Below are 57,671 nucleotides of genomic sequence, written 5' to 3'. Positions count from 1 at the left end.
CGGCGAAGCCGTCACCCTCACCAACATCGGCCTCGCGTACTACGGGCTCGGGGACCGCCAGCAGGCGTTGACCTACTACGCGCAGGCGCTGCCGATCCAGCGGGAGGTCGGCGACCGGGCCGGCGAAGCCGTCACCCTCACCAACATCGGCCTCGCGTACTACGGGCTCGGGGACCGCCAGCAGGCGTTGACCTACTACGCGCAGGCGCTGCCGATCCAGCGGGAGGTCGGCGACCGGGCCGGCGAAGCCGTCACCCTCACCAACATCGGCCTCGCGTACTACGGGCTCGGGGACCGCCAGCAGGCGTTGACCTACTACGCGCAGGCGCTGCCGATCCAGCGGGAGGTCGGCGACCGGGCCGGCGAAGCCGTCACCCTCACCAACATCGGCCTCGCGTACTACGGGCTCGGGGACCGCCAGCAGGCGTTGACCTACTACGCGCAGGCGCTGCCGATCCAGCGGGAGGTCGGCGACCGGGCCGGCGAAGCCGTCACCCTCACCAACATCGCCATGATCCACCGAGATGAAGGTGACCTCGACCAGGCGATCACCGAATTCGAACACGTCGTCGAACTCGACCGCCAGGTCGGCCACCCTGACCTAGCCGCCGACACTGCAGCCCTCGAACAGTTACGCCAACAACGAGCACAAGATTCACATGAAACCTGACCACCCCGTCCCGGACTCCCGACGCCAAATTTCGAGAGCGGCGCAGCCGGTAGTCGACGCCATCGAATGCGCGAATCTGCCGCTGTCCGCGCGCTCATGCTGATGAGCGGATGTTGCAAGTGTCTGGTTGGTGGCTGTGGTGGTGTTCGAGTTTGCGGGATGATTTTGGTGTTTCTGTCCTATTCGGATCTTGGGTTTCATGCCGGGCTTGTGGGGGCTGCCTGTTCGGGTCGGGGTTGCATGGCGTGGGGCGTTGGCAGAGGTTGCGGGAGGGGTTGGGGTTGGTGGATGTGTCGGCGTCGGCCGCTACCGGTGGGGAGGCGGGACGGTTGGTTGGTGGTGGGTTTGGTGTGGTGGTTGGACGGTGGGCGGAGGTGCATCGGCTGGCGGTGGCGGGGCGGGAGCCGGAGATCGCTCGGGACGCCGGGCGCCGGGTGGGCAGGGTGTGGCTGAGCCGGTCCCGGTTTGCCGATGTGGCGGCGATGGCACAGGCGACGCTGGCGTTGGGTCCGGACGCTGACGCTCTGCACCATCTGGGCTGGGCGCTGTCGTCCACCGGCCGCCCATGGCAGGCGTTGGACTGCTATGTGAAGGCGTTGCCGATCCGACGGGAGGTCGGCGACCGGGCCGGGGAAGCTGCCACGCTGAGCAACATCGGCGCCGTGTACGACGTGCTGGGTGACCTGCGGCAGGCACTGGCCTACTCCGAGCAGGCGCTGTCGATCACGCGGGAGGTCGGCGACCGGGCCGGGGAAGCGACCACGCTGACCAATATTGGGCTGGCGTATAACAAGCTGGGTAACCGGCGGCAGGCACTGATTTACTACGAGCAGGCGTTGCCGATCCGGCGGGAGGTCGGCGACCGGGGCGGGGAAGCGGCCACGCTGAGCAACATCGGCACCGTGTACAACGGGCTGGGTGGCCGGCGGCAGGCACTGACCTACTACCAGCAGGCGCTGCCGATCACGCGGGAGATCGGCGACCGGGCCGGGGAAGCGACCACGCTGAACAACATCGGCTTGGCATACAACGGGCTGGGTGACCGGGAGCAGGCCCTGACCTACTTCGAGCAGGCGCTGCCGATCACGCGGGAGATCGGCGACCGGGCGGGGGAAGCGATCACGCTGAGCAACATCGGCGCCGTGTACAACGGGCTGGGTGACCGGGAGCAGGCACTGGCCTATAACGAGCAGGCGCTGCCGATCCAACGGGAGGTCGGCGATCGGGCAGGGGAAGCGACCACGCTGAGCAACATCGGCGCCGTGTACAACGGGCTGGGTGACCGGGAGCAGGCACTGACCTACTTCGAGCAGGCGCTGCCGATCAGGCGGGAAGTCGGTAACCGGGCCGGGGAAGCGGCCACGCTGAGCAACATCGGCGCCGTGTACGCCGAGCTGGGTGACCGGGAGCAGGCACTGACCTACTACGAACAGGCGTTGCCGATCCGGCGGGAGGTCGGCGACCGGGCCGGGGAAGCCGTGACCCGGTACAACATTGCGATGATCCACCGCGCGGGCGGCAACCTCGACCAGGCTGTCAGCGAACTCGAGATCGTCGTCGAACTCGACCGTCAAGTCGAACACCCAGACCTCGCAGCCGACACCGCCACCCTCGAACAGGTACGCAGCGAACGAGCACAACACCTCGACAAGACCTGAACCACCCAGCCGCCCGGTGACGTCCACCAGCAACGCTCTGCTCGACCCCAATCTGCCGCGACCCGGTCGGCAGTCCGTACGACCAGATCGCAGACGAGCGACCTCGGCCGTAACCGTGAGAAGCATCGGCATACCAACGATGGGTGTCGGCTTGGACGGGGCCAGTTCGCGCTCGTACTTCCTATGCTCACGACGCTTGGCATGCATGGAGTTCTGCTTGCGATGTGGGTTTAAGCTGGGCATACGTGGCTCTCATGCCGCGTATTGAATCAACTTTGCCGCGTATCTGGCGCGCTGTCTTCAACAGGCCGCCGCAGACTACGTCAGGAGGCCTTCCCGCGCCGGCGGATGTCCTCAACCCGGCCCAGCAGCGGCTCGGCTTCCCCGTACCGGCCCAGGTCGTACAGCACCGTGGCGAGGTTGCCCAGGGAGATGGCGACAGCGGGGTGGTCGGGGCCGTGGACCTGCTCATTGATGGCCAGGGCCCGGCCCAGCAACGGCTCGGCGTCGGCGGCCCGGCCCAGGTCTCGCAGCACCAGGGCGAGGTTACTCAGCCGGATGGCGATGTCGGGGTGGCCGGGGCCGTGGACCTGCTCGTTGATGGCCAGGGCCCGGCGCAGCAACGGCTCGGCTTCCCCGGCACGGCCCAGGTCTTGCAGCACCATGGCGAGGTTGCCCAGGGAGATGGCGACTGCAGGGTGGTCGGGGCCGATACGCTGGGAAACCTCGCCATTGTGCTGCGGGACCTGGGCAAGGCGAGGGACGCCGAACCGCTCCTACGCCGGGCCCTGGCCATCAACGAGCAGGTCCACGGCCCCGACCACCCCTAAGCGGCCCGCTCGCTATGTAACCTCGCCCAAGAGCTGCGCGCGCTGGGCCGGGCAGGTGAAGCTGAACCCCTGATGCGCCGTGCACTGACCGCCTTTGAGCGGGCCTACGGCCCTGACCACCCCTACGTCGCCATCGCCCTGCGTATCCTCGCAGGGGTGCTTCTAGATCTGCGCCGGGGCGGAAATGCCGAGTCACTGCTACGTCGTGCCGAGCAGCTTCGAGGTCGGCACGAACGATTACTTCCACGCCAAATAGACGCCGGAGCTAGCCTCCTGTATCAGGAAATAGCTGGCGTTAGCCTGCTAACGCCTCTGTCGCGTCTCTTGCACGGATCGCGCTTCGAAGGCGGGGAGGCACGAAGCCTTGATAAGCGAGATGGCGGCAACTTACGAGCCTCCACATCCTGTCCCCTCCGGCGGCCTTGTCGGTGACCGCGAAACGGGCGCTCCGCCCGGGAGAAAAGCGCGAGCGATCACCCGGTCCGCCAGATCAGGCGCACGCGCCGCTAACGCGGTCTGGAGCTGCTTCAACGCCGCGGTTTCGCTCGCAGTCAGTGCCCCAGCGAACCGATCACGCAGAGAGTCCAGTGCCGCCGCCCGGTCACGAACGGCCCGGAGCTCGCCACCGAGCTCGTTGCGAGCGCCTCCCACCGGGCCGTCTTGGCAACCGGAGAGGTCATTGAGAAAGGGTACTCGTAGCTCCGGCTTGGACGTGGCTACGGAATCAAGCTGTGCTGGGGTCAGCTCTGAGGAGGAGCCGGAACCGAGCACGGGCCTCCGCGGCGGCATGACTGAGGGTCCGGTCGAGGGTGATCTGCACGGCCAAAGGCGGTCGGGGCGCGGCGGGCTGCTCCCAGGCGACGGCGGCGGGGACGGGGACGCCGATGAGTTCGGCGTATTGCAGGTAGTTCAGCCGCAGCGCTTCGCGAAGGGCGCGGAGTTCGCGGGCGGTCCAGTGGGCGACGACGATCGCACATTCGCAGTGGCCCGGGTGGGTGCAGTGTGTCAGCAGGCTGGCCGCGGCCTGGTCGCGGGCGGTCTGTGCCGCGAGGGCACGGGCGATGTCGATCAGGTGGATGGCGGCTTTGTGCAGGACACCGCCAGCGTGCAGGACACGGTCAGCGGCTTGCCAGAAGCCCAGCGCGGCCGACTGCTTACCGGTTTCCGTACCCGCAACGGTGCTGCGGGAATAGGAGGTCAGGGTGGCGAGTTCTTGCTGGGTGAGCCCTGCGGCGGTGCGGTAGGCGGTGAGGATCTGGCCGACCTCACGCCGGTAATCATGCACCATGGCCGTGGTGACTCGCCGGGCCCGCAACGGCGCGGACGGAGTCATGCGCATCTAGTCATCCCCGCCAGGAAGTCGCGACCGTGGTCACGGCGATCACGTCATCGATACGGTCCACCAGCCCAAAGCCAGACGACCCGGCATGGAGGGCAGGCACTGGGTCGATCGCTGCGGGCAGGCACCGTAGCTGTGCCGCCTCAGCGGCACCGAGCCTAGGCTGCTGGGCCTGCTGGCGGCACTCGCCTCCAGCGACGGCTAGACCGCGCAGGCGTACCAGCGCCGCATCCGCGTTCAAGATGGCATCGGTGTGCTGGGCGCGGTACAGGCCCGGGAGCCGCATCCCGGCCTCGACCTTGCCGATCAGGTCGGCGGTGACGAATTCCTGCTTGGCCAGCCTGGGATGCGACAGCCCCACCGCTGTGCACCGATGATGCAGTTCAGCATCGAAGTAGTCCAGCAGCCACCGTTTCGGCTCAAGGGTACGCGCGGTGGAACTCATGTCCTCGCCTCTTGATCAGGGGTAGCCAGACGAGCTTGCGTCATCGCGCACCGTGCCTTCTCGTGCTCGGTGCTGCGGGTGACGCCACATCGGGAGGATGCGCCCGGCGGGGTTTGCGTCGTGAGGTTCCAACCTCGGCCGTTGGTCGGTGATGGGAGGCGGCCTGCATGGATGTGCCGGCCGCCTCCAGCACAGGCTGGGCCTAGGCGTCGGTCTTCGTGACGATCTGGTCGGGCGTGTCGAGCCAGACCTGTTGCTGGCGGCGGGTCACGGTCACCCCGAACCGGGAATATGCGGGTCGGTCCTGCTCGACCCACCAGTGGTAGGCGGACTCAACTTCGTCCCACAGCCTGCGGGGCCCGTACTGGTGCACGGTCGTGGCCAAGTGCAGTGCCGCCCACGAGTCCGCCGCGCATAGCCACACAGTGTCGATGAGTCCCTCGTCGTTGTAGTCGAACCAGGACAGGCAGCCCGGCACCAGTAGGCCTATCGCGAACTTCGCGTGCTCGCCGAAGAGGTCCTCGGGCCCGATGGCCGGAACGCTGGTTGTTGCCAGTTCGGTGAAGTTCGTGGGGGCGTCGGGTGCGGTGAACTGCTGCGTGCGTATGGACATGAACGAGCTGCCGATGTCGGTGAAGTTCCCCGACGCCGATGCTCCGTCGCCTGCCACCATCAGGCTCAGGATCGCCCCGGAGTCCAGGTCGCTGCGCCACGGGGTCACGATCACCCCGGCTCGCATGGTCTGCTGTACCCATGCATAGGGCACGGTGTGCACCGTCGCGGTGCTGATCAGTCGGTCGAACGGTGCCTCATCCGGTACCCTGGACAGACCATCACCGGTGATCACCCGTACCGGTAGGCCCGCCGCCCGCAGGCGGCCGCTCGCCTGCTCGGCCAGGTCCACGTCGACCTCGACCGACACAACCTGATCCGCCCCGAGGTATGCAGCTAGCAGTCCCGCATTCCAGCCGGTACCGGTACCGATCTCCAGGACCCGCTCGCCTGGTTGCGGGTCGAGTTGGGTGAGCATCGCGAACACCATCGACGGCTGGCTGCACGAACTTGTCGACCGTCCGGTCTTGTCCTGCTGGGTCACGATGACATGATCGGAATACACCGCCCGATACCAGCCGTCGGGATCAGCCGCCAGATCGATCTGGTCCATGGTCGAGCGGTCTGGCCATGCATGCAGCGCACGCGGTGGGATGAACGTATGCCGCGACGCCCGGTTGAATGCACGCGCCGGCCACGAGTCCTGCTCCCCGAACAGGTCATCGGCCAGGGCTTGCTTCGCCGCAAGCCACGGCGCTGGCTCCGTCACTTCTCGTCACTCCCCTTATCGTTGCCACCGCCGCCGCGACGGCCCCCGCCGCCCTTGTTCTGGTCCTCCGGCCGACCGAACTTGCCCGACCCACCACCCGCCTTGCCGAAGTCGCGGTCGTCAGCGTGCGCACCGCCACCGCTTCTCTTGTCGTCCTTCTTGTCACCCATGGCCGTCCTCCTTCACAGTGTGCGGCGTTGCGCCGCCGGACATCTCGGTGAAGGCCGCTGGACTGCGTCGTCCGAACCTTCAACCGCGACGATCTTGGACTGGTTGCTGCGCCCGACGCCTGCGCCGGTCGCCTGTCCAGCGAAACGCAGGGCACCGATGCAATGGTGAATCGGTAGCTGATCGATAGCGAAGTGTCACTGTGTTGAACTTTCAGTTCTGTTAAATTCCTAGTCGTGGGAGCGGCTTTCCTGTCATTTCTGGAAGCCATCCGTCGCGGATTCGGAGAGGTCAACCCCGACTACGCCGGGTGGCTCGTACCCCGCGATCAGCAAGAGCTGGCGATCCTCGACGCTGCCGGCGCCACTCACATTCGACTGCCTGGGTGGGTTCGGGATGAGATCAGCGACCGTATTGCTGAAATCATCAGCAGGGACACCTCGTCGAAGAGCCGAGCCAGACTGGCCGAACTCGCCCGCTACTACCTGCGACCCCTTGCTCCCAAGGATTCGGCTGCCAGCCGTGCGAGCCTGAGCAACTGGCGCCACGACGCTCAACAGCGGCTTGCAGAGCAACTCATGGAGTACCACGCCTCCAGCCTTGAATTCCAGCTCACAGGCCTACCTCGCAAGGGCGAGCACCTCGGACTGGCGGCGATGGCTCGCGATCCCGCCGTCGCATGGATACAAGCCCTGCATCCTCAGGAACGCGACATGGCCATATACCGCGCCCTGGCCGACGCCGCCAACGAGGCACGGACCAAGGCGGACGCACGCGCCCTAGTCGGCGTCGCGCTCATCGCCTCCCGGCTAGCGCCGGCTACAAACCCTGAGCCCGTGAACGACTTCGACGGGACCCCGCTACACGGTATGTACGGCCGCAAGTTCACGCGGTCGAGGCTCGCCCTCCCGCTCGTCCTACTGTGCCTTCACCGGTCTGCCCTGGTTGCTCGACGCCCTGGACAGCAGGCCGATCGGCGTACCGTTCTCGTCGCCGGCTACCGACTCGCTCAGTCAGGCGACGGACCGGCCGCTCAGCCGAGCCGTCTCTCTGTCCTGGACGAGGAGAACACCTTCGACCCGGACCTGCTGGCCGAAGCGATTGCTTATGCGTGGCAAATGATCTCCACCGGGGATGCCAAGCCCGTGCTCGCCGCTGTTACCCGCTACGCTGCGTTGGCGTCGGGCATGGTGAGTGAACGTCAACACCAGGAACTCGCGCTCCTCAGCGTCGCCGTAGCACGTCGGCACTCCGACCGCCGCGCACTCGGCATCGACCTGCACCATCCAGACTTCCGCAGCGACTCCACCGACTCGATCCTCTTCCAGCTGCGATTCCGGCGCGAACGCCTCCTACTCGCCAGCCACCACGACCCAGGCTCAGACTGGCGCCCCGAAATCAGGCGCATGGAGGACCTCCTCGCGGTCAGACGACAGCTGCTGCCCGCCGAGGAGTCGAGCCGAATGGAGAAGGTCCTGCTCCATCTCCAGCAGGGCGTCCTGCTGCGACAAGCACGGGAACTGACCGCGGCAGGACAACCGATGGACACCCTTTTGGCAGCACCCACCGAAGGTCAGATCATGGCCGCGATCCATGCGGTCGACGACATGGTCATCTCCATGCGCGCGAGCTTCGACCTCGCCGACCGAGATGCCGACCAGGTCACAGCAGTCAACGCCCATCGGCGCAAAACCGAAGCAGACGGCGTAGTGCACCTACTCAGCCGCATACCTCACCCCGAAGCCCTCGCCGGTGCCCGCAGACTCCGCCGAGACCTCAACCGCCTCGACGAGATCTACTCAGACCAGCTCACCATCACCCGCGCAGACGTCACCGTCCTCTGGCTCCTCGCCATGGCAGATCAAGCCATCAGACACAACGAAACAGAACAGGCCAGGCATTATCTGACATCCGCCATCGCCGAACTGCCCGACGGGATCCCCCACCTGGCCATACGAGCCGCCAACATCGCCGCCTACATCGGCGACAACGAGCTGACCCGGCAACTGATCACCAGGATCCCCGAAAGCCGCACCTGGCCCTCGTACCTCAGGCACCTGATAACCCGACTGCGGTCCGTCCGACCATCGCTCCCGACGTAGGAATTCTGTCGGTCAGCGCCCGGACGCTGCCACTACGATCCGCGCGGCCACCGGATCCGACGCGATCAAGGTGCTGTCGAAAACCGGATCCGGAAGATCCAGCGCGATATCGATCTCAGTCCGCTCACGACCATCACGGTCTGTCACATTGAGACCTGCCGCGTACGCGAGACATAGACCCGCCGCACCGTCCCAGATCTTCTGCCGCTCCCGGTAGAACAACCCGAACGGCTCCAGAGCCGGATCGGTGACCGACTCCAGATCCACACAAGCCCTCACCATGTCCAGCGTCTGCGACGTCGTGCAGGTCTTCAACCGATACCCGCTCGCCACGAGCTCCTCCTCGCACACACGCTCCGGCGTACCGGAACTCCTCGTCATCGATAACGCATACGCTCCGCTCGCCGTCAGCGCATCGACCGGCATGCCGTTGACCTCGATCGAGTCGCCCGGCCCGGTCAGCCGTACACAAACCGGAGTACGGCCAGGGCCGATCTCGGGCGCAAGCACGAACGCAGCAACCGGTCGGCGATCCTCGACGAGACAGACGACACTGCAGAACTCGCGGCCGTCGCTCTTGACGAACTGTGCAGTTCCGTCGATGGGATCAATAATCCACGCTCGTTTACTCACGCCGCGTCCGTGAAGCAGCCCCGCTCCGTATGCGCCTTCTTCACCAAGGATCACCGCGTCTGGGTCCACAGCCCGAATGCATCGGATGATCTGTCCTTGAACCGCTTCATCGGCCTCCGACAGCAACGTCGCATCAGCCTTCTGCTCCACCCGCAGAGTCGGCCTGGCCCGAAACTCGGCAAGTACAGGCGTCAAGACGCTCTCCAGCTCCAGCCACAATGACGCGATCTCCACAGGCGAGATTCTATGAGATGAGCTAGCGCGCAGGCTGCGGCGCACTATCAAGCCCAACCAGGCAATCGGCGTCAAACGGTGAGCGGCTGGCCTTGGAATACCTGATCGCGATGCCAGTCCAGATGCTGTGGGGCGGGACGTGAGGTTCCAGGGCGTGCTCGTAGACACTGGCCGTGCAGGTCGTAGACGCTTTGCCTGTAGGGGTGCGGGCGTTGAAGGCGGAGAAGGCGCACAGCCGCAAGTTGGCGTCGATACCGAGGGCGCCGCGGTCGAACAGTCGAGATCCTGATCTTCGAACCAAACTTGGAATCAGCACTCGGCCTCGGCAGTTCACCCCGTGACCGGATGCGCGGCGAGCAGCTGCGGAACACGATCCGCGAGCTCGACCTGCAGGATGCAGCAAAGGAGTCTGCTGAGCTGCATAAGCTACTGACCCTGCTGGGTTGGACATCGTGAACACCGCTAGGCAGCGTCTCGAAGTAGTGCGTGTTGGTGGTCGATAGACAGCGAGGTCTCCGGTAGAAGGTTCATCGACCAAGACGAACTGAATACCACAGACCTCGGTGGACACCTTAACGGTGACGAGGCGGCACGACCTGACCGACGCGCAGTGGCGGCTCCTGGAACCGTTGCTGCCTGCGCGTACCCGTCCGGGTCGGCCGTCGCTGTGGACCAGACGGCAGCTGATCGAGCGTGCGGTGGCGGGTCCGGGTCGGTGCACCGTGGCGCGACGTCCCGCCCTGCTACGGGACCTGGCAGGCCGTGTACGGCCTGTTCCGCCGGAAGCAGCGGGCCGGGGTCTGGCTGCGCCTGGTCGCCGGTCTGCAGCGGCGGGCGGACGCCCTCGGGTTGATCGGCTGGGACGTCAGCGTCGACGCCACGACCGTGCGGGCTCATCAGCACGCCGCCGGAGCCCGCCGCAACGGCGACGCCCAGGCCGAACCACCGGTCGGCGAACCGGCCGATCACGCGTTCGGCCGCTCACGCGGCGGGTGGACGACAAAGCTGCACCTGGCCTGCGAACAAGGACGCAAACCCTTGTCGATGCTGCTCACCGCCGGGCACCGGGGCGACAGCCCGCAGTTCGCGGCGGTCCTGGCCGGCATCCGCGTAGTTGGTCGGGTTGTCGGTGGTGTGTGGCATGGTGTTGTGGCTCGTTTCACCGCGTTCCGGTTCACTGTGGACCCGACGCCGGGGCAGGAGGTCCTGCTGCGGCGGTATGCGGGTGCGTCCCGGTTCGGGTACAACCAGTGCCTGCGCCTGGTCAAGGACGCCCTGGATGCCAAGGTCCGTGGTGGTGTGATGAAGGTGCCGTGGACGGGTTTCGACCTGGTCAACGCGTTCAACGCGTGGAAGCGGTCCGGGGATGCCGGGCGGGTGATGGTCGCCGCCGGGGATGGGACGGTTTCGATCGAGGCGACGGGTCTGGTGTGGCGGGCGGAGGTCAGTCAGCAGGTGTTCGAGGAGGCCGCGGTCGACCTCGGGCGCGCGTTGGCGGCGTACACGGGGTCGAAGGCGGGTGCTAGGGCGGGGCGGCGGGTCGGGTTCCCTCGGTTCAAGTCCAAGAAGCGCACCCGATTGGGGTTCCGGGTCCGGTGCAAGACCTCACGTGCCGGTAAGGCTGACGTCCGGGTCGGCGACAACGTCGCGCGGTCGGTGACCCTGCCCGGGATCGGGGTCCTGGTGGTGCGGGAGGACACCCGCCAGCTGCGGCGGATGCTGTCGAAGGGCCGGGCGAAGGTCCTGTCAGCGACCGTGGGCTATCGGGCTGGGCGGTGGTTCGTGTCGTTGACCTGCGAAGCGGCGGACCTGCATCAAGCCCGCCAGCACCCGCAACCCGACCCAGCCGACGCCGCTACCGGCACGACCGGCTGCGGGTGGGTGGGAGTCGACCGGGGCCTGTCCGCGTTCGTGGTCGCCGCCCGCGCCGACGGCACACCGGTGCTGCGGGTCGACGACCCGCCGCGGCCGTCGAGGGCCGGGATGGGCTGGCAGCGCCGCCTGGCCCGCAGCGTGTCCCGCAAGCAGCTCGGCTCCGCGAACCGCCGCGACGCCGCCGCCCGGCTCGCCAACCATCACGCCTATGTGCGGACGGTCCGGCAGCGTTTCCTGCACCACGTCTCCAACCAGCTGGTCAAGACCCACGACCGGCTCGCCCTGGAGACCCTCAACATCACCGGCATGCTCCGAACCCACCGGCTCGCCGCCGCGATCGCCGACGCCGCCTGGGCCGAACTCGCCCGCCAGGTCACCTACAAACAGGCCTGGCACGGCGGGCGGGTGGTCCTGGTCGACCGGTGGTACCCGTCGACCAAGACCTGCTCCGCCTGCCGCACCATCACACCCGCCATGCCACTGGGCCAGCGGGTGTCCACCTGCGGCACGTGCGGGTACCGGGCGGATCGGGACCATAACGCCGCGGTCAACCTCGCTGTCTGGGCCGAACAGCACCACGCCCGGCCCGGGACCTCCACGCAGGGGGCCCGGTCACCAACGCCCGCCGAGGGGAAGGCACTGGCCCGCGCACCCGCGCGGGTGAAACCGGCCCCGACGACGTGGGAACCGCACCCACCCCCACCGGAGTGAGGCGCGGACGCCCGAGAAGGGCGCTGCCTCAAGATCCAAACGGACTTCGAGACAGGCCGTAGGCCAGCGCAATCTACAACTACAAATGCCGGTTAGCCGATAGAGGACTGATCAAATGACCCACCCCAGTCTGCCTGCGTGAATCACACGGAGGCAGACCGTACAGTGCCTACGGAACAGTCTGGGCGTTGATGTTCACGCGTGCCCGGACCCGGGTCAGCTCAGAACCGTCCCCGACAGCCAGCCGGCCAGTGCGAGCCCTCCGAAAGTCAGCGCATACGCGGTCAGCACCCGCCGCGGTGCGCCGTCCGCCGAGCCGGCGAGTAGGACCCTTGCTGCGCAGATAGCCGACACGCCAAGAGCAGCCGCGAGTACCAGGGCCAGAACAATCCGGGTGCCGCCGAGCCCTGGACCGCTCAGCGCTGCTCGCAGTGCCGCTGCGGCAAGGCTGGCCAGGCCGATGACGTCGAAGGCGAGCGGTATCCATACCGCGGTGCGGTAGGCGCTCAACTGTCGATTCGGGGTGGTGGGCATCGGTCAGCTCCTGGTCGCGGGGTGCTGGTACGGGGTGGTGGGCAGTTCCGTGCTCGGAGCGTAGGCAAGAGTCCGCGTGAGCGACAGGAGCTCGGGTGCGGCTCCGGTGATCACGCCGACAGCGGTCTGGATGATGGCGGCAGCCAGTGCCCAGTCCTCTAGGAACGCGATGACTTGGAGGGCTGCGATGCTGTAGCCGGCGACGGCTCCGACGCCGGTCTCGATGAGGGCGGTTCCGGCCGCTGACGCGATGCCGATGATGATCAGCCGGTCGACCAGCGAGCCGATGAGGCCGTTGAGCTGCCGCTGGGCGAGGTTGGTGGCGAAGGAGATGCCGCGGTAGGCAGCGGCGAGGTCGCGCAGGGTGGCGGCCTGGGCGCGGATGGCGGTACCGGCATGGGCGAAGTAGACGGCGGCAGCATCACCTGCGGTTCCCTCCCATCCCGCGTGGGTCTGCCGGGCGTCGGCGGCGAGGTGGAGGTCGACCTCGTCGAGGCAGTCCGCGAGCCGGGTGAGCGCGACCGCCCACGTCCCGAACTTCTGCCAGTCGCCGACCAGCAGCTGCGAGACGTGGTCGAGGACGTCGACGCCGGTGACGCTGGCGGCGATCATGTTGAGGTCGTTGGTGAGGGACAGGTATCCGGCCAGGACGGCGAGGTCGATGTTGCCGTGCATGACGTCGTCAGGCAGCTGCCCGGGGTCGCTCAGGGCTGCGGCCGGGTCCTCGAGTGACCCGGTCGGATAGATCAGAGGTTCGTGTGGGCCGACCTGCACTGGCCCGGGGAGTCGGCGGTCGAACCGTTCTGCGGCCGCGGTATCGGTGCGGGTGTAGTAGCGGGCGGCGGCCCGCATCCCGTCGGCGCTGTCGAGGAAGAACCTGTCGAGACGGGTGAGGCTGCCTTCGACCACGGCCAGCACCTCGGCATGCGGCTGCATCAGGGTGTGCAGCGCACCGCGGTCGTACCAGGACATGTCCCCGTGCCGGTGGGCGTACCCGCGGGCCAGGCAGGCGACCTCGCCGAGATCGTCGAGCTGTTTGGCGAGCAGTTCCAGGCGTGCGGTATCGACGCGCAGAGTCATGACCGGCCCCCGTGATGGTGATGAATGTCGGCAGATCCAGGGTGGCAGTCCGCCGAGTTCAGAACAACCGGGTGTGGATAACCACATCAACCATGAGTGACTTGTCGCGTGTGGCGTCCCACCCAGCAGAAGAGGCGTGGGACTGCCCCGAGTTTCGTTGACTCTCGAGGTTGGGGCAGGTCAGGCTGAGTTTGTGGTAGTGAAGTGTCTCAAACTCGGCCGACTCTGAAGCGGTCACGCCGGGGCGGGCGCCGTCTTCGATGTCGGCGAGTTTGACCCAGCGGTGCAGGCACGACTCGGAGATCCCGAAGTCCTTCGCGATCTGAGCCGGGGACGAGGGCGGCGACCGCCCTCGCCACCGCGGCCGTGCCCGACGTTCAGCGGCCTTTGCGTACCAGCCGGGTGATCTCCTGGCCCTCGGTCTTGGCGAGCGGGCCCGCGCTGTCGGGCGCGGCGACCCCCAGCGAGATCGCCAGCGTGCGACCGTGCAGGTCGAGGGCCGCCTCGCTCAGTTCGGTCAGGTCGGCGATCGCGGTCCGCGCTCGTGTCCACCCCGCCACCGCCGTTCCCCCTGCGATCAGCAGGGCGGGCCACCACCACAGGCCCAGGACCAGGTAGGGCAGGGCCCATGCCGCGGTGACCACGGTGTTGGCGAACCTGGCGTCGGCGGCGGCGATCTCCGTGCGCACGGTGTCCGGGAGCACGAACCACAGCCTCGACCAGCCGAAGCGAAGATCCAGGCCGTAGCGGTTGTAGCCGATCGAATCGACTGCGGCGACACGATCGCCCATCCAGGTGGGCCGCGTGGGTTCGGCCATCGCCACGGTGATGATCTGATGCGCCAGGGCGTCGATGGCTGCCTGATCTGCGGGCGTCCGGTCCTTGGGCGGCTGCTTCTCCCGTTCCTGACGCTCCCGCACCAGCTCGTTCCACCAGGTCCGCCGCCGCGCGGTCCGCCGCTGGGCCACCTGCCGCAGCCTGACCGGCCACGTCCCCAGCCACCAGGCGCATACCGGTCGGCGCAGGGACCGGACCAAGAGCCCGACGGCTCCGGCTGCGGCGAGCACGCACAGCACCCCGACGGCCTGCGCCAGGGCGGGCAGAGTCCCCCACGTCGCGGTCGCCTTCGTCGCGGAGGCGGTGAGCAGCCCCGGGTCCAGCGCATGCGCCCAGCCGAGGACGCTGCCGACCCAGGCGGCGAGGACGAACGCCAGACCGGGCAGGAGGCCGACCCATCGGTCAAGCGCCCTGTTCGCCAGCCCGCCGATGAAGGTCTCCACGCGGTCAGCGCCGGACCATGCTCACACCGGTGAGCCGACACGTCGGCGCCGCACCGGCCGGGACGGTATGGGCGATTCGATCGCAGGCACGATCAGGACACCCGTAGGACTCCTCGTCGGCCCTGCCGCCGGCCGCACCGGGCAGACCGGTGCTCACACCACGCACCGTGTCGGTCATGCTGACGCCCAGCAGATCTTCGAGCAGCGCGGTGACCGGCAGCCGGGCTCGGGCCGCGGCCTCGATCGCGTCGAGTTCCCGCGCCTCGTCGGATCCGGCGAACTGCTCGCGTAGCAGCGGCAACTGCTCGCACAGGTCGCCGAGCACGATTCGTTCGACGATTTCGGTATTCACCTGTCCCACGGTTTCGGAATGCTATCGACAAGCGTGCCGCCTTGCCAATTCGCGTCGGGCGATGAGTCGACCGCTACGATGCCGCGATGACGATCGATCCCGGGGTGGAGATCGCGATGGGCGACACGACTCATCGGCCCGCGATGCAATGGCGCCTACAGACCTCGCCGAGGCCCGCCACCACCGTTCACATCCAGGTCGGCAGCCTCGACGACGGCGGGTGGTACGTGCGCCACACCGGCTTCGGCGACCGGCGCTTCGCCGACAAGGCAGCCGCGTGGCTTGCCGTGCGCAGACTGCAGGAGCGCCACGACCAGAAGCCGTGGGAGGTCGTCGAACCGGACTCGGGTCCCTTCTCGGTGTTGCGCAGGGCGGACGGCGCTCGGATCCTCTACGACAACCAGGAGGACGAGTGCCTCCACACGCACTGGGGTTGGGCGCAGGACGAGATGTGGAAGGCGTACGAGTCGGCCATCAACCGGGGGCAGACGTCGCACAGTACGCAGACCCACACCGCCCTGAACGGATTCATCGAGCTCACCGAATACACGGACCCGCTGGACGGCTCATCGCGTTTCGCCGTGGTGACCGCCAACGAGGAGGGCGTCGACTACCGGGTCGTCGACTACCCCGACTACGACCTGGCCGTCGAGGCGTACGAGCACGAGGTGCGGCAGTTCGCCAGCGACGAAATGCCCTTCCAGTCGAGCGACGTCCGCGGCGTCCCCGTCAGTCAACGGTCGAAAGCACCGGCGGGCTGGCACACCCTGCCCTCCGGCGAGAGCGTGATGATCGACGACTTGGAGGAGTACGACTCCATCTACGGCCTGCCCATCCGCATTCCGTGGCGGCTCACGGTCAGCCTCGCGCTCCCCTACCCGGTGCGGGGCCTCACCGACGCGCCCCGCCCCTACGGCCCGCCGCCGATGACCGCGGCCGACGTCACCGACGCCGCGTGGCGCGCAAGCGGCGGGCCCACACGCCCCCACGATCTCCACCTGACGGTGCTCCCGGACGGAGAGCGGATGCTCGCCTCCGCCCACGACAGCCTGGCGCATGTCTGGCGCGCGGGAGACGACCAGCCGGTCCGTTCGTTCTCCGGCCACAGCGAGAGAGTCCTCGCCGTCGCGCTGACGTCCACCGCGGACCACGGGCCCGTTCTCGCGACCGGAGGAGCCGACGGCATGGCGCGGATCTGGTCGGTCCGCAACGGCAGCCCCATGGCCGAGATCCGTACCGACCAGGTCAATGTCCACAGTCTGGCCTGGGCGCATCCCCCCGACGACATCCCGTGGCTGATCACCGGCGGAGACGACGCGACGGTACGGGCGTGGGACCCCGAGCGGGGTCGCCGGCGAGTCGCCTTCCGGATCGGCACACCTCAGATCGAGAGCGTCTGGTCGACCGCGGCGGCGGTCCTCTCCGACGGCCACGTCTGCATCGCCGCGGTGACCGGCGCGAGCGAGTCGTCCACGGTCCACGTCTGGGACGCGACGACCGAGGCCAAGCTGCACGAGTTCACCGTGGAACACGCGCCGTCGACCTCGAATACGCCGGCGGTGGCCATGACGGCACTGATCGACCACTCGTTCCGGGTGGCGGCTCTGGCGGGCGGCCTGGTGCGGGTCTGGGACGGCCACACCGGCCGGATGCTGTTCACGCTCCCCGCGCCGCAAGACCACTGCGGCGGCGTCGCACTGGCGCAACTGCCGGACCTGCGGGTCGCCGTCGCCGTCTCCACGGGCCGCTCGACAGTGATCTGGGATGTCGAATCGGGCACGGAACTCGTATCGCTGGAGCACCCGCCCGGCCGAGACCACCCTCGCCTGAGCCTGGCGGCACTCGACGACGGCGGGCTGCTGCTCGCCGTCGAGGACCCGACCCACAGCCCCGCCCGGCTCGTCGAGATCCAGGCTGCCCCGTGACCACCCGGAACGGAACCATGCCGTGGATCTAGAGTCGCTGACGTGGAGGGCCAGGGCCTGGGTTCATCGCCATCACACCACCGGCAACTCGGCCGACGTCCTCGGAGAGGAACCGAGCGAGGACGCCGCCGCGCTGTGGGCGGCTGTACGGGCCGTGGACCTCGACCACCCCGGCGCCAGGCTCGACGCACAGTTCGCGGCGGCGACCCTGGCGCTGAGCCAGCTCCACTACCACCGCTACCTGCTGACCTCCGGCCACCGCAGCGACGTCGAACTCGCCAGAACCCTGCTGAGCCTCCAACCCGAATCGAGCCAGCTCCACAACATCCCGCTGGGCCTGCAACCGCTGCTCGGCAAAGAGTGTGACGACGACGAACGCGCCGAGACGGCGCTACGCCTGCTGCACGCATCGACCGTGGACGAAGATCCGGCACTGCTCGACGCCGCGATCCTGCTGATGACTCCCCCACCGCGCGGTCAGCTGACGCACCTGTGCCAGGCGCTTCGCCGCCGCTTCGAACTGCACCGCAGCTTCGACGACCTCGCCGAAGCGATCACCGCCGGGCAGGCCGCGGTGGCCATCCCGGACGAGTACGACCGGGACACCGAGCCGTGGTCGCACCTCGCGGCCGCGTACCGGTGGCGTTACCGGCTCCGCGGCGATCCCGCCGATCTCCGTCGAGTGATCAACCTGCTCCGCCGAACGCTGGCGGCGACCGGCCCGACCGTGACCGTCCTCGCCGACCTCGGCGCCGCCTACCGGCTCTATCACGACCACACCGGCATCCCCGGGTACGCCGACAGCGCCGTCGACCTCGGTCGGCAGGCGGTGCGACTCGCCGGAGACCGAGCCGACGCCGCAATCGTGTCGGAACTCTGCGCCTCGCTGCTGAGACGTTATGAGCGCGTGGGCCACAGCAGCGATCTGGCGGATGCCACGACCCTCACCGACCGGATCACCGCGGACAGCACGGACACGCCGGCCGACGACGGCGCCGCCGGCCGGCTCGCAGTCGCCGCCCGGGTCCTGCTCAGACACGCCGAACACAGCCGGTCGAGGAGCGACCTGGATCGCGCGGCGAGCCTCGCCAGGCTGGCGCAGCGCGCCCTGCGCCCCGGCAATCATCAGCGGCCCGGCGTGCTCGGTTGCCTCGCCGCGGCCCTGCACGACCAGTACCTGAACACCGCCGACGCGAACCAGCTGGCAGAGGCGGTGAAATGGGCCGAGGCCGCCGTCGTCGCGGCCCCGGCGGGCCACTTCGAACGAGATCGAGCCCTCTCGGAACTCGTCGGCATCCGCCTGACCCAGTTCACCCACACCGGAGCGCTCACGGCGCTGACCGACGCGATCGAACATAGCCAACGGGCGGTCGCCGGACCCGCCGAGCCGTCACCGCAGTGGCTGGCGCACCTGGGGTACGCCTACCAGCAGCGCTACTCCGTCACCGGGGACCGGCAGGACCTCGACCGGGCAGTCCGCCACGGCGCGGCAGCCGTGGCCGCCACCGGCGCGGGCGACACCGCGCTGGCCGGAAGGCAGGCGAGCCTCGCCGCCGCCTACTCCCTACGCCACACCGTGGCCGGTGACCGGTGCGACCTCGACCGGTCGATCGAACTCATCGACGACGCCGTGGCCGGCACGCGCAACGGACAACGCGTCCTGCCGGAACTTCTGTCGAGCCGCGCCGCCGTGCTGCTCGCCCGTCACCGCCTCGACGGGGACCCAGCCGATGTGGAAGCCGCAGTCGCGGACGCGGAGGGAGCGTTGGCCACCGTCCCGCACGACCACGGCGCCCGGCTGAGAACGGTGACGGCGCTCTGCGACGTCTACCGCGAGCGGCTGATCGCGGGACCGGCACCGGACCCGACACGGCTCGCGGCCCTCGCGGCCGAGGTGACCGACACGAGGTCGGCCGCCCCGAGCGACCGGGTCGCGGCACACCACGCGCTCGGTCTGCTCGCCGGCGCCGCCGGAAACGCCCCTCTCGCGGCGGCGATGCTGACCAGGGCGGCGGAAGTCCTGCACTCGGTGGCGCCGAGGGAGACCGGCTGGACCGATCAGCAGCACCGACTGGGCCGCCATGCCGGGCTCGTCGGCGCCGGGGTCGCGGCACATTGCGCAGCCGGCGACCCCGCCGCTGCGGTGGAGTTCGCCGAGCTGGGGCGTGGGGTGCTGCTGGCGAGCCAGGCCAATACGCGGGTCGACCCGACGCGGCTGGAGATCGACCAGATCCTCGCCGAGAAGTTCCGCTGGGCGTGTGAACGGCTCAACACCCCGCACTTCGCGGCGCAGGACCGGCAGAGGTGGTGGGCCGACCATGATCGACTCCTCGCCGAGATCCGCCGCCAGCCGGGGCAGTCGGACTTCCTCGCCGCGCCGAGCCTCGACCGGCTCCGCGTCGCCGTCGAGGGCGGCTACGGCGTACTGCTCAACGTCAGCGGTGACCGGGGCGAGGCCGTCGTCGTGCACTCGGACCGCGAACCGACCATGATCGCGCTGCCCGATCTCCACGAGTCCGATGTGGAGGCGATGGTACGGGAACTGCTGGCCGCAGCGGAGAACCAGCTGAAGCCGGCCGGTGTCCTGCCGATGCGACAGACCGTGACCCGGCTCCTCGGCCGGTTATGGGACACCGCGGTCGGACCCGTAGTGGCTTCGCTGCCCGACGCGGGCGACGCTCCGCACCGCGTCTGGTGGGTGCCGACCGGACTGCTCGGCCTGCTGCCCCTGCACGCCGCGGGCCACCTCCGCCACGTCGGCGCGCTCGACGCGCTGATCTCGTCCTACGTACCCTCCCTACGCGTCCTCCACCACTCTCGCTCACGCCCGGCGGCCGACCAGCGCCGCCGTCTCTCGGTAGCCCTTCGCCGCACACCCGGCCAGGCCGAACTGTCCAGGACCGCCGAGGAAGCCCCGTCATCGGACGGCGCCACGCTGGCCGACGGCGACGCGACCGCCGACCGGGTGGTCGCGGGCCTGCGGCAGGCGACCTGGGTGCACTTCGCATGCCACGCCGTCGCCGAGCCGTCGTCACCAGCCGACGGCGGCCTGCTGATGCACGACCGGACACTGCGGCTGCCGGAGATCGGCGGCCTGCGGCTCGCCGAGGCCGAACTCGCCTACCTCTCCGCGTGCTCGACAGCCCACTACGGCACCCGCCACGCGGACGAGGTGCTGCATCTCGCGTCGGCGTTTCAACTCGCCGGGTTCCGACACGTGGTGGCGAGCCTGTGGCCCCTGCGCGACAGCATCGCGGCCACCGCCGCGGCGGCATTCTACGAGGAGCTACCAGCAGGCCCCGGAGCCGACGGCGCCGCCGTCGCCCTGCGCGAGGTCACCCTGCGGCTGCGGGCGGAGAATCCGGCCAGGCCGGAGCTGTGGGCGCCACTCATCCACAGCGGCCCCTGACGGCGCACCCGAGCTCTCCAGCGGGTCGGAGACAGACCAGGGCGGCCGCCTCGCGCAGCAGCACGGAGCGTTCGCACAGGTCGGCGCAGAGCCGAGCGGCGAGCTCCAGTTCGGCGCGCGCCTCGGGTCGTCGTCCGAGCCGAGCAAGCAGCCGGCCAGGGCTGTCACCTTCGGCCAGCTGCTGGAGGCGTGCCGCGAGGTCACCGGCTCCGAGTCATAAAATCTATGCCAGCCGGACTAGATTTTATGACTCAGATGGATTACTTTAACGAGTAGAAAGCTCTCTCACCACGGAGGTGTTGTTCATGTCCGCGTTGCGTTTCGACCCGTTTCGTGAGCTGGACCGACTGGCCGGCGAGATGATGGGCGCCAGCCGCGCGCCCCGGCTCATGCCGCTGGACGCCTACAGGCACGGCGAGTCGTATGTACTCCAGTTCGACCTTCCCGGCGTCGACGCCGACAGCCTGGAGGTCACCGCCGAGCGCAACACGCTGACCGTCCGGGCCCGCCGCCGCACGACCGCACCCGACGGCGCGCAGTTCGTGCTCGCCGAGCGGCCGACCGGCGACTACGGGCGGCAGATCGTCCTCGGCGACGGCCTGGCACTCGACGCGATCGAGGCCGACTACCGCGACGGCGTACTGACCGTCACCGTGCCGGTCGCCGAGCAGGCCAAGCCGCGCCAGATCCAGATCGGCCGCACCGACGACCGCAAGATGATCGACAGCGGTGGAGACCGGCAGGACGAACTCGTCGGCGCCACCACCTGACCCGTCCGCACGACAACGCGTATAGCCCCGGCGGACCGGGGCTATACGCGTTGAAGAGGAGTGACCGATGGCCAGCATTTTCGACGACGCCAACTACCCCGCCTACACGATGAGCACCGCCGCCGGACTGCTCGGAGTACAGCCGGGATTTCTGCGCAGCCTCGGCGACGGCGGGCTGCTGCACCCCGCACGGTCCGACGGCGGCCACCGCCGATACTCCCGCCACGACCTCGCCATGGCCGAACGCGCCCGCCAGGTCGTCGACACCGGCATGAACCTCGCCGCCGCCTGCCGCATCGTCCAACTCGAATACGAGGTAGCCCGGCTCGAACTCGAACTAGCCCAGGCCCGAGCGCAGATCGCCGAACTGACCGCCTAGGTCTGTCTCGCGGATCATGAATCTGGTTCGTTAGACGGGTGTGGCTCGTGGGGATCTGAGCAACGCCGAGTGGGCCGTGTTGGAGCCGTTGCTGCCGGCGCAGCCCGCTCGCGGCGGGCAGTGGCGTGACCACCGGCAGGTCGTCAACGCGATCTGCTGCATCAAACGCACCGGGTCGCCGTGGCGTGACCTGCCTGAACGGTACGGGCCGTGGAAGACGGCCTATCAGCGGTTCCGGCGCTGGGCCGCCTACGGCACCTGGGCGATGGCCAAGAAGCACGTCGTCGCCCTGGCCGAGGCCGACGAAGACATCGACTGGGACGCCCAGATCGACGCCACGATCGTGCGGGTGCACCAGCACGCGGCTGGCGCTCGTAAAAGGGGCTTCCGAGTGGCGAATCGCCAGCACGGCAAGCCATCGGACGCTCGCGCGGCGGGTTGACCACCAAGGTCCACACCCTGCCCGACGGGCGTGGCTGGTCCCTGGCAACCCGGATCACCCCGGGTCAGGCTGCCGACACCCGCCAGCTGGCGGCCCTACTGGACCAGGTCGCGGTGCCACGTCCGGGTGGCATCGGCCGGCCGCGCAAGCGTCCGGACTCGTTGACCGGCGACAAGGCGTACTCGTCACGGGCCAACCGAAGCTGCTGCGTTCGCGGGACATCACCACGGTCATCCCGGAGCCCAACGACCAGATCGCCAACCGGAAGCGGCGCGGCCGAACCGGCGGCAGACCACCGAACTTCGACCGCGCCGCCTACCGCAAACGCAACCAGGTAGAACGCGGGTTCAACAGGCGCAAACACTGGCGCGGACTCGCCACCCGCTACGACAAGCTGGCTAGCCACTAACAGGCCACCCTCGACCTCGTCGAGGCCCTGGACTGGCTACGCGCCGTACCCGACGGACTTGATCCGCGAGACAGAACCTAGTCGTGGCAGGCCAGGGCGAGGCCGCCGTCGCCTGATGCGGTCGCCGGAGGTGCGCACGCATCCGGCCTGTCAGTGAAATGTCGATGATCTCGCCGACCTGGCCGCGGCGGTGACATCGGCGCCGATGGCTTTCATCACCATCGTCGATGATCGGCGGTCCTACTGGAAGAGTGTGATCGGGCCGGGTCCGGAGTTCGCCGGGTTCCGGCAGAACCCGGTCAGTGAAAGCTCCTGCAAATACCTCATCACGACCGGCGGTGAGGTCATCTTCGACGACGTACGTTCGGACTGCCTGTCGTCGCCGAAGGCGTCGAAGACGCCGCGACCTCGACTGCCCTGGGACGTATCGGCCCCCTCGTCGGGCAGGGCTGGTACTACGGCCGCCCACATGGCCGCCCCCGACCTGATCACCTGGATCAACACCAGAACGGCACCGCCACCGCGTCAGGATGAATCCAGCCGTCAATGACGGGAGCGGACATTCCACGTTCCACGATGCACATGAAGGGCCGAGGCACCCACGCACCGACCTTGCTCGCCGCAGCCACTCCCGCCCTGGCCACTGCAGCGTCTTCGGCTGTGGCTGCCAGTACCAGTCCGCATCTGATACCTCTAGAGCGACGAGCGCGACCACTGGGACATCCGGTTCTGCACCTGTGGCGGCTGCTGACCGGTCGCCGCTCGACAATCGCGTCCGGCCCCTTCGCTTCGTGCCGCGCGGCCGTCGTCAGCCGAAGAGGGCCTCCCCGACGGGGACGCGGAACTCTGCGGCCATCGACCCGGTGTCTACGTCCCACACCTGGACCGCGTCCCTGGTGTAGACCGCGATCCGGTGTGTGCCGGCGGCCCAGCCGATCATTGCGACGCCCTCGTCGGCATCGTCGTGGGATACGACGGCCACCTGGTGCCGCTGGTCGCGTGACCAGATCCGGATGTGGAACCGGTCCACCATCGCCACCTCGGCGCTGTCCGCCGACCAGGCGAGGTCGTGGCGGCCGGAATACTCCCAGAGGCCGGTCGGCAGGACCACCCGGGTGCCGCTGTCGATGTCGTAGACTCCCAGCCCGTCGGACGTTCCCCGCTCCGCCCGGGCGAACCCGGTGCCGTCGGGCGACCAGCTCAGATCCTCGGCGTAATCCTTGACCGGCACCTCGCGGGTACGGTCGCCCGTCGCGTCGAGGTCGTTGACCCAGGTGCGCTGATCCGTCATCGTCATGATCCGGCGACCATCGGGTGACCAGGCGAGATACGCCACCGATGTGGTGCTGGAGGCCTGCGTCGGGAGCCCGGTGGCGAGGCCGGGCGGCCGAGCGGCGTCCCTCGGCTCCGGCGGCGCCTGTAGAAACGCGTCCGTCACGGTGAGTTCGTCCTCGACCCGGACGATCCGCACCGATGCGTCCTGCGTCCCGACGGCGATCCGATCGGGTGCCCCCGGGCCCCAGCCGAGGGTCGTGATACCGCCTCCCTCCAGGGACAGGTCGGCGGCCGGCTGCAGCGGGTCGGTCGGCCGTGTGGTGTCGGTCCGCTGAGCGGTTTCGATCCGCCACACGCGCAGCGTGCCCGACTCATCGCCCGCCGCGATCCGGGTGCTGTCCGGCGACCAGGCGACCGGATCCCGACCGCCGATGCTGGTCCACCCGAAGCCCTGGTGCCCGGCGAGGTCGTGGAGCGCGGTGAGGTCGTCGGCCCGCCAGATCGTCAGTGAACCCTCCCGCTGCCCGGCGACGGAGATCATGGTGCCGTCGGGCGACCACAGCAGCATGTCGTAGGAGTCCTCCGACAGCGATCGGCGACCCTCCAGGGCGCCGGTCTCGATGTTCCAGACGCGCAGCGAGCCGCCGCCGAGGGTCGCCACCCGTCGGCCGTCCGGCGACAGCACCGCCGCGTCGAAGTCGGCGGCGTCACTGGTGAACACGCCCCAGGCCGTCGGCACCGTCACGACCGCGGCGTAGACGGCGGCGGCGAGGGCGATCCGGGTCCTGCGCCACCGCCCGGTGGGCCTGGTCAACGCCAGGATCGAGCCCCGAGCGCGCGGCCGTTGGGTGTTGTCGAGGCTGTCGCCGAGCGCGGCGAGGTCGGCGACGAAGTCCGGGGGCGGCCGTAGGGCCACACCGTGCAGGTCCGGCAGCAGTCGGATGCTCTCGGGCAGCCGCTCCGGCCGGGGCAGCACGGCGCCGTCCACCAGGATCGGCACGGTGGGCTTGCCGAGGGCCAGCGCCGCCTCGATCTCCGCCCGGACCGGGTCGTCCTGGTCGTCGAGTCGGCGGGAGCCGGTCGCGCCCCGCAGTTCGGTCCACCCCGGACCGATGACGACCAGCACGATGTCGCAGCGTTCGATGACCTCGCGCAGCTGCTGCCGCCAGCTCACCCCTGGCGTCAGCGACTGGGTGTCGAAGAAGACGGTGTGCCGCCCGTATCGGGCCACCAGGCTCTCGTAAAGCAGCCGGCCTGCCCTGGCGGCGTCGTCGCGCCGGTAACTGATGAAGACACTCGGCCGCCGGCGCAGCTGCGACAGGTCACCGAGCCAGAGCCCGGCGAAGCCCGCCGGCACGGCGATCACCGCGGCGGCGACGCCGATCGTCGGATAGAAGAAGATGCCGTCTGCGCCGAAGGGCAGGACGAGAGCCACGCCGAGCAGGGCGGGCACGGTGAAGCTCCAGAGGAACATGCCCCGGGGCCGCAGGACCCCGCGCAGCCAGGTCAACTGGACCACGAGGAACAGCGCCGAGCCGATCAGCATGATCGAGGGCAGGCCGGTCACCTCGAGCGAGCTCAACCACATCGCCGGGGCGAACAGCACCAGCACGACGATGAGCCGGGCTCGGGCGGTGCGGGGAGTCCGTGGCGTCACCGCGTCGGCACCAGCATCACGCCAGCGCCACAGACAGCCCGCAGCATGCGCAGCGCGTCGGCGCCGTCAAGCGCATGGGTCAGCGCCGCCCGGACCGGGAGGCCGTCCTCAACGAGCAGCACGAGGGGCATGACGCCACGGTAGTTGAGCCGGTCGATCAAGGCTGTCCCGGCAGAAGGTCCTGCGTTCAACCTGCAGGACGCAGTGGCATGGTGGGCATTCACCACACGCACACCTCAGAGACGATCACCACCCTGCGGGTCCTGTTCGCGGACTTCCTCGCTTAGTGGATCGAGGCTTGAGGAAAATGCTGGTGTCGACCGTCGTGCAGTCATGCTGCGGAATCCTGTCGCAGCCTAGAGGCGGTGCGGCCAGAATGGGGCGATGAGCGGGTGGGAGCGGATTGACGACTTGATCCTGGGTGGTGTGGCGATCGCGGCGATCAAGGAGATCCGCGTTGCAGCTGATTGCAGCCTTCAGGATGCGATCGAGCGATATCACGAGCGAGCTGTCTGGCTGCACGAGACCCGGTCGACTGACTTCAACCCGCCTCAGGATGAGGTATCGGATGACGTCGGCCCCTGAGCGTGTTGATCAGGAGGCGCACGCTCTCGTTGTCCGAACTCTTTAGGCAGCTCTCACCCAAATAGCCGCAGCCCGCGCACGATCTCGTCCTCCTGGAGGCATCGGCTGCAAATCTTACCCCAGTCGATGTATGTCCCATCGCCCCCTGCATCCGTACAGCCAGGGTTCTGGGTATTCGCACAATGATGGGGAGCATCCGGTGTGCTCCCGGTTCGAGCGCCAAATGCTTCCGCTACCAGATCACGTAAAGGTCGACGTTGCCTCGGGCGGCGCAGCCGTAGTAGTACCTGATCTCGTGGTCGAACTTCTCGAGGATGCGGTCGGCGCGTTCGGGGTCGGTCGGGGCTACAGCCGGATCCTCGAGTGACCCGGTCGGACAGATCAGGGGCTCGCGGGGACCGACCTGCACGGGCCCGGGGAGTTGGCGGTCGGACCGTTCGGCGACCGCGGCATCGGTGAGGGTGTAGTAGCGGGCGCCGGTCCGCATACCGTAGGCGCTGTCGAGAACCGTCGCCTGCGGGGCTGTGGCCCAACGCGGTCAAACACGCTGGGGTCGCCACCATCCGCAGCCGGGTAACACCGGGGCAGTCAGGCTGATCGTGAACATATGCGACGGCGGTCGCGGCGGCGCAGATCCAGCCACTCGTTCTTGGCTGAGCGGGCTCGCCGAGCGCGTAGGCAGTGCCAGTGGGACCTTCCCCGTCGGCGACCATCGGGCGCCCGCCACGGACGCACCGGCCGGTAGCCTGCTGTTGCGGTGCCCCGATAGGTGCTGGCACCGATGACGCGGGCCGTATCGCCGCCCTACCCTTCATGATCCGTACGTCATGCGCGGCGTGCCGGTCAGGAAGGGAAATGGCGCTGTGAGTATCACCCCCGCCACACTGGGCAGCGGCCTGGGTGGCTGCCTCTGTCTGCTCGTCGTCTTGCTGCTGGTCTGGGTCGCGGTGACCTACAACCGGCTCGTGCGTCATCGCAATCAGGTGCAGGCGTCGTGGGCACAGATCGATGTGCAGCTCAAGCGACGCCACGATCTCATCCCCAACCTCGTCGAGACGGTCAAGGGCTACGCCGCGCATGAAAAGGCGACGCTGGACGCCGTGGTGGCGTCCAGGTCCGCGGCCGTGTCCGTGAGCGCCGCGGACCCGGCGACCCGGGCGGGCGCCGAGAACGCCCTGACCCAGAGCCTCGGGCGGCTGTTCGCGCTGTCGGAGTCCTATCCGGACCTGAAGGCCAGCGCCAATTTCGGTGCGCTGCAGGCCGAACTCGCCACCACCGAGGACAAGGTCTCCTACGCCCGGCAGTTCTACAACACCGCCGTGCAGACGCTCAACAACGCGTTGCAGACGTTCCCCACCAACGTCATCGCGGGCATGCTGGGCTTCCGCGCGTCGGCTTTCTTCGAAGCCGCCGACGGCGAGCGCGGTCCCGTCCAGGTCCGGTTCTAGGGCCAGCGGATGAACCCCGTCATCGTCGAGATCGGCGCGATCGGTGCCTCCGTCGCGCTCTACGCAGCCGTCTATGCGGCCATGCGGGTAGCCACCCGCCCCCGGGGGATCAGCCCCGCGCCAGCGGGCCAAGAGCTCGGCCCGGAGCCGCCGGCCATCGCCAGCCTTCTGGGGACCGGATGGGAGGTCACCGAGGATGCCGCCGAGGCCACACTGCTGGACCTTGCCGCCCGCAAGTATTTCGAGCTGCGCCAGCCCGACAACGATCCCCGGCACACCACCATCCACCTGACCGGCACCCAGCCGACCGGCCTCAATGCCTATGAGCTGAGGATCTACAAGCGGGTAGCGGGGCTCGCGGTCGACGGCGTGGTGCCGCTGACCGCGTTGACCTTCCGCAACGAGGCCGCCGCACGTACCTGGTGGAAGCATCTGCGCCAGGAGGTCGTCGCCGAGTCCCGCGCCCGCGGGCTGTCCCAGCGGCGGTTCGGTCCCGCCGCCATCGTGCTGCTGGTCGTCGTCGCCGGGATCGCCGCCGCCGGGATCGCGTTCGGTACCGGGCACTTCCTGCTGCGTACGCCGGATCATGGCGGCCGCGACAACGACCTCGGGGCCACCCTCGGCGTCGCATTGGTCAGTTTCGCGCTGCTGGCCGGATACGCCGGGCGCAACATCGGGGAACGCGACACTGCGGCCGGGCGCGCGGCGGCCAGCCGATGGCTCGGCGTACGGGAGTGGCTTCGCGGCCATGAGGTGTTCGCGGAGCTGCCGCCGGCGGCGGTCGTGGTGTGGGACCGCTACCTGGGTTACGGTGCCGCGCTGGGCGCGACCCGGACCGCCAGCGCGGTCATCGACATGGGCATGGGCAACCGCAAACTCGTCTGGTCGTCATTCGGCGGTACCTGGCACCGAGTGCGGGTCCGCTACCCCAGCGCCCGAGGCCATGCCGGGCTGTCGGTACCGAAACTGCTGCTGCGCGCGATCGTTCTCGGCGCGGTCGGCACGGTGCTGGTGAAGTTCTGGCATCCGGTGGTGTCGGCGATCAGCGAGACCGGCTCCGTCAGCACCAGCGCCGCTGGCCCGTACCTGGGCGTCATCAGCTGGGCAGGCCCCGTCGTCGGCGCCGGACTGCTTCTGCTCGGTGCCTACACCCTCGTGCGTACCCTCGCCGACGTGGCGCTCACCCGGACGATCACCGGTCAGGTGCTGTGGATTCAGAGCTGGCGTACCGAGCAGCGGGGCGACCAGAACCACCGCTACAGCGTCACCGTCACCTACTACCTGGCGGTCGACGACGGCAGCGGTGACCACACGGTCGCCTGGGGCATGCCCGCCGCGATCAGTTCTCGCTGCGGCACCGGCGACACCGTCCGCATCACGGCCCGCCCCTGGTCACGTCGCGCCACCGATATCACGCTGCTGGAGAAGGCGACCGCCGGACACCGCGGTGAGGCCTCCGGAGAATCAGAGAACGTGGTCGCCGCCGCCGTCAACCGGGGCACCGACGCCGCCGGCCACGCTCTGGGCACTGCCGCTCTCTCCGGGGCACTGCTGGCCGCCGACGAGATCGCGCAAGCGCTCAACGTGGCCACCGGGGTACGCGGCCTGCGTATCCCCGGACCCGGCGCGATGGTCCAGTTCACGACCGCCGACCGCCGACCCGTCCTGATGCTGCACGCCGCGGAGGGCATGGTCGGCGCCCTGTTGTGGAAGACCAACGGCAGGGGCACACCGCTGCCGGGGATCGGCAACGCCGCCTTCATCGTGGACGACCGGGCAGTGGCGCGGGTCGGCGACACCACGGTGATGCTGACCCTGCTCAAGGACGCCCGTACCGCCGACGACCAGCTGCCAGGCCTACTACGGCTCGCCGTTTCCCGAGTAGCGCGATGAACCGCACAAGTCTCCCCACCGAGAAACCGACCCAGCTGTGAACTGCGACAGCCCGCGATGCACGCAGGCTGCAGGCACCGCTTCCTACGGCTGCGGCGCTAGAGGCCTTCCCCTACCGGCGGTTCGCCAAGCTGCTGAAATGAACATCAACTCGAATTGAACACCAGAGCCGGCGACGGACATGACGGACACAGTCCGCACTGAACGTGCTGGCCGTTACGCGCGATACGTTCTGCCGTCAGATGGTGTAACCCCAGAAGGGCCGGGCAGAGACCACTTGAGGCATTGGCAGTCCCGGCCGCAGCACGTAGACGAGCGCCCGCCCCAACCGCGCTAGGCCGCGGCGAAATTGACTTGTGATGATCAATTGATCAGTGGGCGGAGTCGATCGTCGAAGCGTTTGCAGCCGGTGATGTCGAGAAGAGCGCGGGCCTGCGCTGCGGTCAGTGCGGCCTGCTCGCGAAGGCCTTGAGCCTCGTGCACCTCGGCGAGCTGTACCAGGGCTTCAGCTGCGAGGTTGCGGTAGCCCGCGGCGCTGCTGAACGTGACCGCTTGTCGGCATAGTTGGGCTGCGTTGCCCAGCCGTCCGATCGCGGCCTCGGTCTGTGCGGCGGCTGAGAGGGCTTCGGCTTCGGCATATCCCGAGTTGCCCGCTCGCGCGGTCTCGATGGCGTGTTGATGCTGAACGGGGTCTCGTTCAAGGCTGGCGATCATGGAGAGTGCGGCGGAGATGTGGTTCTTCGCGTCGATGGCCCGGGCCATCTCCAGGCCGCGTGCCGCGAATGCGGCAGCCCTGGCGTCGTCTCCGTGCCTGCGGTGCAGCCTGGCGAGGTTGATCAGCACTGCTGCTTCGCTGTAGCGGTCGTGTTCGGCCTTGAGCTTGTCCAACGCTGAGTCGAGGCGTTGGCGGGCTGCTTCCATATCGCCCATGGTCAGCAGTGACTCGCCGAGGTTGGCCTCCGCCCGGGCGGCGCTGAGGGGTGCATCGAGCTGCTCGAAGATGGCCAGGGCCGCAGTGTGGTGTGTGATCGAGGCGGTCAGGTGGCCGATGTCATGGGTGACTGCTCCGAGGTTGACCAGCAGGCTGGCCTTGGTCGTCAGCGGCCCGTCGTGGGGGTGCGTCTCCAGGGCCTCGGCCAGGCATGCGGCGGCGTCGGTGAGCTTGCCCCAGTCGCCGTAGATCCCGCCGAGATTGCCCAGGCAGGAGGTTGCGGCGTCGAACCAGCCGATGCCGCGCGCCAGATCGACCGCAGGGGTCAGCGTATCGATGGCATCCTGCCGCTGGCCGAGGAACCACAGGGCCATGGACAGGCTCAGCCGCGCCGAGACCTGACCGGCAGGGTGGCGTGCCTGCTCTGCGGCGTGGAGGGCAAGCCGGGCGGTCTTGAGCCAGTCGCCGACATGCCGCCGGATGGAGAAATACCCGCGCAAGGTGTCGGCGAGCACCCACACCGTTTCGTGATGGTCGCGGCCCGCCGCGTCTTCCACCGCGGCGATCAAATTCGCCCGCTCGGCGTCGAGCCAGCGCATGGCCGCGTCGGCGTCGGGAAACGCATGCTCTTCGGGGGAGGTCGCCGCGGACTGCCGCGGCAACCGCAGGATCTGCGGGTACGCTACTCGCGCGGCGCGGTCTCCGTGATGCAGGTAGTGCTCGTGGAGCGCCTGGCGGAAGCGGTCGCGAAGCGCGGGGCCGTCGATGTTGACCGACATGGTTGCGGCGTAGCGTCGGACCAAGTCGTGCAGGCTGAACTGGTCGGCTGCCTGCTGTTCGATGAGGTGCGCGCCGGTGAGCCGGTGCACCTGCGACAGCGCGGCCGTGACGGACTGGGACGTCAGCGCCGCGGCGGCTGAAACGCTGAATCCAGGACCGGGAACCACGCTGAGCGCCCGCAAAAGCTGCTGTTCAGCCGTCCCGAGGCGGGTGTAGGAATGGTCGAAGGCGATCTTGGTGCCGGAGTGGACGTCGTCGTCGAGCTCAACGCCGGCGGGCCAAGCGGTCTCGGCAGCTTCGGCGACGAGTTCGGCGATGCTCGCGTACCGGCCATCGGTCAGATTGGCGGCGGCCACTCGCAGTGCGAGCGGCAGGTGACCGCACAGCAGGGCGAGGTCTTCGGCCGGGGCGGCGCTGATCGGTGTGGGAGATATGCGGGTGAGCAGGTCGAGGGCTTCCTGCGGGGTGAATTTCTGCAGCTCGAGCCGGCGCGCGCCATCGCGTGCGACGAGTCCGCTGAGCCGGTCGCGGCTGGTCACGATCACCCTGGTGGCCGTGCCGCCGGGCAGTAGCGGGCGGACCTGCTCGGTGGTGTTGGCGTTGTCCAGGACGATCAGGATACGACGATCCACCAGCAGGCTGCGGTAGAGGCCTGCGGCCTGGACCGCGTCCACCGGTATCAACTCGGCGGCGATCCCCAGGCCGGACAGGAAGTACGTCAGCGCTTCCAGGGGCGGCATCGGTGTCTCGCCGGAGTACCCCCGCAGGTTGATGTAGAGGTGCTCCAGCCCTTCGGCGGATGCGTGCAGCCAGCTCCAGTGCACCGCGAGCGCGGTCTTGCCCATTCCTGCGCCACCGGTCAGCAGCAACGGCGCGTGCGGGGTGCCGGGGCTCGCCCACGAGTCCATCTGCGCAAGCATGTCCAACCGGCCGACGAAGTCGGGGATGCCGGCCGGAAGCTGGCCCACCGGTCTGCGTGCCGAGGGCTCCTTGGTACGCGGTTGCGGGCTCTGGCCTCGCATGATCGTCAGGTAGAGCTGCTGGAGCGTGCCGGAGGGGTCGACGCCGAGTTCCTCGGCCAGGATCCGCCGCCCGTCGTGGTAGGACTGCAGCGCCTCCGCGGGTCGGCCGCTTCGGTGCAGCGCGACCATGTGCTGGCCACGCAGCCGTTCCCGCAGCGGGTGCTCCGCCAGCAGGGTCGCGACCTCGGCCACGATCTCGTGATGGGCGTCGAGCGCCAAGGCGGACTCGAACCGGTCCTCCCAGGTCGACAGGCGCAGCTCTTCCCACCGCACGACCGCGGATCGCAGCCTTGGCACGTCGGCCAGGTCGGCGAGAACCGGGCCTCGCCACAGCTCCAACGCCCGGGAGAAGAAGGACCGGGCGAGGGAGGGCTGGCCCGCGACCAGGGCGTCGCGGCCCTGCGTGGCGAAGTCCTCGAACATGGTGGCGTCGAGCTCGTCGCGCAGAACCTCGATCTGGTATCCGTGAGGCTGGCGAACTATCCGTTCTTCACCCAGCAGCTGACGTAACCGGTGAACGTGGACCTGGATGTTCTTGGCGGATGTCCGAGGCGGCGACTGCTCCCAGATCGCCTCGGTCAGTGTGTCGGTGCTGACCGCCTGCCCCGGATGGCACAGCAGCATCGCCAGCACGATCCGCAGGTTGCGTCCACCGAGCGGAACCAGCCGTGACTCGGCGGTCACCCGCAGCGGTCCCAGGATCCCGAAATGCACGTCCGGCATCCTACGACAAATGGTCACTTTCTGTTGCCCGTGAAGGTGTTGCGCTATACGGACGATATACCGGCCCTAAACCCTGATCGGGGACCGTGTCCGTACTCTTCATCAATCGACGGGGTGTGATTGTTCATGTGGTCTGGCAGATGTTTTGGCCGGCGTGCCGTGACGGCAGTCGCGATGTCCGTGGTCCTGGTTGTCTCGTCGGGCGTGCCGACGCCCGAGCCCGCACATGCCTCCAGCAGTCCGGCGGTGGCGGCACGGTGCCCGGCGTCGCGGCCGGATCCCGGCGCGGCGCACGCGACGGCCCGAGTATGCGGCAACCGGGTTGAGATCGAGTCCTTGACAACGGAGACGGAACGGGTGTGGGCGAACGCGGACGGCTCGCGATCGGTGGAGCAGGCCGCAGTCCCGGTACGGGCGCAGCGGCCCGACGGCTCGTGGGCTGACATCGACCTGACGCTGCACTCCACCGCTGACGGCTCCATCGCACCGCTGATGCGCTCTGGCGACCTGCGATTCTCTGGCGCGCAACCAGCTGGCGAGCACGTGCTGGCCGCGACCGGCAAGGGGACCGAGCGGCTGGCGATGCTCTACACGGGTGCGCTGCCGGCACCCTCGTTGGACGGCAGCCGGGCAACCTACGCCGACGTCCGCCCAGGCCTGGACCTGGTGCTCGAAGCAACCCGGGCCGGGTTCGAGCAGCTGTTCATCGCCCACGACCGAGCCGCGCTGGCGCACGTCGCGGTGGTGACTCTGCCGGTCGTCGGCACTGGGATCGCCTCCCACAAGCTGCGCGCCGACGGAGTGACCGAGTTCCGCAACGCTGCCGGGAAGGTGTTCGCAACCGTTCCGCCGGCGCGGATGTGGGACGCCGAGACCGACGTCCGGGGAATGCCCAGACACGAGAAGGACGTGGCGACGAACACGGTCAAACGACCGGTGGGAAAGCGGAGCGGTAGCAGCGGCGAGCGCATGGCCGGCAACGGCGGCGTGGCGCTGACCTTGCAGCCGGACGCGGCATGGCTGGCCGACTCCGCGCGGAAGTTCCCCATCACGATCGATCCGTCCCTGACGACCATGTCCCCGACGACCGACCTGTACTGGGTGGAGGGCTCGAGTACGGCCCACACCGGCGACAACAACCTGCAGATGGGGTACTTGAGCACAGACGCCAAGCGTCGGCGCACCGGATTCGCATGGCCGACGTCGTCGATCTCGCACGCATTCATCCAGTCGGCGACGCTGTCGGTCTACAACTACTGGTCGGGTGCGTGCGCGCGGGCCGCGTGGGAGGTGTGGCGGCTGACCGGCACGTTCGGCACGACATGGGCCACCATGCCGACGTGGTCGTCGCTGGAGACGTCGACGACCGTGACACGAGGCTACTCCGCCTCGTGCGGCGACGGCGCCGATGCGTATACGACCCTGAACGTCACGTCGCTGTTTCAGAAGGCCGCCAACGCGGGTGATGCGACCACGTACATAGGCTTGAAGGCCGCCAACGAGACCGTGGCGGACGCGTGGAAGCAGTTCCGTTCCAACGAGTGGACGTACTCGTCAGCGTGGCCCTACGTCAACATCACCTACTGGCCGCTGTCCACCGTCTCGGCCACGGGAACGAACCCCGCCACGACCTGCACGACGACCGGCACGCTGCCCCGGGTGAACACCCTCACCCCGACGCTCGCGGCAACCATCTCCAACCCGCTGGGCGGCAGCATGTACGGCCGGTTCGAAGTACAGACCGCCGACGGCGCCACGACGGTGATCCCGACCGTCTCGACGCCGCAGGTGACATCAGGCGCCACCGTCAACTACGCCGTCCCCGCCGGGAAGCTGGCCAACGGCACCTCCTACCGCTGGCACGCGGCCGCCGACGACAACCACACATGGTCCGGCAACGGTCAGACGCCGCAAGCATGGTCACCATGGTGCGCGTTCACGGTCGACACCACACCGCCGTCGAGCGTCTCGATCTCCAGCAGCAGCCATGCATCCACCTCCAGCTGGTACGCCGCCAGCACATTCGCCGGAACGGCGAGCGCCGCCGACGCCATCTCCGCCACAGCCGGCTACTCGGTCGCGTGGGACACGAGCCCGACGACCCTGCCTTCGGCGACAGTCACACAGACATCGCCGACACTGTCCAAGACGGGGCTCACGAACGGCGTCCACTACGTCCACGTCCGCGCCTGCGACACGGCCGGCAACTGGTCGACGACAGCAGCGCACTTCGCCGTCAACGTCGACACCGCCGCGCCAGGCGCACCCGGCTCACTGGCGTCGAGCACGCATCCGATCTCCACCCAGTGGTACAGCACCCGCACCGTGACATCGACGTGGACAGCCCCTGCCGACACCTCCGGAATCGGAGCGTACGCGGCGACCGTCGACCAGTCGGCGACCACGCTGCCCCCGTCGACCGGTTCCGGATCCACTGTGCTGCCTGCCACCATCCGTACCTTCACCACCACGACGTCTGCCGACGGCGTCTGGTACATCCATGTGCGGGCCAAAGACAACGCGGGTACCTGGGCAACATCTGCGGCCCACCTGAAGGTGCAGATCGACACCGCGTCGCTGCTCGGGCCGACGATCACCTCCAGCAGCCACCCTGACCAGACGGCCGCCTACCAGGCGACCGGCTTCTCCGCCGCCTGGACACCGCCGGGCGGCACGATCGCGGGGTATTCGCTCGTCGTAGATCAGATCCCGGGTACCGTCCCGGACACCACGGTCGACCAGACGGCGACCGCGTACTCCGCGGCCTATGCCGAAGGCACCTGGTACCTCCACGTGCGGGCCAAGACATCAGCCGGAACCTGGAGTTCCACCTCCACGTTCCGGTTCACCGTGGACACCACCACACCCGCCGCGCCCAGCGTCTCGTCCGACACCATCACCGCCAACGGCTGGTCCGGCGGGGAGGGCGAGACCGGCACCTTCACCGCAGGCCCAGGGCCCTCGACCGACGTCGTGAAGTACCTCTACGGCCTGGACGCCGAACCGTCCGGAACCCCGGTCGACGTATCGCAGGGCCAGCCAGGCACCATCACCATCGGGCAGCTGACCGCCGGTGAGCACACCCTCAAAGTCCTATCGGTCGACGCCGCCGGACACTGGTCGACCGCCACGTCGTACCGGTTCGCGATCGGCTCACCCGGATCCGTCACCTCACCGGCCACCGCTACGGACTCGGCCGGCCGCACCCTGGTCAAAGTCAGCGGCCACGAGGCCACCACCGGGTTGACCCTGCAATGGCGGCGAGCGGACGCGGACGCCTGGCAGACCGTTCCCACCGGGTACGTCCAGCACGACACCGGCGGCACGGCCATCGGCTCATGGCCGGTCACCACTACGGGAGGCGGCAGCTACCCGACGCTGGTGTGGAACATCGCCGCCACCGTCAACGCGGCAGAAACCGGCAGCGATCCGGTCGACGGTCCAGTCCAGATCCGCGGGCTTTTCACGACCGCGGCCGGCAACACCGGCGGCAGCCCTGGCGTGTCGTTCACGCTCGACCAGGCCATGGGCGGCGCGGCCGCCCAGACCGTCGGCCCTGTGGATGTGAACCTGCTGACAGGAAACGCGACCGTCGGCGCAGCGGACGTATCGGTCGTCGGATTGGGCGTAGCCCGATCGTTCAACACCCGCAAGCCCAACCTGTCGGACGGGACCGGGATGTTCGGTCCGGGATGGACCTCCGGATTCGGCGCCATGTCCGCGCCGTACACCGACCTGATACGCAACGGCTCCCTCGTGACGCTCACCCTGCCCGACGCAACCACCTTCGCCTTCACCGAGCAGGCCGACGGCACCGGCTTCACCCCGCAGCTCGGCTACGAAAGCGTGGCTCTGTCCTACAACAGCGCCGCGAACAGCTACACCCTCACCGACAAGTCCACGGCCGTCACCGTATTCCAGCGTCAGTCGACCGACCCTGCCGACACGTGGTACCCGTACGTGGTCACCCCCGCCGGGTCCAAGGACACCATCACCTACTCGTGGCAGAAGACCACCGTCGACGCCGCTGTAGTCGTACGCCCGACCCGCTTGCTGGGTCCGATCCCGGGCAACGCCACCTGCGACTCGACCCTGACCGCCGCATCCAACCGCGGCTGCCGGGCGATCTGGTTCACCTACGCCGCCACCACCACCGCAAGCGGAACCGGTGAGATGACCTGGGGCGACTACAACGGCAGAGTCAAGGCCGTCAGCTTCACCGGTTGGAACCCCGACACCTCGGCCATGACCACGATCGAGATCGCCCACTACCTCTACGACAACACCGGCCGCCTGCGCGCCGTCTTCGATCCGCGCGTGGACCACGACGGCGGACAGCACCTGGCCACCAAGTACGCCTACGACAGCGACGGGATCGTCAACCAGATCACCCCGCCCGCCCAGGAACCGTGGAACCTGGGCTACACCACACTGCCTGGCGACGCGGGCAAGGGACGCCTCGCGACCGTATCCCGCAGCGCCCTGTCCGCCGGCACCGCCACCTCCACCATCGTCTACCGCGTACCGACTACAGGCAGCGGCGCGCCATACGACCTGTCCTACGCCCAGACCGTCCGCTGGGCACAGGAGACCCCACCCGTGACCGCGACGGCAATCTACCCGCCTACGCAACTTCCCAACGGCTCCCAGGCCGGCGGAACCCTGCCCGCCTCCTACGAACGAGCCACCATCATCTATCTCGATGCCGACGGCCGGCAGGTCAACACCGCCGAACCCGGCGGAGGGATCTCCACCACGTGGTACAGCGAGCAATGGGGCGCCGTCTCCGCCGAACTGACGGCAGCCAACCGCCAGGCCGCGCTCGACTACTCCGAGACCGACGACGCGGATCACGAGTACTGGCAGGCGATCTTCCGCCAGACCATCTACGAGTACGCCGAACACGCCCCACTCGTGGTCTGGACCATCACACCTCGGCACTGGATCCTGCTCACCAACGGCACCCTGGTCTACGACAACGTCCGCACCTACCACTGGTACAACAACGAACAAGAGTCCAAAGCCACCACGGCCGTCATGCGCTGGGACTCCAGCGGCTACAACGAATACGACGCCCGTACCACGACGACCGACTACGACTGGTCGTTGAAGCAACCGATCACCGAAGTGGTCGACCCTGACGGCCTGGCACTCACCACCCGCTACGCCTACGACAGCACCGGACGGCGTATAGCCCAGACCAACCCCGCCGGAGCAGGCTCCGACGCCACGCCGTCCACCCGGTTCACCGTCTACTACTCCGCCATCGACAACGAGACCCATCCACAGTGCGGCGGACATGCCGAATGGGACGGCCTCGTCTGCCTCACCAAGGCCGGCGGGCAGCCGGCCTCGGGCGCCGAACTGCCGATCACCACGTCGACGTACAACCTCTACGGCGCCCCAACGACGATCGTGGAGTCGACATCGGCCGGCATCCTGCGGACGACCACGATCACCTACGACTCGGCGGGCCGAGCGATCGACTCGACCTCCCTCGCACCGGGTCTCGGCGAACCTCTGCAGCGGCGGCGCACGGTCTACGACGCGTCCTCCGGGCAGGCCGTCCGCAGCCAGACGGTCGACGCAGCCGGAACCGTGACAGCGCAGATCGTGCGACTGTTCGACACCCTGGGCCGGCAGACCTCCTACGTCGACGCCGACGGGAACACGTCGACCGTCACGTACGACCTCGCTTCGCGTGAGGCCGTGACCAACGACGGCCTGGCGACCCGCACCTACACCTACGACGGCGGAAGCGAGCGCCGCGGACTGCCGACACGGGTTGTCGACTCCCTCGCCGGGACGTTCACAGCGACCTACAACCTCGACGGCATCCCGGACACCCAGACCTGGCCGAACGGCACGTCCGTCCAGACGTCGTACAACGAGGTCGGGGACCCTGTCGAGATCACCTACGACCTGCCCGGCTGCGGCAGATCAAACTGCACGCTCTACGCCGAGTCGGCGCAGCCCGGTGTGCACGGCGAGTGGATCACCCGCAGTTCCAGCCTCTCCAACCAGGAGTACGCCTACGACAACGCGGGGCGCCTCACTCAGGTCAAAGACACCGTGAGCGGGCAGTGCACAGTCCGAGCGCATGTGTACGACAGGGCATCCAACCGCACGAGTGTGACCGCCTACAGCCCAGGCGCGGGCGGCGCCTGCCAGACCACGACCACAGCAGGCGCGAAGAACTGGAGCTATGACACAGCCGACCGCGTCATCAGCAGCAGCTACACGTACGACGACCTCGGCCGCACGTCGACAATGCCGGGTAGCGACACGGCAGTTCCAGGCGGTGGAACCACGACCATGACGTACTACGCCAACGACATGGTCCGGACCATCAACCAAGGCAGTCGCACCACCACCTACACCCTTGACGTCGTCGCGAACCGGGTCCGCTTCTGGACCGACAACGCGACCGGGACTTCCCTCACCAAAGTCAACCATTACGTGGAGGACGGAGACAGCCCCACATGGACCAACGAGGGCGGGGGCACGATTACTCGCATGATGGATGGCCTGGCCGGCGTCGTGGGTACGCAGAGCAGCTCAACCAGCCGTACCTGGATGCTCAGCAGCCTCCGCGGCGACCTCGTCGCCGGCATCGGTGAAGGCGATACCGGCCTGACCTACACCACGGAGTACGACGAGACCGGCAAGCCCCGCAACTCGGCTGACGCTGGATCGCGCCGATACGGCTGGCTTGGTTCGACCCAACGCGCCGCGGACACACCCGGCGGGCTCATGCTCATGGGTGCGCGCCTCTACGCTCCGGGCAGCGGCCGCTTCCTGTCCACCGATCCGATTTCCGGAGGTAGCGCCAATCCTTATGAGTATTGCTCAGGCGACGCTGTGGGCTGCACCGATACTGCCGGGACCATGTCATGCAAGGCATCCAAATCACTACGGAACCACACCGTCAAGGTACGCGGAGTGACCATACGAAAATGGCGCTCCTATACGTTTACCTTCCGCTGCGATTTCACACACAAAGAAATGACCTACCTTTTCAACTACTTCACGGGCATCTTCGTCACCGCACTTGCCGGAGCGCTGGGCGCGGTGATCGGTGGGGTAGCTTGCTCCGCGGGCACTCTCATCGCCTCGGTTATATGCGGCGCGATATTTGGATTCCTCTTCGCGTTGGTGGGCGGATTAGCGGCCAGCGGCATCAGTGCCTGGTATGACGCAAACTGCACAAGAGACCACGGCGCCAGGAGGGCAGTCAATGTCAAATATCATCTGAACACATGGCCGTGGGTCGGAACCACCCGTGGGCCGTGGATCGACCGGAAAGGCTCGACATGCCTCTAGCCTTTAGCCGAACGTAACGTGTAATACCTCTACGACGTTCCGAAGACCGTAGTCGAGCTTGTTGACCGGTTTCACCTCGGGCCTTCACTGCTTGAAGGCCCGAGGTGAGACCGGTCCGATCACCTCCAGCGGCCCTTGGCGGACCCGGTTCGATTCGAATTACACAACTCGCGACTTGCGCGGAGCTCCTGTCGGTGAGTTCGGGTCTCCCGTGACGGCATCCATGGTGGTACCCCACTCCCGGTAGCCGTCGAATCGCGGTCTCGTACCGGTCGCTCGGGACTCGACCCTCCGTGTCCAACAGCTTGCGCCTTGGGGCGGCATCCGCCGATAGCGAGACGCACCCAGGCCTAGACCAGTGTGATGTGGACCGAGCTATCCGTGAAACCTACGACCTTGAAGCGAGACAATCTAGGTAGGAGAAACTCTTCCAGTCCGTTTCCGTGCAAGGCTGCAGCGCGGGTGCCGGCTGGAATGGGAATGTCAAAGACTGCGGAACATCGCCTGTCTTTTCTGCGCCAATCTGCGGACCATCGATGTTTGGGACGCCCGCTCTTAGGTCTGCCAATTTAATTGCGATATTTCTATTCGATGTAATATAGACGTAGCCTAGTTCTGTATGAATTTGGTCGGCTGCGAGACTCTTTATGCACTTGCGTGAAACTACGCTTCGCCAACCCCGTCCCCGTAGCGGCGTCGGAAGCGGGTCCTCCGGTGGCAGTCGATCGGCGCGACCTCGGCGGTTGGACGCTGTGGACCAAGCCCTGGCGGCCAGCGGTGCGGTGCCCACCGGCGCCATTGAGGTCAACTCAATGATACCGACATCAGCAGTCGTATCTGGTCGGCCTCCGGTCGGCTGGTGTCGTCGAAGATCTCCAGGGCTTCCTGCCAATGCTTCTGGGCCGCGAGGCGGTCTCCTGCGTGATCGGCGGAGTCGCCTAGTAGGCGCAGTGCACGTGCTTCGCCGAGCCGATGCCCGGTCTGTCTGTGCCGCTCGATGGCCTGTCTGGCGATCGCGGGCCGCCTTGACATGGTCGCGGGCTGCGAAGTAGGCACGGCCGAGAATGGTGAAGGCGTTGCCCTCTTCTACGACATACCCGGCGGTTTGAGCCATGCCGAGCGCTTCGGAGGCGGCGGTGACGGCTTCTACTCGGTCACCTTCGGCCGCTCGTGCAGCCAGGGCCTCGGCGAGGCCGGTCAACGTGTGGGTCTGCAGCTGCCGACTTCCGCCGTCGCGGAGGATCGCGAGCGCTCGCCGGTGGTGGTCGACGGCCTCGTCGTGTTGTCCCAGGGTGGTGTATATGGTGCCGAGGAGGCTGAGGATTTGGCCCTCGGTAGCTCGTTCGTCGACGTCACGGGCGAGGGTGAGCGCTGTCTGCGCGGTGTAGAGCGCCAACGTGTGATTGCCGGCTTCATGGTCGATTGCGGCGAGGCTGTGCAGGGTGTTCGCTTCGGCGTATCGCTTGCCGACCTCTGGCTGTAGCGCGAGCGCTTCGGTGAGCATCTTTCGGGCGGATGCCAGCCGGCCAAGTCGATGGTCGAGCACGCCGAGGTTGTTGAGGGCGATCAGTTCGCCGATCCGGGATCCTGCTTCCCGGTGCAGAGCAAGTGCGTCGACGTAGGTGTCCCTGGCGTGCTGTAGTTCGCCCATGTCGTGGCGGACGGAAGCGAGGTTGGTCAGCGCGTTGGCCTGTCCTGCCCGGTAGTCGCATTCTCGGTGGAGATCGAGTGCCTGGACGTGGCATTCGGCGGCGGCGCGTAGGTCTCCGGTGTTCTTGTAGACGATTCCAAGGTTGCCGACGATCGCTGCGTGACCTTCGCGCCATCCGGCTCGGTCGGCGAGGTCGGCAGCCACCTTGTAGCGGTCGCGGGCGACTTCGTAGCGTTCCTGGGCCTGGTTGGCCAATGCGATGCTCATGTGGAGGGCGGCCTGGGCACGGACGTCGCCTGCCTGTGCTGCTGCTTGGAGGCTGGTGTCGGCAGCGGTGAGCCAGTCGCTGGTGTGGCTGCTCTGCCAGAAGTACCCCCGCAGGGTGTCAGTGAGCAGCCAGGATTCACTTCGAGGGTTGGGCAGAGCGGCGTAGGCGATAGCGGCCAGCAAACTGGATCGTTCGGTTTCCAGCCAGGTGAGGGCGCTTGTGTGGTTGTCGAAGACCAATGGCGAGATGCCGGGTTGTACCGCGGGCAGGCTCAGCCGAACCATGTGCGTATAGAGGAGACGGGCAGCGGCATCAGCGGTATGCAGATACCAGCTGAGGAGCCGGTCGACTGCCTCGGTTCGCCGAGTCTCGTCGTCCTCGTCGTGGAGGCGTTCCAGCGCGTAGGTCTGCAGCAGGTCGTGCAGCGCGTACCGCCCGGGCGCGCTCTGGCCGAGCAAGTGGATGTCGGCGAGTCTGTCGAGGAGGGAGGCCGCTTGATCGATGGTGGTGCCGAACAGCGCGGCGGCCACCGGGGCAGTTACTTCGCGACCTGGGATCAGGCTGATGAGTCGGAACAGGCGGCGTTCTTCCTTAGCGAGCCGCAGATACGAGGCGGTGAACGTTGCGCGTACGGTGGCCAGCTCATCATCCTCGATGGTGAGCGTGTCGAGTGTACCGACGGCGTCCATTTCAGATAGGTATCCGGCGATGTTCTGGTCGCTGCGCAGTTCGATCTGGGTAGCCGCGATGCGAAGGGCGAGCGGCAGGTAGCCGCACGCGCGTGCGAGGTGCTCGATCGATGCCGGGTCGGCATCGACGAGGTCGGGCCCGAGGATCTGGCGCAAAAGCGCCACCGCCTCATGCTTGGAGAGCAGGTCGATGGGCAGGCGGCGGGCACCGTTGGTGACGGTGAGCGAGCTCAACCGGTCGCGGCTCGTGACGATTACCACGCAGCCGCTGTCTCCGGGCAGGAGCGGTCTTACCTGTGCGGGACTCGCGGCGTTGTCGAGCACGATCAAAACCCGCCGGCCGACGAGTCTGCTGCGAAACAGCGCCGCAGCCTCGTCCACATTGTTCGGAATGTGCTCCCCTGAAACGCCCAGTGCGCGCAAGAATCCGCTGAGCGCTTCGATCGGGCGCAATGGGGATCCCCCGCCGAAGCCACGGAGGTCGACGAATAGCTGTCCGTCCGTGAATACGCGGGCGGCGATCCGGTGAGCCCACTTGACCGCCAATGCGGTCTTGCCGACACCGCCGGCACCGGCGATCGCGGAAATGATCAGTGTGGTGGGTGCTTCCGAGTCGCTGTTGGAGAGCAGCTCGTCGAGCTGTGCGATCTCTGCCTCGCGGCCGATGAAGTCGGGTATGCCAGCGGGCAGTTGCGCCGGCGATGTCCAGCGGCGTTCGGGTTGGACTACCGGTGGTGTGGTGTGCCGGACCTGCGCGTCGGGATGGTCGAGTGCGGCGTCGGCACGCAGGATGGCCGTGTGGAGCTGCCAGATCTCGGCACCCGGGTCCAAGCCGAGCTCTTCCTGGATCCGCGCGCGGACCTTGTTGAATACCTGCAGTGCCTCAGCACGGCGCCCATCACGATAGAGCGCGAGCATGAGGTGGCCGGCGAGACGCTCGTCGAGCGGCGAGCCGGCGTGTAGTTCGGCCAGCTCACCAATGAGTCGAACGTGACGGCCGTCCTCGAGATCGGCGCCTATCCGGAGGTCGAGTGCGGTGCGGCGAGCCTCTTCCAGCCGCGCGCCAAGGCGGTCTCGTATCGCGTCGGCGCCTATGTCGGCCAAGGCGGGGCCTCGCCAGAGCCCCAGTGCCGTACGCAGCAGCCGAGCACGTTCGGCTGGCACATCGCAACGCTGCGCTTGCTCACACAGCCGGGTGAACACATGCGCATCAATTCCAGCGCTATCGGCGTCGAGCCGGTAACCGCCCTGCTGACGGCTGAGGTGCACACCGCTCTCGGCTGATCCCGCATCGCGCAGCCGGGCGCGCACCCGGGATATGTACGTCTGTATGACATCACGTGCGGAATCTGGCGGGGCGCCGGCCCACACCAGGTCGGCGAGGCGTGCCGTCGAGACTGGACGGCCGACCTCCAGCAAGAGGATCGCCAGCACGCAGCGCTCCTGCCGTCTGCCCAGGGGTACCAGTCGACCGGCAGCCTTAACTTCGACGGGCCCGAGCAAACGGAACTCCACGATCCTGACTATAGCGATGCGTGGAGCGCGCCGCTGTCCCTGAAACGGTAGTGGCGACGGTAGGGCTGTTGGTAGGAAAGCGGCCGCATAGTCGATTTCACCGAGATCCTGCGGAGAAATAGCCGCAGGACACGGCATACGACGAGCAGAACGCGTGCTGGCGGACCACGAATTCGCCGCTCGCGGAACGAGGGGGCTCAACAGTGAACGATCCGTGACGCGACGCCGCAGAACGTCCGCGCAAGGCAACCGGATGCCAATTACCGGTCCAGCGTCGAGAGACCTGCCGCTGGGCATACCCCGCGCCGCGCATTCAGATCTTGCGGTCGGAAGGCGGCGACCACAGCAACAGTCGAACGGCTTTGATTGCGGATCCCTGAGGTCAGGGATCCGAACGATCGACGTCGGCTTGAATTATCGAATCGGAAAGAGGCGTGATGAATCGTCAGAAACTCGCCACTGCAGCGGTGACGCTGATTGCCCTCCTGGGAATCAATGTCGCGCTGGAGTCGCCCGCGGCTGCGGCATGCACTCCCAACGACATCGTTCTACAGACCTACAAGTCCGGGAACTGGATTGATGGCCGGGCGTCGATGCCGACCTGCGGCGACGCCAGTCGAAGCTCCACTCTCACCCTGCAGCGATCCCGCTGGTACGGGTGGGAGGACCTGGGGTACGGCACCGTTTACGGGGACGGTTACTGGTACTACGTCAGTTACAACTGCGCCGGCACCGGCACCCACGAGTTCCGCACGATCGCCACTGGCGGGACTGTCGGCGGCGTGGGCTATGTGCGGGAATCCAACCATATTACGGTGACCTGCTGACGTAGTCCGCAGGGACCCACAGCGGATCCCCCGGGTTCCTACGGCGACAATCATCTGCGTCGAGGACCTCGGGGGATTCCGTGTTGGCTGGTAGTTCAGTCTCTCACTATTCCACTGTCACTGCTCCTGCCGGTGCGTTTGCACCGGTGCACAGGCGGCGAATGCCGCCGGCGAGGAAGCGCAGCGTGATGGCGGAACCATCGGCAAGGCGGGCGGCGGCCAAGCTGGTGAGCGCAGTCGCCACGCTCGTCGCGACGCTATCCGAAACCTTCTGTCGGGAACGCGATCTGCACCGGCCCGATCTCGGTCAGCACCGTCTTGCCCCGCATGCCGTTGCGGGAGTTCCCGCCGTTGCTACCCGCCGGATCGCCCCGGTCATAGCCGAGGTGGTCGGTGATCTCCCCTTCGAGGGCGGCCTCCAGAACCCGCTTGGTCAGCTGCCCCAGCAGGCCGCCCTCGCCGGTGAGCTGCAGGCCCGCTGCGCGGGCCCTGCTCCACCAACTGGGTGATCAACTGCCCGTCGACACCATCTGCGACCGGGACCACCGGCTTGCTCTTCGCCACGTCGTCATCAACGACCATGGGCACTACATCGATCATCGGTACTCCCTGAGGAGAGACTTACACCGATATCACTACAGACCCAGCCCGCCCACCGGGGTGCCGGTCAGCGGCAGGATCGGGCTGATCGGTCAAGTGCTGAGGACGGGGACGGGGACGCTGTGCGCGAGCCGCTCCGCTCCCGCGGGTCATCTGCGCCGCAGCGGCTGCCGCCTCGCTTGTCCTGAGCGCTGCCTGCTGGACCGGGACGCTGCGGGCGACCTGCTCGACGTTCTCGCGGGTTAGATGCACGGTGCTCGGTTGATATTCATCGCCGCCACCTTGTCGACAGCGATGGCGATGCCTCAGTCCGGCTTCCTGTGATCAACAGGTGAGCGATCGGTAACGGCTTCGGCGACGGTGTGCACGGAACTTCCGTCCGGAGGCTTCACCACTCCTTGAAGGAGAAACCGAATGCGTATTGGCGCCATTAAAAGGCTACGTGGCGGGTTGGCCGCCGTCTTGATCACGACGATGGGGTTGGTCGGCGGGCTCGGCACGTCGGCGGCCGCGGACCCCGGCCCTGGCTCGGCGACGAAGGATCTCTCGGCTTACCAGGAAGCGGTGACCACCGGGCAGTCCGTCCGGTCGCTCAGCCCGGACGAGATCAGGGCCAAAGGCCTTGACAGGGCGTTCCCCAACGCCGTTCTCATCACCATCCCACCACGCATCGTCACCAACGGCGAGGCCACCGTACTCCCATCGAAGCAGTCGTCCGGCGCGGCGAATACTCTGGCCTGCTGGAACCATTCATGGTGGGTTGGCTGGTACGACGTGCTCCGTGGACAGAACGACGTGACCTGGTGCGCCAACGGGACGATCACCTACACCTACGCCAACTGCTGGGGTTACGACGGCGGCTACCCCTCCTACGAATACCTTGGGTGCACCAACTCCGGATCGTACGGCGTGGGATACATGACCTGGAACCTCTGGACCCAGATCAGGCTCTGCCCGCTGTGGATTCCGCTCTGGGGCGCGTGCGCCAGCGACGACAACTTCGAGCGCAGCTACCAGTACGGCTGGCTCGGGCAGATATGGGGATAGGCCTACGGTAAGCCGGAACTCCCGTCGGTGGCGGGCCCTGCCGGGCCCGCCACCGGCCCCCACATCGACTCATTTGAGCCCTAGAATGCGCGCATGGGGGAACTGATCTCGTTCGGCTTGCTGGGCCCCGTGGAACAGCGCCGACTACGCCAACGCGTGCGCCGGGTTCCTGAAGTTCACCAAGCACCGCAAGATGTCGGCGGTCGGTGCGCCCGGGAAGCGCACGCTCGGAGACGGGTGGGCGTGGGCGAAGCGTTTACCCACGGAAAGGCCGACGTCCCGCGCCGCTGTCGACTCCGACGCGGCCGACCTCGCCGACCCGGCCCGCCGTGCGGCCGAAGCCCAGCCGCAGGACGACCGCGCCACCGTGGCGGTTCTGCGCGCGGAGCAGGAGTACCGCCACCAGCTCGACCCCGTCCAGGCCGCAGCCGAGACCGGCGACCGCGACGAGCACCTGGCCTACGTCGCGCGCGCCCAGCGCGAGGCCGAATACCAGCGTCGACGCGTCGAGGCACAGCGTGAGGCCGAGCGGGGAGCCGGTCCCGAGGTAGGGCTGTGGGGCAGGCAGCCCGGCGGGCTAGTGGATGAAGCTGCCGATCGAGTCGACCAGCTTCGCCAGCGCGACCAGCAGCCCCGAGATCGCGCCGATGAGTCCGATCCAGACACCCGGGCGAAATCTGCGCTGCCGTGCCCGCCGTTTCGGCCGCTCCGGCCTTCCGTTAGAAGTCATGAAAAATGCTCCTCCCTGGTCATCCCGAATGGGATGGATGGAGGAGCCGTCCCTATTTATCGGCGCCGTCGCCTTTTTAGCAACGCCGCGACCAAGGTCGCAACCACGCCCTCAATGAGTGCCGCGTGAGTGAATCTAGCCGGGGAACAGGTATTTGTGCAGGTCCGGGCCGTTCAGGCGCCCGGTGGGATCGCCGTACTTCTCCACGGAGTCATGGGCTGGCTTCAGCGGTGAACTGCTGGTCCGGGGCGGTCGGCCAGAGTGGTCCCAGACCGGTACCAGAAGGCCGTAGGCGCGGAACATGCCCGCGAAGAGGTTGTCCTGCCGGTGCTGGGCGTTCTTGAGGATCTAATAGGTGTCGAATGTCGAGGGCGCTGGGGCTGCGCCGACTCCTGATCTCAATCCGGAGCTCGATTCCTAGGACTAACCGTGAGTTCAGCGGTCCGAGCTCGACCCCGTCCAGGCCGCAGCCGAACCCGGCGACCGCGACGAGCACCTGCCCTACGTCGCGCGCGCCTAACGCGAAGCCGGGCACCTGGGTCGACGCGCCGAAGCCCAGCGCGAAGCCGAAGCCAGCCCCGAGATCGGGCCGTAACCGCGATCGGGGCACAGATCGCCGTAGCGACGCTGTCGGTGAAGGCGCCACTCCATGTGTCAGTGGCGGCCATGGCGGCCAGACTTCGGCGCTCGGATGTAGACGCTCATGGGCAGCGCCGTGCAGCAGAACACGCTCGAACAGAACGCGGAGCTCAAGCAGATGGGTTCCTTGCGACAAGTACGACCAGGTCTTCGTCTCTGAGCTCAAACCGGAGCGTTGAGCAGCGCGGAACGCCACAGCGAGACAGTGCCCCGTGGCCGACGCCGTAGCTAGGAATGTGCTAGGCACCAATGCGCGATGCAGGTCAGACGGTTGTCAAGCTGTTGTAACGCCGCCAAGCTCCTGGAGTACACGCGGATGCCCGCCTACAGGTGGGGCGAAGCGGATCTTCAAGTTCTACCCATGGGAGTGAGCCTGCCCTGCTTGTAGGCGGTGAAGAGCTGCCTCGGGACACGGATTCCCTGCCAGACGGCGCGAAGAGCATCAGCTTGGGCCGCATAAGCGGCTGAATCCCTGGTGAAGGGCCTGAGGAGCGCTGCCAGGCGGTGGCGGGGTGGACAAAAGGGTAAATATGGGCGATTCGTCGACCTCCGCATGCGCTGAGGAGTCTTTCGCTCCCATCATCAAGATGCGCGCCGTCGATATGGACATGCACACCCGGATGTCGGCGGATTGTTGGAACATTGTCAGAACAGCTCCGGCGGGGTTGCGCCGCAGACCACCCATCGGATTGCCTACAGGCAAACTGTCTATGGCGAATGGAGGAGGTGTTCTCATGGCAGACGACCCGGTCTCGATCGTCGAGGCACGCAAGGCACTGGGTGCGAAACTGGCCGCGCTGCGGTCGGCCGTCGGCTACACGCAGGAGACTTTCGCGCCGTTGACCTTCTACGGGCGTTCGTCCATCGCCAACCTTGAGACCGGCCGCCAAAACGCCACCCGAGAATTCTGGACCCGCTGCGACGACATCCTCCAGACCAGTGGCGTGCTCACGCGCGAGCACGACCGCATCGTCAGCGCCCTCTACGACCACCAGCGGCAAACCGTCGTCCCTCACTCTGGTAACACAGCTGCCGAGACACCCGACCTAGCCACGACGCCCAGCTTTACCTTCAGCGGGAACCAGGTGATCGCTGCCGCAGACAGCCGAGGCGGGCTGGCCGAGGACGGCGGTGACGTGATCGAAGTTCTGGCTCGGCTGCACAGGCTGAACCGGTCCGTCGACCCCGCAATCGTCGACCTGCTCCACACGGAGACGCACCGCTGCCTGACCGGGTATGAGACGGCGAACCACGCCCAGCTCACGGCGAATCTCGTCAAGCAGCGCGCCTGGATCGAAACACTCTTCGACGAATGCCGCGACTCCCAGCAGCTCCAGATCCTCGCGTCGGCTGCCGCCATGACCTCAGGATTGCTCGGTTACATCGCCGTAGGCACAGCGCGGTTCACTCTGGCCCGCGCCTACCTGCTGGAAGCCTTCCGTCTCGCCGAGTTGGCACACGACGCGAACCTTCAGGCGTGGACGCGAGCGACCCAATCGTTTTGCGAGTATTACGCCGGTGACTACCGGGCTGCCTTGCAGTTCGCGCACGCCGGCAGGGCGATTGCCGGAACCGGACCGCAGAGTGTCCGTCTGACCGTCAACGGCCTCGCCCGAGCTGCCGGCAAACTGGGTGACGCCGACACCGTTCACCGCGCAGTCGACGAAGCACACGAGCTCGCGGCCAGTCACAGCGCTCAGGTCGGGGTGCCGTCCAGCATCTCCCTCACCCGCTACGGCCCAGCCCAGATCGCCGGCAACGCCGCTACCGCCTATGTCGCTCTCGGCATGCCCGACGAGGTACAGAAATACGCCGCCCTTGCCCTGCCCGACGCCGGCACGCCCGGGTCGACCTGGACCCGCTCACTCGTCACGATCGACATCGCGACATCACTCATCCGATCACGAGAAGGCGCCCTGGACCATGCCACCAGCCTCGTAGCCGAGGCACTGGCCATCTCCCGCAGCCGCCCGGTTGTATCCATCCAACGGCGAGCCGCCGAGTTCCTCGACGCCGCCACCACCCGCTGGGGTCACACCAACCACACGGCACCCATCCGCGACGCGCTCGCCACCATGGACAGCCGCCGATGACGCACCCCGGAACGTCCACCGCCCAGATGCCGGAGGCCAACGAGGAATTCGATCGCTTCAGCCGGGTCGAGCACCTCGCCAACCACTGGGCACGCCCTATCGGACCGAGCTCCTACTACTGGTACACCACCTTCGAACACGACCCCGGAGTCCAAGCCCTAGCCCAGCGCTGCCAAGACGTCCTCGACCTGCCCTACTACGACATGACCCCGCCGCAGGGCCTGCACATGACCCTCGAACGCATCGCGTTCTCCAGCCGCATCACCCCTGAGCAGCTCGAAGCGGTAGCAGCGGCCGTCGAAGCCGTCTGCCAGAACATTGCGCCGATCAGCAGCGCCGTCGGGCATCTGGCCGGAACCCCGAGCGCACTCGGCTTCACCGCCTACCCCAGAGCTCTACTCAAAGACCTGCGCAACCGGCTTCGCGTTACGACTCTGGCCGTCCACCCAGCCGCCGACCTGCGACCTCCCGGGTTCCACCCACACATCGCGATCGCCTACTGCAACACCGACGGCATACCCGCCGCAGAAACCATCGCCGCCGTCGCACCACTCACGCATAACGCCACGACAACAGCGACCATCCAGGCGATCTCGCTCGTACACCTGACCCGCCGACCGCGAGCCTACGAATGGACAACAGTCAGGCGCATACGCCTCGAGGGCACAGTCCCGCCTGTGGACAGCGCCCTCGCCACCGAGCCACGGTGAGAGTACGAACGGGTCTGCTGCACCGATAGGTGACAGGTGTAGTCACGCGGCCTGACTGGCCTGTGGGGTCATGATGGTCTCGAACTCGATAGGGGTCAACTTGCCTAGCGGGCGCTGGCGTCGACGGCGGTGGTAGGTGCGCTCGATCCAGGTCACGATCGCGGTGCGCAGCTGTTCACGGGTGGCCCAGGTGCGGCGGTCCAGGACGTTGTTCTGCAGCAGGCCGAAGAACGACTCCATGGCCGCGTTGTCGCCGGCGGCTCCGACCCGGCCCATCGAGCCGAGCATCCGGTGCCGGTGCAGCGCGCCGACGAACTTCCTTGATCGGAATTGGCTGCCGCGGTCGGTGTGCAGAACGCATCCGGCCACGCCGTTGCGGCGGGCGACGGCGTTGTTCAGCGCGTTCACGGCCAGCCGGGACTTCATGCGCGAGTCGATCGAGTAGCCGACGATCCGGTTGGACCAGACGTCCTTGACCGCGCACAGGTACAGCTTGCCCTCGCCGGTGCGATGTTCGGTGATGTCGGCAAGCCACAGCCGGTTCGGCCCGGCGGCGGTGAAGTCCCGGCGCACGAGGTCGTCGTGGACCGGCGGACCGACCTTGCGGCCCTTGCCACGCCGTTTGCGGGCGAAGGCGCTGAACCAGCCACCGCTGGAGCAGATCTTCCACGCGGTCCTGTCGGCCATCGGCTGCCCGGCCGCGGCGGCCTCGTCGGCCAGGAACCGGTACCCGAACTCCGGATCGTCGCGGTGAGCGTCGAACAGCGCGTCGGCTCGCCACGCCTGCGTGTACTCAGCCAGGGTGACCGGTTCGGCAAGCCACCGGTAGTAGTGCTGGCGGGAGATCTTCAGTACCCGGCACGTCACCGCGACGGGGATGCCGTCGGCGGCCAGATCCTTCACGAGCGGGTAGATCCTTTTCCCGGCAGGTGCGCCTGCGACAGGTAGGCCGCAGCCCGGCGCAGGACCTCGTTCTCCTGTTCGAGGAGCCTGATCCGCTTGCGCGCCTCGCGGAGCTCTGCAGACTCGGTGCTGCTCACGCCGGGTCTGGTCCCGGCGTCGACGTCGGCGGCGCGCAGCCACTTGAACAACGTCATCGGATGCACGCCGAAGTCATTGGCGATCTGCTCAACCGTCACGCCGGCATCACGGTTTTGCGCGACCCGCACGACATCGTCACGGAACTCACGGGGGTAGGGCTTGGGCACAGCGACATCCTTCCAGCCTGCCCACAGGGCAAGCCATCTCGAATGTCACCTATCGGTGCAGCAGACCCGGAGTATCTGGACTCTGGGCCGCGAGCGGTTTTCCACGGCTCGTATCAGCGACTGTCGGCCAGGGACGCGAGGATCCTCCGTTACCTGTCGCTGCATCCCGGGCGCACGCATACCGTCGCGACGACTGCGATGCTGGCGGGAACCGATCCATCAGAAGCCCGGTCTGCACTGCGACGTTTGAAGGCGGCTCACCTCATCGACGTTGGGCCCATCCACGGAACCTGGAGCCTGCATGATCTCCTGCGGCTATATGCCCGCGAGGTCGCGGCGAACGACGACAGCGACTCCGACCGCAAAGCCGCACTGCACCGCTTGTTTGCGCACTACTTCACCCACCTGGAGGAAGTGAACTTCTGGATCAACGGCAGGCAGAACCCCGACCAGCCGTCACGATCGCTGAACTCAACCGCCGAAGCGCTCGCCTGGGCGCAAACCGAAGCGGCCAACGCCGTCGCCTGTGCCAGCGCCGCAGTCGACATGGATGTCCTGCCCCAGGCGTGGGACATCGCGATAGAGCTGAATCCATATCTGGACACCAGCGGCGATCACGCCACGGCCCTGGCAATGTCACGACTGGCGGTAGACATCGCCACCGCCCAGGGCGACCCGGAGAAGCGCGCCAGCGCGCTGAACAACGTCGGCCACGGGCTGAACAAGGCCGGCCTCCACGCCGACGCCAAAGCCGTCTTCCTGGACGCGCGATCCGTGTTTCACCGCATCGGGGACAAGGCAGGAGAGGCACGAGTGCTCACCGGGCTGTCCGAAGCGATGCGAGGCGAAGGGGACGCCGATGCGACGATCCCCTTCCTGCGGCGGGCTGTCCGGCTGTACCGCGAGATCGGAGCAGCCGACGACATCGGCTACGCGTTGACCAACCTCGGTACATCCCTGCGCGACACCCGCTCCTACACCGAAGCCAGCCGGATCTTCGATCTCGCGCTCAAAGCCCATCGCGCAGCCGGAGCACGCAGGCCCGAAGCCCAGACCCTCGCCCTGATGGCGACCGTCATCGCCGACGACGGCGACACCGACCGAGCCTTGACCTGCCTCAACGCCGCACTGAACATCGCGCGAGAGCTGCACGACACCCAACTGCAGGGCATGACGATCATGAACCTCGGCACCATTCATCTCCGGCAAGGAGGGCACCGGGAGGCGGAACGCTTGTTCCTGGACGCTATCGCCCTGTTCCGCGACATCGGCGACGATCGGCATGCCGCGGATACGTACATCAACCTGGTTGTGCTCAATCGGCACCTCGGCCGGAATACACAGGCCACCTTGTACGCAGCAGAACTCGACAAGCTGGGCACCGCAGCCACAGAAGCCCGGCAACGCTGGTCCCGACAACGCGCAACCTGACGGCGTCCACTGTCCCATGGGTCCGAGGCGTCGGCGTGACCTAGCGCCCGCGCACGAGCTCCAGACGGTTCCCCACGTCGGCGCGTTGTGTTCGGTCAGGCTGAGCGGTGGCTCTTGGCGACCGCGATCACCGATGCCGAGCAGTCGATGTAAGGCGAGTTATAAGCTGGCTGATCCCATTGTCTCAGCGCCAGTCGATCAGTCCGAACGGCTGCCCGGAGCGGAACAGTTCAACACCGGCCACGGTGTAGGGCACAGTGTTGCGCGGGAGCATGTCGAGGGGGAACCATCCGACCATCGCGCACTTGTGCGGTTCGGCGTTGAATGGTTCTCCCTGCCGTTCGGGCATGGAGACGGCGGTGAACATGACTCCGATCCGGCGTGCGCCTTCGGGGTTGCGGCAGTGGACTGTCGCCGCGTGGTGAACCTCGGCCGGGTCGAGCCGGATCCCGATCTCTTCCTGCGTTTCGCGGATGAGGGCGTCGATGAGGGTCTCGTCGGCTTCGAGTTTGCCGCTGGGGAGGTTGTACTGGCCGTCGGCGTAGCCGGTGCCGTCGCGTAGCGCCAGCAGGACTTGATCGCCCCTGGTGAGTAGCAGGAGTACATCGACGACACTCGTGTACAGCACCCGCAGACCTTAACGCCCGCTCCCGGCCGGCAGCGGATTGACGCGCGCTGAGCTAGAGCCGGTGGCGGGCTAGCAGCTGCTGTTCGTGGGCGAGTGTCAGGCCCAGCTCGGCGGAGCGTTCATGCCCTGCCGTCGGCGGGGCGTCGCGCATCCACTGCCAGGTGTCGCGCACCGTGTGCTGGACAGGCCGGCAGGTCAACCCGCTGCCGAGCGCGCGTGCGGAGTCGAGCTGCCACACTCCTCATGGGTCCGCCACAGCGGAAGCTCCGACCACTGCCGCACACCGGCCGCCACCAGCTCCGCGTCATCGACCCAAACCAGCCTGGCGCCGGACCCAGTGACGCCGCGACATGCCTCCAGCAGCTGAGCGAACGTGACGATCCCCGACGGCGCCGCGACGTTGAACGCGCCGCTGACCTCGGCGTGGATCGTGCGCAGGGCGAAATCGGCCACGTCGTGGACGTTGACCGGCTGGATGAAACGGCCGGGGTCACCGGGGGCGACGATTCACATCCTTACTCGGGTCGAACAGCGCATTCGAGGAGCCTATCGGCAGCCGACAGTGAGGTCGCCCCTGTCGACGGCCCACCTCAGCCTGCTCCTACGCCAACGGCGTACCGAGATCGGCACGCGATGGCGGCGGCTGACACCGGCCCAGCACGCCCTGCTCGTCCTGACCCACCTGCGCTGCGGCGACACCCTGACCCAACTCGCGATCTCGTTCGACATCGGCACGACCACCGCCTACCGACACGTCACCGAGGCCATCAACGTCCTGAAGGCCCACGCACCACAACTGGCCGAGGCACTGACCAAGCCGTGGCGGCACCCGACCACGATCATCGACGGCACCCTGATCCCGACCTAGCGGGTCAACGCCCGCCACGACGCCCGAGCCTGGTACTCAGGGAAGCACAAGCGGTACGGCGTCAACATCCAAGCCCTGGCCAGCGGAGACGGCAGCCCGCTGTGGACCTCGGACGGGCTGCCCGGATCGACCCACGACCTCACCGCCGCCCGCCACCACCAGATCATCACCACCGCCGCAGACCTCGACGTGGAACTCCTCGGCGACAAGGCCTACCAAGGAGCCGGCGGTACCATGACCACACCCGTCAAGGGCCGGAACCTGCCCGACGGGCTACGCCGCCACAGCCAGCGCCACGCCCGCCGCCGAGCCCGCGGCGAACGCGGGTTCGCGGTTCTGAAGACCTGGCGCATCCTGCACAAAGTCCGCTCCAGCGTCACCGGCGTCGGCGACCTCGTCCGCGCGATTTTGGTCCTCGAACACGGACCCGCCCAGTAGAGACGTCCATCGACCGACGTCAGGATGGAATGGGCTCACTTATAGTGCGATGGCTTCGGCCTGACTGGACCACGCTATCTGAAGCGAAGAATCCCACGACGGCAAATTTTGGCGGATCGCATTATCGTCATCCTCGCCATAATCCGGCAACTGCTCAAGCAGCTCAGCCACATCGCCGACGTAGAATTCGAATCTACTTGCCATGATTCGAATGCGTGCAGATGGCAGAAAGCCGATCCTAAGGACTACCGACTCACCTGAACGCGAGCAGTCGGATCCGACTACATTCCAGGCTGTTCTTGCTGTGCTCCGGATCTCGCCTGACCATTCAATCTCACGAAGGCCTCGTGCCAGCAGCACGCCCGTATTGCCATCGTCGATTTGCATCGCTGTTCGAAGATCGAATAGCAGGCTCGCCGTGCTAGTCAATGCCTCAAACCGCACGTCAAGCAGCTGCGCCTCCAGGAGCGCATCGGGCTGTCGCAACGGATCATCTGTCCGCATATCAACAAACCCATGGTCAGCCTGTACCGATAGCTCACTGATCAACATGAGGGCAACCCAACGTGCGCGAAGGGGTCCGCCTTGCCGACATTTGTGCGGCCGGTTAGCGGGTTAATAGTCTGACCTTGTGCGTTCATGTAGACCACGTATCCATTCGGGTATGTGAACTTACCCGTCGTAATTGGATCCATCACTCGTACCTGCGTCACCCGAGGATCGAGTCCGGCAGTACCAGCGGGTATCATAGACCATTCCCTTGCCAGTAGGCGAAAGCGTGCCTATCGCTCCAGCCGGGACTGCGGGAATAATTTCGCCGCTCGGCCCAATGACGGCAATCGGAGGAGTATTTCCACCGCCCGTGTCGTGAACCAAGATGGGCGTGTTACCGGCGAGCACATAGTAGGTATGAATGTCCTGAATCGTCAGGTTGTACACGACCCGGCTGCCGCGCCATGTCACGACCGAGGTCACGGTAAGGCCGAGTTCCGGCTCAACCTCCTGCAGCTGAGTACCCGGGACCAGTCTGCAGCCAAAACCCATTTCCGCTGATCAATGCTCCAGAAGGGGTGCTCCTGCGTCGTGTGGATGACCTTCGGGTTCAGGCCGTGCGCGTCGGTCACCGTCACGTCGGCGAGGGCGGCATCGTCATTGATATGCAGTTTTGGCCGCACGCCAGTCAAGCCCACATCTGATCATTAACCGGATGGGCGAGAACAAGATCAGCCCGGCCAGAACCCTTCTCGGTCCGCAGAATCTTGCGAGAAGGGGTACGCCGCCGGTAGCAGGGAGCTGCCGACGGCGCACCCCTCATCTGCGGCCGAGTGAATGGGGTTGTTGGTTCGGTCGCGGTGAGTGTGTTGAGTGCCAGGAGCCGAGGTCACCCCAACTCGTAGCCTGTCAGCGGTGACGTATGGCGGGAAGATGCCGACTGCCTGTCGACGTCGGCTGATTCAGCAGACATCCGAAAACGCTTGTCGCTGGGGTATGCCGATGGTGAAGCCGAGTACCTTGATGACGCTGGCTCTCAGCGTGCGGGTGGGTGTGGTCAGCGGGCGTGCGAGCCGCAGGGGGCGTCGTTGCCGCAGTCGGCGGCGTTCAGGGCCCACAGCGGCTCGTCGATGGTGTAGCCGGCGGCGGTGATGAGGTTCTTGGTGCGGTCGAGAACGCTCGGGTCGTTCTGTCCGCCGTCGTAGGGGTAGTGGTGGATGAACCGGCCTGCGACTGCGTCGCAGAACGCTGCATACATCTCGGTATGCAGGATGAGGTTGTGCCAGCCGAGGTCGACCATCACCGAGGGGGTGAGGCTGGTACCGGGGTTGCTCGCGCATGCGGCCAGGAACTCCAGGGACTGCCGCTGGATGCGCGCGCAGAGGTCGAGGTCGAGATCGGGGTGGTCTTTGTGGAGGCGGCCGGTGAGGATGTCGAGCGCGCCGTCGGGCAGCAGGGCTGCGGGATGGATGGTGGTCGGTGCTGTCATGTCGTTTCCCTTCGTGAACCCCCATTCACCGGCTTACCGTAACCACGCGCATAGATCGTCTTCTACGTTGTTGGGGTTCGCCGACATTCTGCCGACATCGGCATTGTTATAGGTCGCCGGCGGACCAGGTGTGCAGGTCGTCGTC

The 57,671-nt window shown here is 67.4% G+C and carries 42 protein-coding genes and 6 pseudogenes (1 of these 48 running past the window's edge); 23 read left to right on the top strand and 25 right to left on the bottom strand.

The genetic code is table 11. From position 1 onward, the window contains the following. Positions 1–670, top strand: the 3' end of a protein-coding gene (locus F4553_RS40440; protein ID WP_312875044.1) for a tetratricopeptide repeat protein. The gene continues 2,837 nt to the left of window position 1, outside the view; 670 of the gene's 3,507 nt are visible here — the last part of the coding sequence; its start codon lies beyond the left edge, outside the window; its stop codon occupies positions 668–670. A 374-nt stretch (positions 671–1,044) separates the two neighbouring features. Beyond that, positions 1,045–2,328 carry a tetratricopeptide repeat protein gene (locus tag F4553_RS00225; protein ID WP_312875043.1) on the top strand — a complete coding sequence of 428 codons (1,284 nt, stop codon included), beginning with the start codon at positions 1,045–1,047 and terminating at the stop codon, positions 2,326–2,328. Between the two features lie 323 nt (positions 2,329–2,651). On the opposite strand, the gene F4553_RS00220 is transcribed toward F4553_RS00225, so the two are convergent. Beyond that, entirely contained in the window at positions 2,652–3,008 is a 357-nt protein-coding gene (locus F4553_RS00220) for a tetratricopeptide repeat protein (protein WP_281394948.1), read from the bottom strand. Here F4553_RS00220 and F4553_RS42760 point away from each other — a divergent pair. Continuing rightward, positions 2,901–3,590: pseudogene (locus F4553_RS42760) on the top strand (tetratricopeptide repeat protein). The gene F4553_RS00220 and the pseudogene F4553_RS42760 overlap by 108 nt on opposite strands. Before the next feature lie 119 nt (positions 3,591–3,709). Here the strand turns inward: F4553_RS42760 and F4553_RS41630 are convergent. From F4553_RS41630 to F4553_RS00190, 5 genes are all read right to left on the bottom strand, one after another. Then, positions 3,710–3,838, bottom strand: a complete 129-nt coding sequence (locus F4553_RS41630; RefSeq protein ID WP_281394923.1) for a hypothetical protein — start codon at positions 3,836–3,838, stop codon at positions 3,710–3,712. A 44-nt stretch (positions 3,839–3,882) separates the two neighbouring features. Beyond that, positions 3,883–4,497 (bottom strand): helix-turn-helix domain-containing protein, encoded by a 615-nt coding sequence (locus F4553_RS00205; protein ID WP_184830625.1) that lies wholly within the window; start codon positions 4,495–4,497, stop codon positions 3,883–3,885. Between the two features lie 4 nt (positions 4,498–4,501). Next, the gene (locus F4553_RS00200) at positions 4,502–4,942 is read right to left on the bottom strand and encodes a hypothetical protein (RefSeq protein WP_184830623.1); all 441 of its coding nucleotides are present in this window, start codon (positions 4,940–4,942) and stop codon (positions 4,502–4,504) included. A gap of 202 nt (positions 4,943–5,144) precedes the next feature. Further along, the gene (locus F4553_RS00195; RefSeq protein ID WP_184830621.1) at positions 5,145–6,263 is read right to left on the bottom strand and encodes a methyltransferase domain-containing protein; all 1,119 of its coding nucleotides are present in this window, start codon (positions 6,261–6,263) and stop codon (positions 5,145–5,147) included. Continuing rightward, positions 6,260–6,433 (bottom strand): hypothetical protein, encoded by a 174-nt coding sequence (locus F4553_RS00190; RefSeq protein ID WP_184830619.1) that lies wholly within the window; start codon positions 6,431–6,433, stop codon positions 6,260–6,262. Before F4553_RS00190 ends, F4553_RS00195 begins: the two co-directional genes overlap by 4 nt. 234 nt (positions 6,434–6,667) lie before the next feature. On the opposite strand from F4553_RS00190, the gene F4553_RS00185 reads away from it, so the two are divergent. Next, complete coding sequence (locus F4553_RS00185; protein WP_184830617.1) at positions 6,668–8,533, top strand: hypothetical protein; 1,866 nt, start codon at positions 6,668–6,670, stop codon at positions 8,531–8,533. A gap of 12 nt (positions 8,534–8,545) precedes the next feature. Here F4553_RS00185 and F4553_RS00180 read toward each other — a convergent pair whose 3' ends face one another. Continuing rightward, a complete protein-coding gene (locus F4553_RS00180; RefSeq protein ID WP_184830615.1) occupies positions 8,546–9,400 on the bottom strand; it encodes an inositol monophosphatase family protein in 855 nt (284 codons plus the stop codon). A 71-nt stretch (positions 9,401–9,471) separates the two neighbouring features. Then, positions 9,472–9,680: pseudogene (locus F4553_RS42755) on the bottom strand (phosphorothioated DNA-binding restriction endonuclease); the annotation flags it as partial. Between the two features lie 283 nt (positions 9,681–9,963). Between F4553_RS42755 and F4553_RS00175 the strand changes: the two are divergent. Both F4553_RS00175 and F4553_RS40435 read left to right on the top strand, forming a co-directional pair. After that, positions 9,964–10,531: pseudogene (locus F4553_RS00175) on the top strand (IS5 family transposase); the annotation flags it as partial. A gap of 3 nt (positions 10,532–10,534) precedes the next feature. After that, entirely contained in the window at positions 10,535–11,986 is a 1,452-nt protein-coding gene (locus F4553_RS40435) for an RNA-guided endonuclease TnpB family protein (protein ID WP_312875105.1), read from the top strand. Positions 11,987–12,202: 216 nt separating this feature from the next. Here the strand turns inward: F4553_RS40435 and F4553_RS00160 are convergent, their stop codons facing one another. The 4 genes from F4553_RS00160 to F4553_RS00145 all read right to left on the bottom strand — a co-directional run bounded on the left by F4553_RS00160 (position 12,203) and on the right by F4553_RS00145 (position 15,232). Continuing rightward, complete coding sequence (locus F4553_RS00160) at positions 12,203–12,520, bottom strand: hypothetical protein (RefSeq protein ID WP_184830613.1); 318 nt, start codon at positions 12,518–12,520, stop codon at positions 12,203–12,205. A 3-nt stretch (positions 12,521–12,523) separates the two neighbouring features. After that, the gene (locus F4553_RS00155; protein ID WP_184830611.1) at positions 12,524–13,600 is read right to left on the bottom strand and encodes a hypothetical protein; all 1,077 of its coding nucleotides are present in this window, start codon (positions 13,598–13,600) and stop codon (positions 12,524–12,526) included. 377 nt (positions 13,601–13,977) lie between these two features. After that, positions 13,978–14,880, bottom strand: coding sequence for a hypothetical protein (locus F4553_RS00150; RefSeq protein WP_184830609.1), 903 nt, complete (start codon positions 14,878–14,880; stop codon positions 13,978–13,980). 4 nt (positions 14,881–14,884) lie between these two features. Continuing rightward, positions 14,885–15,232, bottom strand: coding sequence for a hypothetical protein (locus tag F4553_RS00145; RefSeq protein ID WP_221469630.1), 348 nt, complete (start codon positions 15,230–15,232; stop codon positions 14,885–14,887). Between the two features lie 86 nt (positions 15,233–15,318). On the opposite strand from F4553_RS00145, the gene F4553_RS00140 reads away from it, so the two are divergent. The 6 genes and pseudogenes from F4553_RS00140 (at position 15,319) to F4553_RS00115 (ending at position 23,116) form a co-directional block, all read left to right on the top strand. Beyond that, complete coding sequence (locus tag F4553_RS00140; protein ID WP_221469629.1) at positions 15,319–17,157, top strand: WD40 repeat domain-containing protein; 1,839 nt, start codon at positions 15,319–15,321, stop codon at positions 17,155–17,157. A 22-nt stretch (positions 17,158–17,179) separates the two neighbouring features. Next, complete coding sequence (locus tag F4553_RS42160; RefSeq protein ID WP_184830607.1) at positions 17,180–20,566, top strand: CHAT domain-containing protein; 3,387 nt, start codon at positions 17,180–17,182, stop codon at positions 20,564–20,566. A 305-nt stretch (positions 20,567–20,871) separates the two neighbouring features. Beyond that, positions 20,872–21,336: an Hsp20/alpha crystallin family protein gene (locus F4553_RS00130; protein ID WP_184830605.1), complete on the top strand. Its 465-nt coding sequence runs from the start codon at positions 20,872–20,874 to the stop codon at positions 21,334–21,336. A 67-nt stretch (positions 21,337–21,403) separates the two neighbouring features. After that, a complete protein-coding gene (locus F4553_RS00125) occupies positions 21,404–21,715 on the top strand; it encodes a MerR family transcriptional regulator (RefSeq protein ID WP_184830603.1) in 312 nt (103 codons plus the stop codon). Positions 21,716–21,755: 40 nt separating this feature from the next. After that, positions 21,756–22,566, top strand: a pseudogene (locus F4553_RS00120) (IS5 family transposase). 205 nt (positions 22,567–22,771) lie between these two features. Then, positions 22,772–23,116, top strand: coding sequence for a hypothetical protein (locus F4553_RS00115; protein WP_184830601.1), 345 nt, complete (start codon positions 22,772–22,774; stop codon positions 23,114–23,116). Between the two features lie 258 nt (positions 23,117–23,374). Here F4553_RS00115 and F4553_RS00110 read toward each other — a convergent pair whose 3' ends face one another. Both F4553_RS00110 and F4553_RS41625 read right to left on the bottom strand, forming a co-directional pair. After that, entirely contained in the window at positions 23,375–25,498 is a 2,124-nt protein-coding gene (locus F4553_RS00110) for a toll/interleukin-1 receptor domain-containing protein (protein ID WP_184830599.1), read from the bottom strand. Next, positions 25,495–25,629, bottom strand: a complete 135-nt coding sequence (locus tag F4553_RS41625) for a hypothetical protein (RefSeq protein WP_281394922.1) — start codon at positions 25,627–25,629, stop codon at positions 25,495–25,497. Before F4553_RS41625 ends, F4553_RS00110 begins: the two co-directional genes overlap by 4 nt. A 253-nt stretch (positions 25,630–25,882) precedes the next feature. Between F4553_RS41625 and F4553_RS00105 the strand changes: the two genes are divergently transcribed. After that, positions 25,883–26,083, top strand: a complete 201-nt coding sequence (locus F4553_RS00105) for a hypothetical protein (RefSeq protein ID WP_184830597.1) — start codon at positions 25,883–25,885, stop codon at positions 26,081–26,083. 232 nt (positions 26,084–26,315) lie between these two features. Here the strand turns inward: F4553_RS00105 and F4553_RS00100 are convergent, their stop codons facing one another. Continuing rightward, positions 26,316–26,570 (bottom strand): hypothetical protein, encoded by a 255-nt coding sequence (locus tag F4553_RS00100; RefSeq protein WP_184830595.1) that lies wholly within the window; start codon positions 26,568–26,570, stop codon positions 26,316–26,318. A 376-nt stretch (positions 26,571–26,946) separates the two neighbouring features. Between F4553_RS00100 and F4553_RS00095 the strand changes: the two genes are divergently transcribed. Both F4553_RS00095 and F4553_RS00090 read left to right on the top strand, forming a co-directional pair. Beyond that, on the top strand, positions 26,947–27,531 hold the full coding sequence (locus tag F4553_RS00095; protein ID WP_312875042.1) for a LemA family protein: 585 nt from the start codon (positions 26,947–26,949) through the stop codon (positions 27,529–27,531). A 9-nt stretch (positions 27,532–27,540) separates the two neighbouring features. After that, positions 27,541–29,424 carry a DUF2207 family protein gene (locus tag F4553_RS00090; RefSeq protein ID WP_184830590.1) on the top strand — a complete coding sequence of 628 codons (1,884 nt, stop codon included), beginning with the start codon at positions 27,541–27,543 and terminating at the stop codon, positions 29,422–29,424. Between the two features lie 363 nt (positions 29,425–29,787). Here F4553_RS00090 and F4553_RS00085 read toward each other — a convergent pair whose 3' ends face one another. Continuing rightward, the gene (locus F4553_RS00085) at positions 29,788–32,871 is read right to left on the bottom strand and encodes an AfsR/SARP family transcriptional regulator (RefSeq protein ID WP_184830588.1); all 3,084 of its coding nucleotides are present in this window, start codon (positions 32,869–32,871) and stop codon (positions 29,788–29,790) included. A 366-nt stretch (positions 32,872–33,237) separates the two neighbouring features. Here F4553_RS00085 and F4553_RS00080 point away from each other — a divergent pair, with 366 nt between their 5' ends. Beyond that, on the top strand, positions 33,238–40,203 hold the full coding sequence (locus F4553_RS00080) for an RHS repeat-associated core domain-containing protein (protein ID WP_184830586.1): 6,966 nt from the start codon (positions 33,238–33,240) through the stop codon (positions 40,201–40,203). Between the two features lie 388 nt (positions 40,204–40,591). Here the strand turns inward: F4553_RS00080 and F4553_RS00075 are convergent, their stop codons facing one another. Next, the gene (locus F4553_RS00075) at positions 40,592–44,464 is read right to left on the bottom strand and encodes an AfsR/SARP family transcriptional regulator (RefSeq protein WP_281394921.1); all 3,873 of its coding nucleotides are present in this window, start codon (positions 44,462–44,464) and stop codon (positions 40,592–40,594) included. 299 nt (positions 44,465–44,763) lie between these two features. Here F4553_RS00075 and F4553_RS00070 point away from each other — a divergent pair, with 299 nt between their 5' ends. Next, positions 44,764–45,153: a hypothetical protein gene (locus F4553_RS00070; protein ID WP_184830582.1), complete on the top strand. Its 390-nt coding sequence runs from the start codon at positions 44,764–44,766 to the stop codon at positions 45,151–45,153. A 260-nt stretch (positions 45,154–45,413) separates the two neighbouring features. Here F4553_RS00070 and F4553_RS43100 read toward each other — a convergent pair. Then, a pseudogene (locus tag F4553_RS43100) lies at positions 45,414–45,735 on the bottom strand (transposase); the annotation flags it as partial. A gap of 468 nt (positions 45,736–46,203) precedes the next feature. Between F4553_RS43100 and F4553_RS00060 the strand changes: the two are divergent. Further along, on the top strand, positions 46,204–46,800 hold the full coding sequence (locus F4553_RS00060; protein ID WP_184830580.1) for a hypothetical protein: 597 nt from the start codon (positions 46,204–46,206) through the stop codon (positions 46,798–46,800). Positions 46,801–47,056: 256 nt separating this feature from the next. Here the strand turns inward: F4553_RS00060 and F4553_RS00055 are convergent, their stop codons facing one another. Then, on the bottom strand, positions 47,057–47,254 hold the full coding sequence (locus F4553_RS00055) for a hypothetical protein (RefSeq protein ID WP_184830578.1): 198 nt from the start codon (positions 47,252–47,254) through the stop codon (positions 47,057–47,059). A gap of 123 nt (positions 47,255–47,377) precedes the next feature. Continuing rightward, complete coding sequence (locus F4553_RS00050) at positions 47,378–47,530, bottom strand: hypothetical protein (RefSeq protein ID WP_184830576.1); 153 nt, start codon at positions 47,528–47,530, stop codon at positions 47,378–47,380. A 1,373-nt stretch (positions 47,531–48,903) separates the two neighbouring features. Between F4553_RS00050 and F4553_RS00045 the strand changes: the two genes are divergently transcribed. Together F4553_RS00045 and F4553_RS00040 are read left to right on the top strand one after the other, a co-directional pair. Continuing rightward, entirely contained in the window at positions 48,904–50,262 is a 1,359-nt protein-coding gene (locus F4553_RS00045) for a helix-turn-helix domain-containing protein (RefSeq protein ID WP_184830574.1), read from the top strand. Continuing rightward, positions 50,259–50,972: a 2'-5' RNA ligase family protein gene (locus F4553_RS00040; RefSeq protein WP_184830572.1), complete on the top strand. Its 714-nt coding sequence runs from the start codon at positions 50,259–50,261 to the stop codon at positions 50,970–50,972. The genes F4553_RS00045 and F4553_RS00040 overlap by 4 nt, the downstream gene beginning before the upstream one ends. Before the next feature lie 42 nt (positions 50,973–51,014). On the opposite strand, the gene F4553_RS00035 is transcribed toward F4553_RS00040, so the two are convergent. After that, a protein-coding gene (locus F4553_RS00035; RefSeq protein ID WP_184830570.1) for an IS3 family transposase occupies positions 51,015–52,180 on the bottom strand; the annotation gives its coding sequence in 2 pieces (ribosomal slippage) (positions 51,015–51,893 and positions 51,896–52,180; 1,164 coding nt in all). Between F4553_RS00035 and F4553_RS42155 the strand changes: the two genes are divergently transcribed. After that, entirely contained in the window at positions 52,073–53,611 is a 1,539-nt protein-coding gene (locus F4553_RS42155; RefSeq protein WP_221469628.1) for a tetratricopeptide repeat protein, read from the top strand. The two genes, F4553_RS00035 and F4553_RS42155, sit on opposite strands and share 108 nt — an antisense overlap. A gap of 184 nt (positions 53,612–53,795) precedes the next feature. Here the strand turns inward: F4553_RS42155 and F4553_RS00025 are convergent, their stop codons facing one another. Beyond that, entirely contained in the window at positions 53,796–54,239 is a 444-nt protein-coding gene (locus F4553_RS00025) for an NUDIX hydrolase (protein ID WP_184830566.1), read from the bottom strand. Between the two features lie 195 nt (positions 54,240–54,434). Further along, positions 54,435–54,692, bottom strand: coding sequence for a Rossmann-fold NAD(P)-binding domain-containing protein (locus F4553_RS00020; protein WP_184830564.1), 258 nt, complete (start codon positions 54,690–54,692; stop codon positions 54,435–54,437). 109 nt (positions 54,693–54,801) lie between these two features. Here F4553_RS00020 and F4553_RS43095 point away from each other — a divergent pair, with 109 nt between their 5' ends. Together F4553_RS43095 and F4553_RS43090 are read left to right on the top strand one after the other, a co-directional pair. After that, entirely contained in the window at positions 54,802–55,107 is a 306-nt protein-coding gene (locus F4553_RS43095; RefSeq protein WP_312875041.1) for a helix-turn-helix domain-containing protein, read from the top strand. 30 nt (positions 55,108–55,137) lie between these two features. Next, positions 55,138–55,545 (top strand): annotated as a pseudogene (locus F4553_RS43090) (transposase family protein); the annotation flags it as partial. 39 nt (positions 55,546–55,584) lie between these two features. Here F4553_RS43090 and F4553_RS00010 read toward each other — a convergent pair. Both F4553_RS00010 and F4553_RS00005 read right to left on the bottom strand, forming a co-directional pair. Continuing rightward, the gene (locus F4553_RS00010) at positions 55,585–56,097 is read right to left on the bottom strand and encodes a hypothetical protein (RefSeq protein WP_184830562.1); all 513 of its coding nucleotides are present in this window, start codon (positions 56,095–56,097) and stop codon (positions 55,585–55,587) included. Positions 56,098–57,094: 997 nt separating this feature from the next. Next, on the bottom strand, positions 57,095–57,526 hold the full coding sequence (locus F4553_RS00005) for a glycine-rich domain-containing protein (RefSeq protein WP_184830560.1): 432 nt from the start codon (positions 57,524–57,526) through the stop codon (positions 57,095–57,097). Between the last annotated feature and the right edge of the window lie 145 nt (positions 57,527–57,671).

Source organism: Allocatelliglobosispora scoriae, assembly GCF_014204945.1.
Taxonomy (GTDB): domain Bacteria; phylum Actinomycetota; class Actinomycetes; order Mycobacteriales; family Micromonosporaceae; genus Allocatelliglobosispora; species Allocatelliglobosispora scoriae.
This window is presented reverse-complemented; position numbering and strand designations above follow the sequence as displayed.

Excerpts from the sequence above, each read along its gene's own strand:
- F4553_RS41630 (WP_281394923.1), bottom strand. The coding sequence starts at position 3,838 with ATGACCTCTCCGGTTGCCAAGACGGCCCGGTGGGAGGCGCTCGCAACG.
- F4553_RS00205 (WP_184830625.1), bottom strand. The coding sequence starts at position 4,497 with ATGCGCATGACTCCGTCCGCGCCGTTGCGGGCCCGGCGAGTCACCACG.
- F4553_RS00200 (WP_184830623.1), bottom strand. The coding sequence starts at position 4,942 with ATGAGTTCCACCGCGCGTACCCTTGAGCCGAAACGGTGGCTGCTGGAC.
- F4553_RS00190 (WP_184830619.1), bottom strand. The coding sequence starts at position 6,433 with ATGGGTGACAAGAAGGACGACAAGAGAAGCGGTGGCGGTGCGCACGCT.
- F4553_RS00160 (WP_184830613.1), bottom strand. The coding sequence starts at position 12,520 with ATGCCCACCACCCCGAATCGACAGTTGAGCGCCTACCGCACCGCGGTA.
- F4553_RS00155 (WP_184830611.1), bottom strand. The coding sequence starts at position 13,600 with ATGACTCTGCGCGTCGATACCGCACGCCTGGAACTGCTCGCCAAACAG.
- F4553_RS00140 (WP_221469629.1), top strand. The coding sequence starts at position 15,319 with ATGACGATCGATCCCGGGGTGGAGATCGCGATGGGCGACACGACTCAT.
- F4553_RS00130 (WP_184830605.1), top strand. The coding sequence starts at position 20,872 with ATGTCCGCGTTGCGTTTCGACCCGTTTCGTGAGCTGGACCGACTGGCC.
- F4553_RS00125 (WP_184830603.1), top strand. The coding sequence starts at position 21,404 with ATGGCCAGCATTTTCGACGACGCCAACTACCCCGCCTACACGATGAGC.
- F4553_RS00115 (WP_184830601.1), top strand. The coding sequence starts at position 22,772 with ATGGCTTTCATCACCATCGTCGATGATCGGCGGTCCTACTGGAAGAGT.
- F4553_RS41625 (WP_281394922.1), bottom strand. The coding sequence starts at position 25,629 with ATGCCCCTCGTGCTGCTCGTTGAGGACGGCCTCCCGGTCCGGGCGGCG.
- F4553_RS00105 (WP_184830597.1), top strand. The coding sequence starts at position 25,883 with ATGAGCGGGTGGGAGCGGATTGACGACTTGATCCTGGGTGGTGTGGCG.
- F4553_RS00100 (WP_184830595.1), bottom strand. The coding sequence starts at position 26,570 with ATGCGGACCGGCGCCCGCTACTACACCCTCACCGATGCCGCGGTCGCC.
- F4553_RS00090 (WP_184830590.1), top strand. The coding sequence starts at position 27,541 with ATGAACCCCGTCATCGTCGAGATCGGCGCGATCGGTGCCTCCGTCGCG.
- F4553_RS00075 (WP_281394921.1), bottom strand. The coding sequence starts at position 44,464 with ATGCCGTGTCCTGCGGCTATTTCTCCGCAGGATCTCGGTGAAATCGAC.
- F4553_RS00070 (WP_184830582.1), top strand. The coding sequence starts at position 44,764 with ATGAATCGTCAGAAACTCGCCACTGCAGCGGTGACGCTGATTGCCCTC.
- F4553_RS00050 (WP_184830576.1), bottom strand. The coding sequence starts at position 47,530 with ATGACTTCTAACGGAAGGCCGGAGCGGCCGAAACGGCGGGCACGGCAG.
- F4553_RS00045 (WP_184830574.1), top strand. The coding sequence starts at position 48,904 with ATGGCAGACGACCCGGTCTCGATCGTCGAGGCACGCAAGGCACTGGGT.
- F4553_RS00040 (WP_184830572.1), top strand. The coding sequence starts at position 50,259 with ATGACGCACCCCGGAACGTCCACCGCCCAGATGCCGGAGGCCAACGAG.
- F4553_RS42155 (WP_221469628.1), top strand. The coding sequence starts at position 52,073 with ATGCACGCCGAAGTCATTGGCGATCTGCTCAACCGTCACGCCGGCATC.
- F4553_RS00010 (WP_184830562.1), bottom strand. The coding sequence starts at position 56,097 with ATGTTGATCAGTGAGCTATCGGTACAGGCTGACCATGGGTTTGTTGAT.
- F4553_RS00005 (WP_184830560.1), bottom strand. The coding sequence starts at position 57,526 with ATGACAGCACCGACCACCATCCATCCCGCAGCCCTGCTGCCCGACGGC.